Here is a 57,671-nt window from a genome sequence, read left to right as displayed (position 1 = left end):
CGACCAACAGCTAATCGAACAGTATCCACCGAACAAGCCCCAGCGAAAACAGTACCACTAAAAACACTAATAAAAGCCGCGTTCCCGCTATGGGGCACCGTGTTGCTTTTAGTCTTAACTCGCCTGCCGGAACTAGGGTTAAAAGCGCTTTTACAAGCCACCGAACCCGCCTTACACATTAGCCTAGGTTTTTTAGGCACTTTCCACATAAGCACAAGCTTAGTGGCCAGCTTAACCGACATCTTAAATACCGCGGTAACCTGGAAACATAGCGTTTTGTATATTCCATCTATCATTCCTTTTGCGGTAACCGGCAGCGTAACCTTGTGGCTATTTCGCCAACAAGCAGAACCAAATACGTTAAAAACAGCAGGCCAACAAACTCTTGCCCGCATGCGCACGCCTTTTTTCGCCATGCTAGGTGCACTTATCTTTGTGAATATGATGATGCTAGGCGACAGTTCTGGTCAAAACAGCGCGGCAGTAGCACAAATCGGTCATCACTTGGCACAAATTACCGGCGAAAACTGGACCTTCTTCGCGCCGCTATTAGGGGCATTAGGTTCATTCTTTTCAGGGTCGGCCACTATCTCTAATTTAACCTTCGCTGGTATTCAAACCACCATTGCAGAGCAACTGTCATTACCCTTAACCACCATACTGGCACTACAAAGTGTAGGCGCCGCCATGGGCAACATGGTGTGCATCAATAACATAGTGGCAGTAACCGCTATTCTTGGTTTGCAAAACCGCGACGGCGACATTTTAAAAAGTACAGTGGTGGTCATGGTCGTATTTTCGTTTATCGCTGGTTGTTTAGGCGTTTTGTTGGTCAACCTTTTCGCGACATAGACTTTAGTGAACCCTTTTCGCGAGCGAGCTTTTCCTCACTGTTATGCGAAATAGTAAGGAAACTCAGTTATTCTAAGATGAGTACAACCAAAGGGCACTAAAACTAGATTTTGTGGTTCGCTTTTCGAGGCTACCGGACTATGAGGTACTGGCGCCGCAATACAACCCAACATTTGCCATTGAGGTAACTGTTTCGCATCTATCGTTAGTGTGACCGGAAAGTGCTCATTGCTGAAAGGGATTTCAGTATCAACCGCGCTCTCAAATAACGATATTTCTCCGTCGTACTTCAATGCAAAATTCCAAGCAGATTTCGCCCTAAACTCGTAGTCACAATGGGGGTACTCCCGAAGTGGTTTATCTTGGTTCACTTGTTTTTGTTCATAGTCTATAGGTAACGAAAAAACTAAAGGACCGCGCTCCAAGCTGATAGCATTATAAAGCCGCTTTTGTCGAGACACTGGCATTTCTAGTACAACGGTTATTGCGACCTGTCTATGCCAAGTTCTTTTAAGCCTAAAGTAACTTCCACTTTCGGTAGACTCTATGCTGTCGCCATCAAGTGAAATAGTCACTCGAGGGCACCATTGCGGAATACGAATATAAAGTGGAAATGAGTTGGCTTTTTCAGACCCTATAATAAAGGTTAAATGATTATTAAAGGGGTAATCGGTAATAAGCTCAAGCGTGGTTTCCACGCCTTGGATTTGGGTTGTTAACTTGGACGGCGCATAAATGGTTGCCACTACACCACCATCGGTGCTTGTCATCCATTGGCTAGCAAGTAGTTTTGGCCAGCCTTGATGATAGTTTGAAGTACAGCAACCAAAATGAGGGGCTAATCCGTAGATATTGGCATCAGGATCGTTGGTAGACCAAGGCATGTTTTCATCAATAGCACACGCTATTTGATTAGTTTGCTGATCGTATTGGTGAGCCCACATATCGCGAGTAAAGGCCGCCGGGAGTGCATTATAGGCAATTTTTTCCAACCTATCTGAATACTTAACATCACCAAATATTTGAACCAAATGCTCCAGTGAATACATATATTCTACGATTGCACATAACTCAGTTCCACGGGTAGGCTCTTTTCCCGCCAAGCATTCATCGCCGGTAAAAGTCCCTACAGCCGTTCCATGGTGTTCATCGAGTAGCGCAATCATATTATCTACGGCTAATTTTTCGTCCGGCGACTTGGTTACTCTGCTCAGCAACCCATATGCCTTGACTGCCATCGCGTTGTTGACGATGTGGCTCATAAAATTCCAACCACCTTTTGTCGTTGCAGAGGTCATTGGCCAGCGTGAAAAAAACGATTTCCAGCCAAAACCTTGTGCTTCTAACTTGGTGGTTAAGGCGAGCAACCAGGCTTCTGGTTTACGCTGATAAAGCCATAAAATACTAATGAAAGCCTCAAACCAACGGGCTTGCCCCCAATCGAATAAAGGCGTCCAGTTAATTGAGCAATCTACTTTTCGCAAGCAGCGGTAAACAGCACCTTCTACTCTCTCGTCGCTGGTTATTTCATAATATTGCACTAACACCTTTAGGGCTAAAAATTGCGCCCATATATCGTATTGTTGTTTGGATTCTGGGTTTGTAACGTTCGGATCCGTGGGCCCAAGCCAACCATCCTCATGTTGATGACAGAGGATGTAGTCCAAATACCCTTGAACTTTGGCAATTAACTTATCGTCTTCTAGTAGATAAGCCAGTGGCATTATTCCATCTAACCAATATGGCGCTCTCTCCCACCCTTCTGCTTCCCCTCCAAACCACGCGCTGTCCCGCACGTCCGGCCAAAATTCGTCTAAATGCCCAGTCAATCCTTCAGCTTGAATCTCCAATTGTCGGCGAACCCAACCGGTAGGCTTAATGGCAGTAAGCGCTAGGGGTTTGAAGGTTAATGCTTTTATTGATGTCATTTTACTTCCGTATAGTATTCAAGCGAAAGGCTTCCACCCCTTACTCTGAAATAGTTAAACCGTTGCGAGCTTCTGTTTACGTTGCAGATCTGTTGGCGAAAGTAGCGGCGTCTGACTTTTTGCCACGCCGAAACATAATGACGAATAGCCCAGCAACGATTGCACTATAAAGTGCAAAGCAGTTCATGATGCCTTGCCAATCTTTTACCCCGTTTTCGGTGAAAAAGGCGTCGATAATGTAGCCACTTGCGAAACTACCAATGATAGTCCCCAAACCTATTACTACGACTTGAAATAAGCCCTGTGCACTGGAGCGCATAGAGGGATCTGTTTCTTTTTCAATAAACAAAGAACCTGACAAATTGAAGAAGTCGAATGCCATCCCCCACACAATCATTGAGCCAATTAGCAGAAATAGGCCATCTACTGGGTTTCCATAGGCAAGCATCAACCAGCGAAACACCCAAGCGACCATGCTGATTATCATCACTGTGCGAATGCCCCACTTTTTGAGGGCAAAGGGTACTATCAAAATAAAGAGCATTTCTGAAAATTGCCCAAGCGATACCACAATGGCCGGAAACTTTAATAAGGGTGAACTTGCGTATTCAGCAATATATTTGAAATGGTGAATATAGGCACCAGCATAGGCATTGCTCAGCTGCATGCACACGCCCAATAACATAGAGAAAATAAGAAAAACTGCCATTCGGTACTCTTTGAACAGCGTAAAGGCATCAAAGCCCAACAAATTACCCAGTGTGGTACGCGATTTTTGATTTAGCGGCGTACACTTTGGCATGGTAAGAGCGATACCTGCGACAATTAGCGAAGCCCCCGCTGATATATAAAATTGCCATGCCGAGGTTTCTAATCCAGATAAACTGGTTATCCACATGCCAGCCGCAAACCCCGCAGTCCCCCAAACTCGAAGCGGTGGATACTCTCTGATTATATCCATGCTCGCATCATCCATGGTTCGATACGAAATTGAGAATATCAATGATATCGTGGGCATATAAAAGCACATATTTAGCAACATAACCCAAAAGAGTATGGCTGGATCATCGACCATAGGAATAAATAGCATGGTTACCGCACAACCTATGTGCAGCATACTGTATAACCTTTCAGCGTTAATCCAGCGGTCGGCGATTGCCCCTATCGTTGCAGGCATAAATAGCGCTGCTATTCCAATAGTTGAAAAAACAGCACCGAACTCTGAAGCAGTCCATCCCTTCGTGTTAAACGCATAGGCTCCAATAGTAATAAGCCAAGAGCCCCACGCCACAAATTGCAAGAATTGCATTTGCCCAATTTTGAGTTTTAATCCCATTGCGTATTCCTAAACACAGTTAATGTACTAATGGTTTCACGCCAGATGAACATTCTTAAATTAACGTTTGACGGTAGTTAGCTAAGAACTAAGCAACCAACTTCTCTTCTAATAAGTTAACGAATATCAACGCCCAAGCAGGCACATAGGTGATCCATATCTCATTTTGCAACCAAGCACTTTGGCTGATCGCGGGGTCGGGATAAAACAGTACAAATGCCACCCCCATATCGGACAGCAGCATAAGGAAACCAGCAATGGCAAACCGCGTAGCCACTTTGTTGTTGTAATAGCCTCGGTGCAAACAACACAGGGCATTCCAAGCCATGAAACTGACAACAAGAGAAAACACAATCGCCAATATAAACATAACCCCCTGAATATTAGGCAGTAAAATGGACAAAACTGGCAGTATAACTAGCAACACAGGAATAGCCTTGAGCATATCGCTTTTCTGTAGGGCGAAATTTTTGGCAAATAGCAAAGAAAGGGTTGCGTAGGCACACATAAACGCAAGCATGCCCAGTGGATTGCTAATATGATCATAGTCAGGCAAAAATATGCCTGAAATGACTAAAAACACATCTCCCAAACCAATAAAGAGGATTGCGTATCCAATCGTTTGATGATCTTTTGATTTCTTTTTAACCATCAAAGATGCAAGAACCAAGGACATTATTACGGTGAAAAGTACAACGCCAATTATTGGGTTCTTAATTTCTAGGGGATGCTGTAAATATAATATCCCACATAGATCGACTAAAAATATTGTTAGAATTATTTTTTGAATTTGACTCAAAATTTCATCTCCGCCTAAACATACGTAGCATCAAAAGTGCGCAATAATTAAAAGCATAAAAATATAAAAAGTGAAAAAATCACTTCCTGACAAAACCATTCACCAGACTAATCTCTCACCAATTTAATCTATAAATCGCCGATCAAATTACAAAACAAAATTTTGAAATGCAAATACGATAAAAAGCTGAGAAGACAGAAAAAAAAACACCAAGAAAAACATAAACCACTGTTTAACAAAATAATTTAAAGAATCAACATGGATGCAATCCTTCCAAACGTAAAATTATCCACGGTTTTTTTGGTCTCTGCGGTCAAACAGTGTCGCTTTAGGGACAATGTAAACGAGATGTTATTAATTTATATTTTAACCATCAGCGTCCAGACACGACCCGAAAAAATTTAAGACCATGAATTTATTAAATTTTTAAATTATTTGAGTAGGCCAAGAGGTAGTCGAAGCGTTTGTAATAACGCCTCTTTAACGCCTAATGCAGACAACAACAACGAGTGTAATGAGAGCAAAATGAAAAGCATTCATTTTTAGGCAGAACCTTGAATAGGGTGACTAGGTTTAATTAATAAAAAAGAAATTTATTTAAATTTATAAAAATATAGTCGCATTAAAAAAGAATAAAAAAATAAATATTTAATGCTAGAGAAAAGTATTAAGAACTATAGGGGAAATAATATGTTTAGGAAGAAAAAAGTAGCTCATGCGATTGTTTCAGCATTTGTACTAGCTTCACTATCAGCAGGCGCCCAAGACACGGAAACCACTGAGAAAGAAATAGAAGTGATCAATGTTACTGCCCAAAAGCGGGTTCAAAATATTCTCAAGGTGCCAGTTACGGTTGGCACTGTGTCAGCGGGTTTAATCAAAGAAACGGGTTCTACATTATTAGCTGATATTGATAAATTCATTCCTGGATTTGATTTTAGTGATGAAGGTTTTACCCAAGCTGGGGTTAGTATGCGTGGTATTAGTAGCCCAAGCATTAGTGCTGGGGGTGACCCGTCATCCGCTACTTTTTATGATGATACTTACATGCCTAGAGCAGCCCAAAATGTATTGTTTTCTGATATGGCTAGGGTTGAAGTATTAAAAGGCCCACAAGGTACTTTATTTGGCCGAAATGCGGCTATGGGGGTAGTGAATATGGTACCCAACGCCCCCCACGACGAATTCGAAGGCTTTGTACGCGCGTTGTTTGGCACCGACAAATTACAGCGCTATGAAGGTATGATTAACGTCCCCATTACCGACAATGTTTATGTACGCGCTAATTTCTTGTCTAACCGGCAAGATGGCTTTATGGAGAACATCTATCAAGCTAGTTGGAATGAAAATAACAGAAATTGGGGCATTGGCGAAAAAGGCCACGATGCTGCCCGAGTGGCAGTATTGTGGGATATCTCCGCGACCACCAATTTCCTTATTGCCTATGAGTGGGATAAATTAGACCAAGGCGCCGAAATAAATTTTGGGTTCAATGAATACGCCTATAACGGTGGCCTCACACCGTTTGGCAACAAAACCGAAAATGATGTAAGAGCAGGCGGTGAATCTCGCGACATGACTGCAACTATTGTTAAATTCAATCATGAATTTAACAATCAGCTTTCCATGAAATATGTTGCAAGTTACCGAGAGTGGTTAACTAACAACGCACAAGAAGAAGATGGCACTGCCGATATTACCCGCTATTTTGATACGGTAAATGTTGAAGATTCTGATATTTTCTATACCGAAATGCAGATTAATTTTATAAATAGCAAAATTAATGCAGTAGCGGGCTTCTCATATTCTAAAGAAAATGTGGGGCAAACAACCAAGCTAAATGCGACGACCAATTCTGTCAGCCGTATGATTACCGGCGAATTAAACAACGTCATTCGCGATGGTGTAGCCCAGCAAATTGCTGGCATGATTGGCGGCAACACTGATGCCCATGCTGCTGGTGCATTTGGTCCAGGTGTCACTTTTGATGCCGCTGTTGACTCCTTCTACACCGCTAGTGGCTTCCCCATGGATCATATATGGAATGCTGATGAATGGGCAGGCGCGCTGAATGCTATGGGTGTAGCGGGTGACATTATGACAGCCATTGGTATGCCCGACGTTCCCCTCACCGGTGATATTGTTAATGCCACGGGTGATTTAACCTACGATATTGTTTCGCAACAAATGGGGATTTCAGAAATATTTGGCCCAAGTGCTTCCGGTATTTTTTGGGAAGAGCGGGTGTACAACACAGGTGACTTCACCAACTGGGGTATCTATGGTGACATAGATTACTCAATTACTGATAAGTGGCATGTAATTGTAGGTGCGCGTTACTCTACTGATAAAAAGGACTTTACCTGGTATATACCCGAAACCAGTTTTAACCAAGTTCGCCCAGGTGTAAGCAACCTTATTTTCCCAATGGCTGATCTAACGGCCTCTGATGAATGGTCTCAAACGACTGGTCGCCTAGTTACCAGTTATGAATTGACCGAAAACGATATGTTCTTTGCGTCCTACTCTACAGGATATAAATCCGGTGGTTTTGACTCGTTAACGCCCAATCCTGAAGCGTTTGAACCAGAAGAAACCTCAAACATAGAGTTTGGCTATAAAGGCATTTTATGGCAGCAAGTTATCGCCAATGTCAGTGCCTACTATATGGAGTTAGATAACTTCCAAACTACCGTTGATACTAAACCTCCGGGATATACACAGGCTATTCCCACAGTATTAAATGATAATAGACAGATTACCGGCGTGGAACTGGATTTACGCTGGCACCTAAACCCCAGTATTACTCTAGGGTTAGTTAGCGAAATACGCAGTATGGATACAGATTCACCAGCATTCTACAACGGTGAAGGGACATTTATCGACGCAGCCACCACATCCACAGATTCAGCGGTAAATTACACCCTAACATTTGACTGGATGCCTGATTTTGGCGTAGGTAACACAAACTTACATGTGGACTACCAGTTTGTTGAAAATATCAATAGCGAACAACCGGGTCTCGAGGAGTATAAAAAAGCTATCGACGCATACTTTTATGACACGAAAGACTTAAATGCGCGTTTATCTTGGTATAACGAAAGCGACACGCTGGAAATTGGTTTATGGGGTAAAAATTTACTAAACAAACGGTACGTAATGGGGGTAGGTGGATTAACGGCGAGCGTTTTTAATACGCCTACTGGCGAGATTACAAGAGGGCGAGAGCTAGGCATTGATATTAAATATATGTTCTAACCCATACGGATCCCAAACCTAAAAAGTTTTATTGGAGGCTTTGTTCGTCACTGTGTGGGGCTTCCATTTTTTATTATTGCCATAGGTGTTTGACGGAAAGACTGTGGAGTAAGCCCCGTCCATCGTTTAAATGCACGTTGAAATGCACTTTGTTCCGAATATCCTAGCATTAGCGAAATATACAACAACTTGTGATCGGTTTGGCTCAAGTACGATGTTGCTAGACTAATACGAATGTCTTCCAACAGATTGGTTAAATTGGTGCCTTCCTTTTGAAATTTTCGCTGAACTTGTCTCGGGCTAATCGACAAATGGTTGGCTATATCGGTTAGCTCAGGTACTCGCTCAGGTAGGGTTTCAACGATAAACTGAGTAATAATTTCTAAAGAGACATTGGAACGTAGTGAAGCGAGCTGATTCTCAGCGTGGCAGCATAAAACGTTCATCACTTCTTCATTGTACGACTTTATCGGAATGTTCAGCGAAGATTCGTTAATAATTACGCCGTTGAAATTCGCATTGAAGAAGACAGGGCAACCAAAGAAGGCTTCATATTCACCAACATCAGCCAATGGTGAATGGTTAAAATGCACCGATATCGGTTTATCATCAGATTGATAGTGGGTAAACGCAAAGGTTATCCATGCAGATATTACGTGCTCAATATTATTTGAGCTTGCTTCCATACCCGAGAGCCAACGCAGAATTATCCTATCGCCATCTTTTTCATGATATGCCCTTCCTGAGTTACCTAACAAACACTGGTATCGCTTCTGATATTCTAAAACCTTCCACAAGTTGGGGCTTGCCGTTACGATATGACCAAACAGACCCCAAATACTAATATCGAACGTTTTCCCGAACTTAAACCCAATATTCTTTATACCAAGTTCCCGAGCTCCATATGAAAGTAGCTTTTCATATTCGTGACTTGCATAGTGCCTAGACGACTGATTGATTTCATCGGCATCCGTATCAATTAACTCCAACAGTTTTGTTCTTTCGATGCCTTTAGATGCTAAAAAATTAATAACGGCCCGAATAAAGTAATAGGGAAAATTGATGGTAAACAACGTCAGTTTATTATTCATTTTCTAGTTTAAAGGCTCTATGTGATTAATAATTATTGTTTTAAAACAGCTATTTGACACTTTCACCATTTAGCTATATTTGTTGTCAATAAGCAAGGTTACTTTACGCTAGCTGTATAAAAATGTATCTCGTTCAGTCAATAAGGTAAATAGGAAGATAACGGCCCATGATACTGGCGAGAACTCGGGCTTTTCTTCATGCTCGCCCAGTTTTATTTGGCCGACGTCGCCAAACAATGTTCACCTGACCTCGATAGCTTTATTACTAAGCTTTTTCAATATGCACCGCTAATTACGGTTATAATAGCGGTTAAACCGTTTTCGAATTCGATAGACCAACCTGAGTAGAACATGGCCCATAAAGTACGTTATAAATTTAATGGTGTGGCAAAAGAAATAAATTTTTCTTACAGCCGATATCAAAATATGCATGAAGCCGTGGCCGATGCTGAAGGAATAGACCTTACCCAGTTTTTGCAAACTGAGCAGCAACTTGCCTCAATCAGTAAAGACAAAAAAACTGTAAGAAATTTTAGAGATGCCGAATTTATAAAAATGGGATTTTCTGATTTGTACTTCTTAAAAAATGGCCAAGAATGATGGCGCTACACTTTACAACGCACAACAATACTGAAATGACTTATGGGCATTAGTACGCGCAGAACTAAACCGAAAAGAAATTAAGGTTTACGGCTTTCGCATTACTGGTCATACACGACCCTTTTTTTATAGATGCCATTATGCGTTAAAGCTTTAAACGGGCATTTTATTCAAATAGTCCCGTGAAAGTTAATATTCAATTATCTCCCACTCAAGCATGTGTTTAAGTAAACCCCAAATACCCTGCAGGGTATAATTTGACATATATACCATTAAGGGTATATTTAACTTAATATACCTTATAAGGGATATCGCAACAGTTATACCTTGAAGGGGGTTAATAGTGGAGAAACATAATGAAGCTTAATAACTCAAAAGAACTGGCTGATTATATAAAGCTGCATCGAAATAATCTGGCACGTACGCAGACCGATGTGGCCGAGCATGTTGGTTTAAAGCAAAAAACCATCTCGGCTATTGAAAATTCCGCCGGTACCTCCCGTATTGATACCCTCTTTAAAATTGCGCATGAATTAGGTCTCTCTATTGAGCTGAAGCCAAAGCAAGAAAATGAAAGCGGCCAAAAGACCGATAGTGGCTGGGATCAGGAGTGGTAATATGGAGCTGATGGTAAGCCTTAACGGGGTCAAAGTAGGTACACTGTTAAAAGACAAGAGCGGTGGGCTCCATTTTTCTTATACCGAACGTTGGATGAAGCGCGCAGGCGCACGGCCTATTTCTTTGTCGCTACCTATTACTAAGCAAAAATACGCTGGCGACGTAGTGTATAACTTCTTCGACAATTTGCTTCCCGATAGTCTAACCATACGAAATAAAATACAGGCTAGGTTCAATGTAGGCTCTGGACATGCGTTCGATCTTTTAGCGGCGGTAGGCAAAGATTGTGTGGGCGCTATTCAATTAGTTTCAGAACAAACCGAGTCTGTACAACAGCTAAACTACAAGGTGCTGTCAGATCTAGACGTTGAGAAGTTATTGCAAGGCTACAAACATACAGCGCTTGGAATGGAAAATGACGATGATGACTTTCGGATTTCAATTGCTGGCGCCCAGGAAAAAACCGCGCTACTTAAAATTGGCCAACAATGGGTGAAACCGACGGGCTCAACACCAACAAGTCACATAATGAAATTACCCATGGGCGAGTTACCGCAAGTGGGTATCGATTTAACCGATAGCTGTGAGAACGAATTTATTTGCCTAGAGCTGGCGAGAGCCTTTGATTTTAATGTGGCTAATGCAGAGGTGCTTTACTTTGGCGACCAGAAAGTTCTAAGCGTTGAACGCTTTGACCGTAAATATGCATCTGACGGTTCATGGCTCATGCGCCTACCCCAAGAAGATTTTTGTCAGGCAATGGGCATTTCATCTGCTCAAAAATACCAATCTGATGGTGGCCCAGGAATTACAGACTGCTTAAATTTGCTCACGGCTTCGTCTAACGGGAAAGATAGAGAAACTTTTTTTAGGACTCAGATATTCTTTTGGCTAATTGCTGCTATTGACGGTCATGGTAAGAATTTTAGCGTATTTTTAGAGCCTGAAAACACGTATAAAATGACCCCTTTATATGATGTCGTGTCGGCGTTTCCTGTAATGACTAAAAAAGCCTTACAGCCGCAAAAGATTAAAATGTCCATGTCTTTAAAAGGTAAAAATACGCACTGGAAATGGAACGATATTCAGCCTCGTCATTTTGTATCGACTGCATTGCAGGTGAAATACCCTTCGGACAAAGCTGCATCACACTACGAATACTTTGTCGATAATGTTGAAAACGCTATTGCTAAAGTCGAAGGTAAAATTCCCGATAACTTTCCCCCCTATGTAGCGGAGGCAATTTTTTCTGGACTGAGAAAGCAAGCATCTAAAAAGTTGTTATAAATAACCAGAGATTGAGCGCAACTATCTTGGCCAGTTGTTCTTTTAAAATTCGACACAAGAATTCGAGGAAAATGGCGCACCCGACAGGATTCGAACCTGTGACCTTCGCCTCCGGAGGGCGACGCTCTATCCAGCTGAGCTACGGGTGCATTGAAAATGGCTTAATGTGATAAAAATTTAACCTGTTCTAAAGGAATAAGAACGTGGTGTAGGTAAACTTCCTGCTTAAGCGCGGCGTAATAATACTTAGGCCATGGGCTCGCATCAACTGGTTTATGTAATTCTCTTACTTTAATGGGTTTTAAAGGTACTTTATCCTTACTTTTTATAGGTAATTGGTAGCAAATAGTTGTTCGCCCTTGAATTCCCGTTATAATCTGGCCAGTTATACTTTAATTAAAGTTCGTGATTGCCTGGAGACAGATGTGAAATTGAAAACCTGGTTTATTGTTGCAGCTACAGCACTTACTGTGTTTGCGGCGCAAGCACAAGAAATGAGTAACGACGATATTGCTAACCGTATTAAGCCGGTTGGTCAGATACACGTAGCTGGCGCTGAAGCTGCTGGCCCTGCTGCTGCAGGTGGTGGTGCTAAGTCGGGTGAAGATGTTTATAACTCTGCCTGTGTAGCGTGTCATAGTTCTGGCGTACTTGGTGCACCAAAATTACACGTAGCCGCTGATTGGCAGCCTCGTTTAGACGAAAAAGGCCTAGACGGCGTTTGGCAAAATGCCCTTAACGGCATTAACGCTATGCCTCCTCGTGGAACTTGTGCTTCGTGCTCTGATGATGAAATTAAAGCCGCAATTGAGTACATGATTGAAGGTATATAACCTTCCTCATTTACTAACAATTTGTTGGAAAAAGTAGCGTTTTTCGAGTAGATCGGGTAATTTAACCGCATCTAAGAATAAGCTCTTTTTACTTGCCGGCGAACGGAATGTCATCAGATTCAACGCAATATGAGTTGACAGAAGAAGAGCTGCGGGAAATTATACCGCAGCTTCAACAACTCACTAATAAATATAAGCGTGCTGAACGCGTTCAGAAAGCGCTATTCGACATTTCCGAGCTTGCAAGTTCTGTTAGTCATCTAAACCGCCTTTATACTGCTATTCATGAAATCATTGCTGATTTCATGAACGCTGATAATTTCTTTGTTGCCTTCTATGAACAAGAAAGTCAAATTGTCGACTTCACCTATTTTGTTGACGAATTTGACGAGCAAACTGTGAAGCAATTACCTGCCGATTCGTTAATGGACGGTATGACTGGCTATATACTGCGCACCGGTCAGCATTTGTTTTACAAACGTTCAGAAGAGCAAGTGTTCGCTGAAGATCATGGTATCAAGTTAGTAGGCTCACAGCCTTTCGAATTACTTGGGGTTCCTTTGAAACGTGGCAGCCAGGTAATAGGTGCCATGGTGGTTCAAACCTACGACGACGGCGTGCATTACACCCAAGAAGACTTAGAAGTACTGCTGTTTGTTTCTCAGCACATTGTGACCACGGTTGACCGGGTTAAAAACCGCGAACTTACCGAACGTACCATTCGTGAACGTACTCGCCAGCTAAGAAAAATTAACGACGACCTTCAAGAAGAAATTCTAGAGCGCCAAAAAGTAGAGTCGTTACAGCAAGCCTTGTTTGAAATTTCTGAATTAGCAGCAAACCTAGAAGGCGACATGTCGGTCTTCTATTCTAGCTTGCACGAAATTCTAGCCCGCTTAATTAGTGCACCAAACTGCTTCATCTCTATTATTGATGAATCGAAGCAAATGCTGGAGTTCCCGTATTTCAGTGATATGGAACATGCGGAAGTGGAATCTCGCCCTATGGGGTTGGGGTTAACTGAATTTGTACTGCGTACCGGCCAAGCTGAACTGATTAACCCACCTAGGGTATTAGAACTTGCCGAGGCGGGTGAAATTGACGTGTCTGTTGCCCAAACCATGCTAAACAGTGCCAACTCTTGGCTAGGGTCTCCCCTAGTGGTAGATGGTGAAGTGTTTGGGGTAATTGCGGTGCAAACCTATGGTAAGCATGCCAAATACACCGCAAGAGACTTAGAGCTACTACGCTTTGTTTCGCACCATATTGCAGTAACCATGGAGCGTAAGCGCAGTACTGAAGAAATTCATCGCCACAACAGTGAGCTAGAGCTTAGAGTTGCTGCGCGCACAGCCGAGCTTGATAGAGCTAACAAATACTTAAAGCAGCAGATTGAAGAGCGTAAAGAAATTGAGCTTAAGCTTATTCACGACGCGCATCACGACTCACTTACCGACCTTCCGAACCGGTCAATGTTTACCAGTAGGCTTGAACTAGCCATTGCCAGTAAGCAGCGCTACGCCGAAAACTACTTTGCTGTTTTATTTATCGACTTAGATAGGTTTAAGGTTATTAACGATACCTTAGGCCATCACGCGGGTGATGAGTTCTTAGTTGAAGTGGCTAGGCGTATTGCAATATGCATTCGTGGGCATGACTTGTTAGCCCGATTAGGTGGCGATGAGTTTGTTGTATTACTCGATAATTTTGAAGATTTAACCGACGTACAAGAAGTTGCGTCTCGTATTATCAACTCTATTTCAGAACCATTTTTATTAGACGGCCGCGAAATGTATTCGGGTGCCAGTATCGGTATAGCTAATTTAGAATCGTATTATCGTAGTGCCGATGAAGTACTGCGTGACGCTGATGCCGCTATGTACCAAGCCAAAACTTTGGGCCGTGGCCGATTTGTTATGTTCGATAAGAGCATGCGCGACCGCCTAATTGAAGAACTTGAACTAGAAAACGAATTTCGCCGGGCCTTGCGCGATGAAGAGTTTGAATACTTTTTACAGCCTGTGATTGATTTAAGAGACAACACAACGCTTTATAACGAGATGTATGTGCGTTGGAGTCACCCTACTTTTGGCAAAATAGCCCGAGAGCAGTTTCGCCAAGTGGCTGAACAAAGTGGCTTAACGTTAGATTTAGATTTGTTTCAGTTACGCAAAGCCTGTGAGTTACTGGCCCACGCGAAAACGACAGGTGAAGACACTGGCCGTATTGCGGTGAACGTTTCTATTATTCATTTGCTGCAAGCGTCTATGGTGAATCAAATGATTTCGCTGATAGACGAATACAAAATATCGTCCCATGATCTGGTATTCGAGTTCGATGAAAACGACTTAAATCGCCGTTCACAGTTTATATTACCTGCTATTAAGAAGTTGAAACGCGCTGGGGTTACCTTGGTGCTAGATAACTTTGGTAGCGGTTTAGCATCGCTTAGTTACTTATTTGCCTACCCGTTCGATTTCATCAAAATAGACCACCGGTTTGTGCGTTCGCTACCGCGTTCGCAGCGAAACCTTAAACTTATTCAATCAGTAATGCTTATTTCTGAGCACCTTAAATTTAAGGTTATTGCCGAAGGCGTTGATGCCCCCGCACAGCTAGATGCGCTAACTGACATTGAGTGCAATTATGGGCAGGGTAAAGTGCTTACTCGCGCTACCGTTCTTGATATGAAAAAGCTAGCAGGCTAGCTGTTTGTTGTTATCATCCCCCGCTATTTATCACTAATATCTTTTCATTCAGATTATCAGTGAGGGTTGTTGCTGTGACTTGTATCACCCTACAATAGTAACCGTCTGCGCTACTTTTTACCCAGCATGTCTCTTAAATTAGCGATACTACTTTGCCCTTTTTGCTGACGCACTTCGGCACTTTCTTTAGGCTTTTGATTTTCCCATTGAAGATCGTCTGTGGGCAGCTCATACAGGAAGCGGCTTGGCTCGGGGTTGATGACTTCACCGAATTGACGGCGCTCTTTTGCTAGACTAAAAATAAGCTCTCGCTGCGCGCGGGTTATGCCTACATACGCCAAGCGACGCTCTTCTTCTACGTTGTCTTCATCTACACTGCTTTGATGCGGTAACAAACCTTCTTCCATGCCCACTAAGAACACAATTGGAAACTCTAGCCCTTTGGAAGCGTGCAGTGTCATTAGTTGTACTTGATCGCCATCGCCGTCGTCTTCGCCTCGCTCCATCATGTCGCGTAAAATAAGGCGGTTTACTACTTCGGTTAGGTTCATGGGACTATCAAGCTCGTTGCCTTCTAGCATGTCGGTTACCCAGCCAAATAGCGTACTCACGTTAGCCATGCCCATTTCAGCCGCTTTAGGGCTAGCGCTTTGTTCGTATAACCATTCTTCGTAGCTCATCGACTTGATCATGCCACGAAGGGCGTCCTTAGTGTCGCCACGAGTTGCGTTATCAGCCACTTCTACTATCCAGCGAGCAAACCCCGATACGGCATCGTAAGCTTTACCAGATAGCACACTGTTCAAATTAGGATGGGTAGCCGCTTCAAACATGGGTACGCCTAAGCTATTGGCAAAGTTGCCGAGTTTTTCCAGCGTTACACGCCCTATGCCGCGACTTGGCCTGTTAATTACCCGTAGTAATGCGTTGTCATCATCTTGGTTCACCAACAAACGCAAGTAAGCCATGATGTCTTTCACTTCGGTGCGCCCGAAGAACGACATACCACCACTAATTTTATATGGAATACGGTTGCTCATCAGTAGCTTTTCGAACAAGCGACTTTGGTGGTTTCCTCGGTATAAAATGGCGTAGTCTTTAAACTTAGTACGGTTCATAAACTTGTGCGCTAACAGTTCAGCCACCACTCGTTCAGCTTCGTGTTCTTCGTTTTTTGCTTCTATGACTCTAAGCTGCTCACCGTATTGCAGTTCTGAGAACAGGGTTTTGTCGAACAAATGGGGGTTGTTCTGAATAAGGATGTTCGCGCAATGCAGTATTCGCCCTGAAGAGCGGTAATTCTGCTGTAGCTTTATTACATTCAAGCGCGGGAAATCTTGCTGTAGCAAGTTTAAGTTTTGTGGCTTAGCACCGCGCCATGAATAAATAGATTGGTCGTCGTCGCCTACCACGGTAAAGCGCGAGCGCTCACCTACCAATAGCTTTACCAGCTCATATTGACTGGTGTTGGTATCCTGGTACTCATCCACCAGCAGATAACGAATTTTGTTTTGCCACTTGGCTCGTGCGGTTTCACTGGTTTTTAATAGCAGTGTGGGCAACAAAATAAGATCATCGAAATCAAGCGCGTTGTAAGCACGTAAGTTATCTTGATAGCGCTTATAAGCTTCGGCAAATTCCCGTTCACCGGTACTGGTGGCTTGCTTTAATAACGCCTCGGGCAGCAGTAAGTCGTTCTTCCAATTCGAAATACAGCTTTGTAATAGCGAAAGCTGATCTTTGTCGCCGTCTAGCGTGTCTTCGGTTAAATCGGTTAATAGTGCCAACGAGTCTTTGTCATCGAACAATGAAAAACCAGGCTTTAAGCCTAGCTCTTTAATATGGGCTTTTATAATGGTTAGCCCCATGGTGTGAAAGGTACATACCTTCAAACCACGTGCTTCTGGCTTACCTAAGGTTTCGGCTACCCGCTCTTTCATTTCTCGGGCGGCTTTGTTGGTAAAGGTTACCGCGGCGATATACCGTGCTGGCATATCGCAATTTCTTACTAGGTGCGCAATTTTGTTGGTAATAACCCGAGTTTTACCACTGCCGGCACCGGCTAAAACTAAGCAGGGGCCCGACACAAAAGTGACAGCTGATTGTTGCGCATCGTTTAATTTCATTGCGTTCCTAAAACCTAACAGGTGTAATGTGTGCCATGCTTTTCTTTAATGTGCTTTTTCATTGCAAGAAGTGGCGATACCGATAGAATAGAAGCCTATTCTAACGAAGCGCATTATAAGGGAAATCCATGTTGGATCCGAAAAAACTCGAAGATTTAGCGAAACAGATTGCTGACGCCGTACCACCGGGTGTGCGTAACATGGCTGAAGGCGCAGAAGGTAAAATTAAACAGGTTTTACAGTCGCAGCTTTCGAAGCTTGATTTAGTCACTCGTGAAGAGTTCGATATTCAAAGCCAGGTGCTTATTCGCACTCGCGAAAAGTTAGACGCAATGGAAGCTCGCATTGTTCAATTAGAAGCGAAAGCGGCAGAAACAACCAAACCTGAATAGCTTTTTACTCATTAATGCTAAGCGGTTCATTGTGTTAGCTAATAACTGAACCGCTTAACCTATCCAAAAATTTGCCACTAAACCTAACGTAAATACCAAGCCCACATAGTGATTTTCAATAAAGGCCGTAAAGCAGCCTTCTCGCTGTCTGTTCTTAATAAATTGATACTGGCGGTAAAACAGCCCTGCCCCTATGATTAGCGATAAGTAATACGGCCAATGTGCTTCGATAGCCACGCCAATAAAATACAAAATAACTAGCATGGTGGCTTGAAGCCCAATAATGATAGGCACGTCGTATTTGCCGAATAAAATGGCGGTTGATTTCACCCCTATTTCTAGGTCGTCGTCTCTGTCTACCATGGCATACATGGTGTCGTAGGCTACCGTCCATAATAGATTCGCCACAAACAGCCACCAACCATACGCTGGCACAGTTTCAGACACGGCCATAAACGCCATGGGTATTGCCCACCCAAAGGCAGCACCCAATACCACTTGCGGTAAGTGGGTGTAGCGTTTCATAAAGGGGTAACTAGCAGCTAGTAACAGCGCAATTACAGATAAAGCAACGGTTTGCCAATTTAGCATCAGCACTAACAAGAAGGCCAATACGATTAGACCCGCAAACAGGGTTAGTGCTTGGTTAGTGGTAACTTCGCCCGTGGCCAGTGGCCGCGTGGCAGTGCGTTTTACGCTGCCATCTACTTTTCTATCGGCGTAGTCGTTAATAACACAGCCCGCTGAACGCATAACTACCACGCCGGCGGTAAAAATAAGCGCGATGCCGACACTCGGTAAGCCTTCAGAGGCCATAAGTAATGCCCAAAAAGTAGGCCAAAGCAGCAGGTAAATACCCACTGGCTTATCTAGCCTCATCAGGCGAATATAAGCAGATGGATGCTGCTTTATATGATTGATATTCTGGGCTAGATTAAGAGTCAGTGCCATTGTCGTACCTTGAATAATAAACGGGGGCATCGGGTAGAAATACTTCAGCCACTATCATGCTGTCTTCACCCAACGTAAACAATGAACGTCGGCCCCATAATTGTTGGTCGCGTTCAAAGCCTAATGCTATTGCTGGCAAGCAACATAGTTCAAATTCTGAACGTAAAAACCTAGCATCATTAAACAGTCGCTTACCTAAAGGTTCACTGCCTAAATTTGCTAACTCAGCTTCAATCAAACGCTGAGGAATAACCGAACGAGCAAAAACCCATGGTAGAGTATTGCCACACAACAGTACTTCTCGCACCTGGAATGCCTGTGAAGTCTGATGTGTTAGCGAATTCGATAGCAGGCTTTGCTCATTGGCATGAAGTGCAGTTTCAGCCTGCCCTAGTACGTTTAATGAAAATTGATGGCAAAGCGACTGCACCCGCTCGGTTAACGAACCTGTATCTAACAACCAATTTTTTAAATATGGATTGTTACGGGGCCCACTGTCGGCTTGCATCCACTCTACATTTAGGCCAACGGGAAAGCTGCTAGGAAAACTCACTACCAAATCTCTGTCATAATTTTGCACGATAAAAAAAGTATCATATCACTTGTTGGTGACATGGTGGTTTATCTGATTGCAAATAGCTAGCATATTGATTTTACGTGTACCTTAGTACTTTTGCAGTAGTGTCATTAACCTATGATTTGCTACACTACAGCCTGTCATTTAAATTAATTGGTATTTTCGGCTCAAATCATGACAAAGTCACTTGCTTCACGTTTTATAGCTACCGCTCTATTAGTTAGTAGTGCTTTCACGCCTGCATTTGCGCAAGAAAAGGCAAACTTTGCTTATCTTGGGTTAGAGCCAGACATCGTTACCAATTATATTGGCGAGTCTTCAAAAAAGCTGGGGTACGTTCGCGTTACCGTTGAATTAATGATTTATGACGTAGATCAGTTAGAAATTGCGGAGCACCATATGCCGCTATTACGTGCAACCGCCATCGATATTTTCGGCAGACAACCTGAAGAAAAAGTAAAATCGCTAACGGGCAGAGAAGATATTCGCCGTGCCATTCTTAAAGCGCTTCAAGATCATATGAAAAAAGAAACCGGTGGCGAGGTTGTCAAGAACGTTATTTTCACTAAGTATTTATATCAGGGCTAAACGCTACTACAGCAGCACCGAGTCAATAAAGCAGGCGCTATTGCCCCTGCTTTCGTTTATCGGCCCCAAGACTTAGCAGCCCCGCTAGTAAACAGCCGGTAATTAACCCCGCAGTGTGCGCCGCGTTGGCCATATTCACCCACAACACATCGGCAAAGCCTAATACTAGCCACACCAACATAAAACCAACTACCGATTTAGGCAGCGACAAGCCCCACTGTGGCTTCAACCAACCTAACCACCATACAAAGCCCATTACGGCGTATACCACCCCCGAAAGACCACCAAATAGCATTAAGTTACCCTGCACTGGCGTGGTAAACATGGCTTGAGCCACGTTTGATATAATGGCCGACAGTGCAAACACCACAAGCAGCATACTTTTGCCAAAAGTACTCTCAATTTTGGCGCCTAGCATGCACCACCAAAGCAGATTGAAGATAATATGTAGTGCGCTGAAATGAATAAATGCGGGGCCTAATAGCCTCCACCATTCATGATTTTCGGCAAGCACACTAAGTGGCTGCATGAGTAAATGTAGCGCGATAGGACTGAATAAGCCTAACAACGATAAACCGTATACCAGCACGCAAAGCAAAAATACAATGCTAGTAAAAGGCACTGATAAAGCGTTGCTAATAAACCCTTTTGCATCGAACTGACGTGAGGGCACTAAATCGACGTTCTCGCCATGCTGCCAAGCGGCTTGCTGGTATTTAGGATTGTTCGGTTGCTGAATAAATTCTTCAGTAATGGCGCGGGCTTTCAGCGCATCGTTGTCGTCTGCCAATAATACAACAAACTCATCCCCCGCTTCAGTAGGCTTAACCGTGGCGCGAATATTCTGGCTACCTAAGTAGTTAGCCAGTAAATGCGCCACGCCTTGCTGACGAAAAGCAATTAAAGGATGGCTCACGAATTTTCAGACACCACAGACTGGCCTAATCGCCATGCTTCAAAACCGCCATCCATACTATAAACGGTGTTAAAACCTTGCTCAGCAATAACCTGCGCGGCTTGCTGGCTGCTTACGCCGTGATAGCACACCACTACAACAGGGGTTTCTTTTGGCGTTTGTTCTACAAAGGCCGCGAAGTTATCGTTATTTAACGGCTTCGCTTCTGGCATGTGACCATTGGCAAATGATTGTGGGTCACGAATATCTACAATGGCTACATCGCCATTGAAGTTTGCTACGTCTTGTACACTAATGTGTGAAAATGCTGTCATTATTGCCAGTCCAGTATAACTTTGCCTGATTGTCCTGACCCCATGGTATCAAAACCTTTCTGAAAGTCATCAACCGAAAAGGTATGTGTGATGATTGGCGATAAATCTAAGCCACTTTGCAGCAGACTTGCCATTTTGTACCAGGTTTCGAACATTTCACGACCGTATATACCTTTGATCACCAAGCCTTTAAAGATAACTTGGTTCCAATCAACTGAAACATCTTGTGGTGGAATACCTAGCATTGCCACCTTACCGCCGTGATTCATTTTCTTTAGCATGTCGCGAAAGGCTACCGGTACGCCCGACATTTCAAGGCCAACATCAAAGCCTTCACTCATACCAAGCTCGTTCATCACGTCTTGCAAGTCTTCTTTGCTAACATCAACGGCGCGAGTAGCGCCCATCTTGCTGGCAAGCTCTAGGCGATACGGGTTGATGTCGGTGATAACCACATGGCGGGCACCCACGTGACGCGCCACTGCAGCTGCCATAATACCAATAGGGCCTGCACCGGTAATGAGTACATCTTCACCCACTAGGTCAAAACTTAGTGCGGTATGTACGGCATTTCCAAATGGGTCGAAAATAGAAGCCAGTTCATCAGAGATGTTGTCAGGGATTTTGAACGCGTTAAAGGCAGGAATAACCAAATATTCTGCAAATGCGCCTGGACGATTTACGCCTACACCTTCGGTATTGCGGCATAAATGGCGACGGCCTGCACGACAGTTTCTGCAGTGACCACAAGTAATGTGGCCTTCGCCAGACACTCTATCCCCAACAGCAAAGCCGCGTACTTCTTGACCCATGCCAACCACTTCACCAACATACTCATGGCCCACTACCATAGGTACAGGAATGGTTTGTTGAGACCAATCGTCCCAGTTGTAAATATGCATGTCGGTACCGCAAATGGCGGTTTTACGAATTTTGATTAATAAATCGTTGTGGCCAACTTCAGGCTCTTGGGTATCTTGAAGCCAAATACCTTTTTCGGCTTTTGCTTTAACTAACGACTTCATGCAATCACTCCCATTTCACGGCCTACTTCAATAAATGCATCAATGGCTTTGTCTACGTGTTCAATAGAATGCCCTGCTGACATTTGGGTACGAATTCTGGCTTGTCCTTTTGGCACTACTGGGTATGAGAAACCAATCACATAAATGCCTTTTTCAAGCAGCTTGTCTGCCATGTCGCTAGCAATGCGTGCATCGCCTAGCATTACCGGAATGATGGCGTGATCTTTACCAGCAAGGGTAAAGCCCGCGTCTTCCATGCGAGCACGGAAGTGTGCCGAGTTGCGCCACAGTTGTTCGCGTAGTGCGGCGCCATCTTTCATCATCTCGAATACTTTTAAAGACGCCGATACAATAGGTGGCGCAACAGAGTTTGAGAATAAGTAAGGACGAGAGCGTTGACGCAACCATTCAACCACTTCTTTTTTACCTGATGTATAGCCGCCTGATGCGCCGCCTAGGGCTTTACCTAAGGTGCCGGTGATAATATCAACGCGACCCATTACGCCGCAGTATTCATGGCTACCTTTGCCATTTTCGCCTAAAAACCCCGTGGCGTGGCAATCGTCTACCATTACCAATGCATCGTACTTTTCAGCCAGATCACAAATGCCTGCTAGGTTGGCAATAACACCGTCCATCGAGAATACGCCATCTGTGGCAATCACTTTAAAGCGTGCCCCGTCGGCAATGGCTTGCTTAAGCTGGTCTTCCAATGCTTCCATGTCGTTGTTGGCATAACGGTAGCGCTTAGCTTTACATAAACGTACGCCGTCGATGATGCTGGCATGGTTTAGCGCATCGGAAATAATAGCGTCTTCTGGGCCAAGTAAGGTTTCAAATAACCCACCGTTAGCATCGAAGCATGAGGGGTATAAAATGGTATCTTCGGTACCTAGGAAGCCACTGATTTCAGTTTCTAGCTGCTTGTGTATGTCTTGCGTACCACAAATAAAGCGCACAGACGCCATACCAAACCCGTGGGTTTCAAGGCCGTTTTTGGCCGCAGCGATAAGGTCGGGGTGATTAGCCAACCCCAAATAGTTGTTCGCACAGAAGTTGATGACATGCTCGCCATTAGCCACGTCTATATCTGCTTGTTGCTGTGAAGTAATAACGCGCTCTTTTTTATACAGACCATCTTCTTTAGTGGCCTCAATTTGCGCTTGCAGGTGAGAGATAAATGCCGCTGACATGTCAGACTCCGAAATTAAAAAAAATGTATTTTAAAGAAAGCGATAGAAAGCTTACACAAGAAAGGGGGCGTTTTAACAGTATTAAAACTCGCAGCCGTAAACTTTTTCGTACACTTGTTAGCTATAGCTAACAAATCTAGCAGGCTAGTAGGCCTTACTCGTTAGATTGCGTGCTGTCCCATATGCCCAAGTGTACGTTTTTGCTTAGGGTAGTCCAAATATCTGGCTCTGGAATAGGCCGACTAATTAAGTACCCCTGCCCCATCTGACAATCAAAGTGACATAGCATTTCAAATTGCTCTGCTGTTTCAATACCTTCAGCTACCACAATTAACCCCATTTTTCGCACCATGGCAATAGTGGAATGCACGATGTTTCTATCGTCAGCATTCTCGATGATATTGGCAACGAATGAACGGTCGATTTTTATGAAGTCTGCAGGTAGTGATTTTAAGTAACTGAGTGACGAATAGCCCGTTCCAAAATCATCAATGGCCAGTGTACACCCCATATCTCTAATAGTACGCATAATAGAGGTTGCCCGCTCAATATCGGTGACCAATACCGTTTCAGTTAATTCCAAACATACTTGGGATGGCGAAATATCATTGCGAATAATTTGTTGCTGTAAAAAATCAGGAAGACTGGGATCGAGAAACTGCCCCGCAGAGAGGTTAATCGCTAACTTCACATTCGGGTAACCGTTCGCGTTAAGCTCTCTAATGAGGTAGGTAGCCTTGGCTATCACCCAGTAATCAAGCTCTAGCATGAAAGAGGTATTTTCAAGCGAAGGAATAAACTCTGCCGGTGATATGGTGCCCTTAACAGGGTGATACCAACGAAGCAGTGCTTCGAACCCTATTAACTCATTGGTTCGCAGGTCGATTTGTGGCTGCAAGGCTAAACTAAACTGACTTTCCCTTAGGGCCACCCGCGCTTCGGCTTCAAGTTCAACCTTTTTCATTACCTTCAGGTTCATAGTGGCATCGTAAACTCTAAAGCTCGCGCCTTTTTTCGATTTTGCTTCGTACATAGCAATATCGGCATGCCGCAATAGCTCCACTGGCGTAGCTCTGGCATGGCGGCTCACGGCTACACCTATACTGATAGAGACGTAGAATTGCATGCCATCCACTTCAATGGGCTGGTCGAATTCTTCAATAATTTTCTTCGCAACGTGTTCCACTTGTTCTTTGTTTTCGATGCTAGATAACAATACAACGAACTCATCACCACCAAATCGTGACGCAATATCGGTTTCCCTGATAGGTCGTGATATCCGCATAGCGGCTGCTTTTAAAAGCTTATCCCCCACGTCATGACCATAGCTGTCGTTGACTTTTTTAAAGTCGTCTAAGTCCATGAACATCAGTGCAACCAACCTATCGTCTCGCGCGGAGTGGGCAAGTTGGTTTTCAATCTGAAAGGTCAGCATATTCCGATTTGGCAGGCCGGTAAGCACATCAAACATAGCCATTTTTTCAAGCTTGGCAGTATTCACCGCCATTTGGCCATCGAAATCTTCCAACTGTTTTGCCAGTGCATTGGCGGCATCCTCTACCACATCAAGTTCGTCGTTTAATCGCCAAAGCGATGCGTGCTGCTTTTTTTCAACCAGTTTGCGGTATTCGATAAATTTGTGGTCGGCAAGCATAGGCAAACGTTCACTTATACCTAATAGCCTCAAGCGGTATTGATTAAGAAAGAGCCTTAGAAGCAATGAGAACACGATAAACAGCACAATCGCACTGATTATAACCAGTAGTTCGTACTGCTCTTTTTGATGTACTAATGCAGAAATATCTTGCACAACCATGAGGTAAGGCTGCTCTGTTAAGCTGTGGGGGAAGGCCAATAAACTGACCGATAGTTCTTTTCCTTGAAACGACACCCGAAGCCCTTTAACCACTAACTTTTCTACACTCCAATCTTTAGGGAAGGCGGCAATGAGCTCGGCTAAATAATCTTGGTTAGATTGTGAAAGCTGGCTGGACAGCGTTAAGGCGGGTTCATTTTCAGTGCCTTGTTTATGCTGAACCATCACAACCTTATGAGCGTCGGTAGAGCGATTAAACAACGACAAAAGTTCACGCAATGAAGCAGACAAAATAACGACAGGAACCACCTCGTCATCGGTCATAATAGGCACTGATAAATAATGTGTGCATACACCCTCGCAGCGAATTAACGCTCTACTGCTAAGAGACTGCTGCGTGCTACGCACCAATTTTAGAACAAAATCACTGACGGGGGCTGGCTGCTCTCCTACTACGCCGTCTTGGTCAAACAGATACAACTGTTCCACATGAAAGTTCAGCATCAGGTATTCCTGATTTCGCTGAAGTTTTTCATAAAAATAATCTAAATCTTGATGCTTCGCCATTTCGATGTGGCTAAACATGTCTACCCATAACACCATACGGTTATGCAGAATATCTTCGAAAAGCTGAAGTCGACGCTGGTTTTTTAGTTGCTCTTCTTGCTGCTGAAAAACCAGGCTTGAATCAGACTCTCGAATCAGCACCATAGAAATGACCACTGTGACGGTTAGCACCATCGCCATCAACATAATGATGGTTTTAGTGGTAAAGGACATCTCCACTTTCATGAGTTAACCTAGAACCAGTACATCAGCTGTACAGACCACATACGCCAGTGTTCCTGCGAATGATCTCTTATACTAGGGTCGAGTAAGCTCACGACTCTTGCGGCTCCGTCAACCCAATGATGCTCGGCCTGTAAACGCCATCTAGGCGAGATATCCCACCTTGCCCCAACGGTCACTGTATCCATATAACCAAAGTAAGAAGGAACAAGGCCCCCAGTACTTATTTCAAGGGCATCCCCATTGGGATCATTGTCGTTGTTCACATAGGTGTCGTAGCCAATAAGGCCGCTAAAACGGTTGTTAAATAGGTACCTAAATTGAACAAAACCGCCTTCACCGGTTAGCCTATCGACATAATCAGGTGCAAAGAGGCCATCATATTCTTGTAATTCTCTTACTAGCTCGGTACTTAATTGCCATTTTTCGCTAAAATATTGCATAGAAAACATTAATCTACGAATGCTAGCGCCACCGTCTAATCGATTGTCCACTTCTGCTGCCTTATATCCGAAATCGGACTCAAGCCAACTTACGCCAACTCTCCAAGCCATACTAGCCGGTTGCCAAAAAGCGCTGGCTTGGTGCACAAAGTCTTGCTCTATACTCCCCTTGGCATCGTCGCCTAGGAAGAAGTCTCTTTGAGCGTCATTCAATGGAGAACGACCGTAACTCCAATTTACTTCCCAAATGTTGTCCGTTGAGTATTTCTTAAATTTTGCCTGAAGCCCGTCACTACCTAACGCGATATCACGAAAGCCATCGAAGTAAACTGATTGAGGGAGAACCGTGGTATCTCTCGTTTGGGGAACATCGCGAGTTACTGAATATAACCAGTGCGTATTTTTGAAGCGGCCTATGTGTACTTGTGCTTGCCACCCAGCCACATCGGGCATAGTCCAATCTACAAACAGATAATCTAACCTTGTCCCCTTTTCAAACCTATTCCCCGCATCCAAATAAACCACCTGCCCGGCAACTGATAAATTATTACTCAAGCGGTAATGGCCGTTAATACCTACTTCAGACAACTCACCAGTAATATTATTATCTTCGGTAATAAAATTGCCATCAATCGATTGTGTTAGTCCTTGCGCTATATACCCATGCCATGAAAACTTAGGCTCTTCTTGTGCCATGACCATTGAGCTAGATGCCGCAAGTAAAACCGCGCGTAGAAACCATACGAACACTTGCTTATTCATTGTTCACGCACCTCAATAATTTGTTCATTTTTTATTTTGTCGATATCTGCATACCCTATAGCGCCTGCAGTACTCTCTACCATTTTAAGAAGGGCTTCTTGGGATGATACCCGTGTAGGTGTAACACCTTGACCAGAATACGTAAGTTGGTCCCAAAGGCGAGAGAGTTGGTAAGGAAACATTTGTAAGTTTTCACGACAAAATGCTTTGTGTAGAGTGTGAACATCTTCAAGCACAACAACGTGGATTTTTTCTCCGTCGCGCCAGTATTGTTTGTGGCCGGTAAATATTTGGCGCAATTCTGACTGAGTAAGGGATGTGGTATCCACTGACTCATTGGCGACCACGACGGCCTGTTGTGCGAGCGCAACTGGACTACAAGTTAAAAATAGCATGCTGAGCACCAGTGCCGAGTACTCGGTATTGCTAGTTAAAGCTCGTATTCGCTTAATCAATGCGAGCATAATCACCAAAGGGGGCTCTCCATGTCTTAGAAAAATTGGCGCGTGTAAGCTAAGTGTAGATAATGGTTAAAAGAAATTCCCAGAAATAGTGCGTATTCGTTAAAGCACTACTTTAATTTTTGAAAAAACCGCATCAGTGGTAACACCTTTCATCAAGTTATCGCCCTTCGCGCGAATTCCCCAAGGTAATTGTTCCCACTTTTTTCCTTTTTGCATTTCAATACACGCATCGTACACAGAAACCGTGTTATCTATACTGTTATACGGCCCCGTGCGAATAGGGTTCGAATGCGCATATAATCCAATAACGGGTGTGCCTACGGTAGTAGCCATGTGAGCAGGACCGGTATCGGGTGCAAGCACTAAACTCGCGTGCTTTAGCAATACCAATAATTGGTGAAGACTGGTTTTGCCAGTAAAGTCTGCTTTTATACTGGGCTTATACGCTGAAATAGCATTGGCAGTGGTTTTATCGAGCTCACCAGGCCCCCCGACTAATATGACTGATTTACCTTGTTGTGATAAGTAGTCAGCAGTTTCAGCGTACCTTTCAGGAAGCCAGTTACGTTCTGCCTTGCTGGCAGCAGGCGCAATTACAACATAGTCGCCTAATGCCTCGGCTTGCTTTCTACCCCAACGCTCATCTTCTTCGCTAACAGGAATATTCCATGATGGCGTATCGACTTTTGGTACACCTAGCGCATCGGCAAAATCCATAAAGCCATCAAGCACGTGAGAGTATTGACGTGGCGCGACTCGCTCGTTAGCGAATAACCAGTGCAGCTCTTTGCTTCTGGCCCAGTCGAAGCCAATTCTGCGCTTCGCCTTTATAACTCTAGAGGCTAGGTTCGCGCGCAAGGCAACTTGCATCATAAGCAGTGCGTCGAAGGTTTCACCTTTCACTGCATTTTTTAAGCTCTCAACGGCGGCTTTGCCTTGTTTTTTATCAAAAATGATAAAGCGCACATTCGGCATTAGCTTAACCAGCTGATACTCTACCTTGCCAATGACCCAAGTTAACTCAGCGTCCGGCCAATGGGTTTGAATACGTGTTACCATAGCGGCTGCATGGCAGACATCACCAATAGCAGATAGACGCATTAAGCAAATCTTTTTTCCCACAAATGCTCTCTCGTTGCTGAAATGCCGAAATAATTCATTAGAATGGTAAATTTTACCATAAGTAACGGGCGTCATGGCGATAATACGACGAGACTTAGGTGCTGGGCATCACTTCTTATACAACGATGAACTCATGACTGAACCTAGCGTAGATATGTTCAGTCATGAATTTTGGCTATTCCAAAATAAAATTACCGGTGAGGCCAAAGGCCGTGGTACCACTGTTTTTATCGACCATGATGCTCAGCATTGGGTGCTACGACATTTTAAGCGTGGCGGATTGGTTGGGAAATTACTTAGTGATCAGTACTTTTTTCTTGGTGTAGAGCGTTCTCGTCCGTTTGAAGAGTTTCGCCTTTTGACTAAAATGCGAGAACATGGCCTGCGTGTGCCTGTACCGGTTGGCGCCCGCATTCATCGCCGTGGTTTTATTTATCGTGGGGATCTTATTACCCAGAATATTCCGGCAAGCCAAGACTTGCATCACATGCTTACCCGAGAACCCTTGTCAAAAGATGATTGGTATGCGGTGGGCGAAGCTTTGGCTAAAATGCATGCCTGCCAGATTTATCATCACGATGCGAACATCAGAAATATTATGATGGATAATGAGCGTAATATTTGGTTGATCGATTTTGATCGCTGTCATGAACGTCGCGGACACCATTGGAAGAAAGATAACCTGTCCCGTTTGTTACGCTCGTTGAATAAAGAAAAAGGCTTGAACACCCAGTTTTACTGGACTCAAGATGACTGGCAGTATTGTTTAGCGGGCTATAGAAGCAGCTGAATTGCAATTGCATCTACCCATATTTATCGATACTGTTGCCCTACAACAATAAAGATTAGATTAACATGCATACACGAGCACTTTATCCAGGCACTTTTGATCCCATTACCAATGGGCACGCAGACCTGATAGAAAGGGCATCACAGCTTTTCTCTCGGGTCATAGTTGGTATTGCCGCGAACCCCAGCAAACAACCCTTATTCACCCTTGATGAAAGAGTGGAAATGATTCGCAAGGTCACCGCCGATTTACCGAATGTAGAAGTGATGGGTTTCACAGGCTTACTTGCAGATTTTGCCGATGAACAACAAGCCACCATTCTTATTCGCGGATTACGTGCGGTATCTGATTTCGAATACGAATTTCAGCTAGCCAACATGAATCGCCGTTTGAATCCAAAATTAGAAAGTGTGTTTTTGACACCAGCAGAAGAAAACTCTTTTATATCATCTACGTTAGTAAAAGAAGTGGCGCTGCATCGGGGTAAAGTAGGTGGTTTTTGCCATCCGGTGGTCGATCAAGCATTGCAAGATAGACTGCGCCGCGAAGACTAAAACACTTTAATAATAATATTGTAAAACACACTGGTCTCAACCTGCCTATTGAGCGCAGTGTGTTCTATCTAGCGTCTATACTGACTAGCGCTGACACTGTTTACAAAAGAATGTATTTCGCTGGCCAATCACCTTGCTTTGTATTTCTGTTTTGCATACCTCACATGGTTCCCCTTTTCTTCCATACACATTTAAATGCTGTGCAAAGTACCCAGGGTTACCATCGGTTTGTGCAAAATCTTTTAGCGTTGTGCCGCCTTGTTCTATCGCTTTTGCTAATACTTGTTTAATAATTTGCGTAAGGTTCTTATAGCGGGCGCGGCTTACTTTACCCGCCTCTCTTCTTGGGTCGATACCCGCTAAAAATAAAGCTTCGTTGGCATAAATATTCCCTACGCCCACCACAACAGCGTTATCCATGATGAAGTTTTTTACCGTACTTTTTTTGCCTCTAGACAGAGTGAACAAACGTGTATCATCGAAATCGTCAGTTAATGGCTCTGGCCCAAGGTTGGCAAGTAATTTCAACGCTTCCCCTGGGGGTTGCCATAAGAAGGCCCCAAAACGTCTAGGGTCGTTAAAACGTAAGCATTTCCCCGAAGCCATTACGATATCCACATGATCGTGTTTCGCAACAGGTGTAGACGCATCAATGACTCGCAACTTACCCGACATACCTAAATGCAAAATAAGCGTGCCCGCTTCGGTTTCGATCATGAGGTATTTGGCTCTACGCTTAACGGCTGTCACCTTCTGATCGATAGCTAACGCCACTTCCTCGGGAATAGGCCAGCGCATTCTGCGTTCACGCACAATGATATTTTCTATCGTTTCGTTTAGCAGATAAGGAGAAACGCCTAAACGGCTTACTTCAACTTCTGGTAACTCAGGCATTTTCCCCTCCACCTTTGGGTGATCTAATTCGTTGTAATGAAGATTGGTTAAGTGTCATAGGTTACGGGTAGCAATGATTAGGCTAATACGCTTAATTAACTAGCGGGTTCACTAAGCCAAGGAAGAAGCGTATGCAGCTCAGTATTTTCAAGGGTGTACCAAACGCCGTTGTACTTTACGGTAACCGGCTGCGTATTGTTATAAAACGCAAAGACATGGCCATTTGCTTGCCCTGCTAGCCAGATAACCACCACTATGGGCTCAATTGAGTGAAATGCGTCGTCAACCAAAGACGTGGTTTTAAGCTGAGCAACTTGCCACGCTGCAATTTGATCCTGTGCTGATACTGGTAAGTCGCCTTCAGAGGACACTTGACGCCACTGCTGCCCGTTTCTCTCTAACTTGTTACTGGCATGCTCTATTTTAAGTACGTAGGCGTCAGGTGGCAGTAGCGGCCTTAATTCGGGAGCACTTCGTTTAGGCAGAAAACTATCTAAATTGAAAAGCGCAATCATGACCAACATGGCAACTATAACCACATTGTTCATAGCGCGTTGTGAGAGTCTTGCCACCAGCAGTCCTATTTAACGAATATAGTTTGTATGGTAATGCCTGAGACTGACATATTCCAGCGGCAATATTTTCATATTAGTAAAAGCAAAAAACCCAGCAAAGGCTGGGTTTTCGTGGAGACAAAAGCAAGTTTATTACTTGATTTTGGCCTCTTTGAACATAACGTGCTTACGTACAACAGGATCAAATTTTTTGATCTCCATTTTACCAGGCATGTTACGTTTGTTCTTATCAGTGGTGTAGAAGAAACCTGTACCTGCTGAAGAAACTAATTTAATTTTATCACGCATTGTAGGCTTCCTTAGATTTTCTCACCACGGGCACGGATGTCAGTTAGTACTGAATCGATACCATTTTTATCGATGATACGCATACCTTTAGCAGATAAACGTAGCTTAACGAAACGGTTTTCGCTCTCAACCCAAAAACGGTGAGAGTGAAGGTTTGGTAAAAAACGACGACGAGTCGCGTTTCTTGCGTGCGAACGGTTATTACCAACCGTAGGGCGCTTACCTGTTACTTGACATACTCTTGACATTGATTTGTCTCCAGAACAACGATAACTGTCGCGTCAATCGATTCCACCTATCAAAAGGTCACTGGATCAAATGACGTATTACTATAAATTAGAGGGCGCATTTTATACAGCAAACAGATCCCAATTTCAATAAGAAAAGGAAAAAAGCTCAATTTTTGTCACATTTTTAGTCAAAAATGACGATTATCTTTAAAAAGAGCTAAAAAATTACACTTAAGTGTAAAGTCATCGCGCTTTAAACTCTGTTACTGTTTTACGAACGCGCGCTATACTGCGTTAAACGCAGATTATACGCAATAAAAATAATAATAATTGACGGTGCGCCTGTTTAATAACTTTGCCGCCGCGATGTTGGAGCGTTTCAAATGCTAGGTAAAGTCCTCTTTGATGTGCAACACCTTTACTACATTCCGCAATATATACCTGTCGCTCGTATGCTGTTAAAAGCGGGTATTTTATGCGAGTTCGTCCTACACCAAGAACTTGGGTTAGATGCTCTGAAACAAGAAGTCATAGAAAAAGAAGGCTTTCGGTTTCAGTTTATTTCAGATAAAACTGAAACGCTTTCTCTTTACACCAAAAGCAACGCTGACTGGATTGTATTCGGAAATCGCCCTTATTTTAATGCGGAACAAAAAAAGCATATTAATGCCCGTCTTGCACTTATGCTGCACGGCATTGGGCCTAAAGCTTGTTATTACGATGTGTCTGAATTTCCCTTCGATGTCAGATTTGTTGAAGGGGAAAGCCGCCTTCAACGGTTACAAAAAATGTATCCCGATAGACATTTTATAAACTCAGGCTATGCGAAACTCGACCCAATATTTAATGCAACTGAACAATTACTCGATTTGTCAGCATTGGGGCTAGATTCAAATAAGCCGACCGTGTTGTATGCACCCACCTTTTTCCCATCAAGTATCGAGTGCTTTCCCCCAAACTGGCCTGAAACATTGAGCAATGTAAATATTATTGTTAAACCTCATTTTTTTAGCCTGACAAAACCTAAATATAAGTCTCAAAAACAAAGAGTTGAAGCCTGGGAAAGTTATGAAAATGTGTATCTGGCAAATGCAAAAGACTTTGATCTACTGCCGTTCATGCAGGTCGCTGATATTATGCTTTCTGATGCATCATCCGCCATTTTTGAATTTGCTTCTATCGATCGTCCTATCGTATGGTGCGACTTTTTTCATACACGCTGGAATTATTCAGGTCTCTTCAATTTCAGATTAAAGAAACGACTCGATCCTGATATCGCATTATTTAACGAGATTTCCCATCGAGCTAACAATGCTTTTCAAGCGAATATGTTAATAGAAGAGTGTTTAAAACAACCGATGGAATTAAGCGCAAATCGTAAAAAAATCACGCAAGAAATGGTAGGCATTACTGATGGTCAATGCAGCAACCGCATTGCCGAATATCTTACAACACAATAATCAGGTGGTATTTTGAGACGCGTTATAACCTTCGGAACATTTGATGTACTGCACATAGGTCACATAAGAATACTTAAACGTGCTCGCGCAGAAGGTGATGCTCTCATAGTGGGCCTTTCTTCAGATGAACTCAATTTGAGCAAAAAAGGGCGAAATCCTATTTACCCCTACCACAGCAGAGAGGAATTACTTGCATCCCTGCGCTTTGTCGACAAAATTTTCACAGAAGAATCTCTAGAAAAGAAACGCGACTATATCATTCAACACCAAGCGGACGTGCTGGTCATGGGAGATGACTGGCACGGTAAGTTTGATGAGTTTAAGGATATATGCGATGTGGTTTATCTACCCCGAACTCCCTCTATTTCAACCACTGAAATTATTGAAATAATAAAGGATAGTAACGAGTAAGCACGGAATTGCTGTTATTCCGTGCTTACCAAACCCGCTAGTCGTAAAACGGTGAGCGTACTGCCGTAGAATCGATAAGACGCACGGGACGTCTTAACACCTGGCCACCATCACGAGAGATCGGCACCCATGGGAATGTTCCTCGACCTTTCGAAGGTTGCAGCAAGAATAAGTCTGAAGGAATTGAGATATAGAAACCTTTGGTAAAGCTACCTTCCCCATATTCTTCAGATGAGACATCGGTGAAAGCCGCATAAGCCCCCACAACAATCCCACTATCGAAACGTTTTGCGAAATCGATATTCACGCCTTTGTCTTTTGCTAAAAATTGCCCAGCACTAACGGTTAATTGCGTACCTTTCAGCATTTCAGGTTGCCAATACACGCTGGCATGGCCGGTGATAGCGTCATAATCTAAGGTTGAATATTGGTTGTAGGGGTCCCGCTGCTGCACATAGTTTATGTCAACCCCATATGCCAATCGGCTATCAACAGGACGATATAAAATCTCACCACCGACACCTGCAAACATAGTTTCTAGATAACCCGCGTATACCTGCCCAAATACGTTCTCACTAATATTGTCTTTATAGTGAATGAAGGCGGTATCCATGCCCACTTTATTCTCAGACACATACTCTCGTACCCGCGTTCTTACTCGCGGTAATGCAGTTTCTTCGTTATCAACCAAAAAGTTAAATTTATCAAAGTTATCTAATAAGGTTACCCGCGCACTGCCCATAACAGATAGCTTATTATTAAACGCATATCCTGCATTCAAAATTAGACCTGTTTGATATAAATAGAAGTCTTCAGGATTACCGAATGATTGCGTCCAGAAGAAGTTAGCGTTATAGAACAGCCCATGGGTGTTCGTAGGCTCATAAGCATCCATCATCTCTTTGGAAGGTGTAGTACGTGCGTATGACGTGGTGATGTCCGCATCTATCGACTCATAGCGTGCTGCCGCAATAAACGGTTCAGCATCAATTGTGGTATCAACCATGGGCTGACCACCGCTATTTTCAACAATGTGATATTTCGTCACTGAATCTGGAAGTTCTGAGGCAACAATGCGCCCTATCCGCTCAATCGCTTCATCTTGGTCGCGGTAAGCGAACTGGGTACCATAAAATACAGCTTTATCTTCTTCAATACTGGCATCAGAGAGGGCAAATCCGGCTGAGCGATACAAGGTATTGTACAATCTAGATTTATCAACGTTGTCGATAGTGTCAGGTACTTGCCTAGCCATTAAAGTTTTGGGTGGTTTATCGTACTTAGCTTGGCTTAAGGTGTTCATGTTGAAGCGATACGTTACGCCAAAACCAAACGTGTTTCCGCGCTGATAATTCATACTGAAATCAAATTCTTTCCAGCGATATACCGCGCCCACATTCCAACGAGAATCTTGCTCTAATTCCCCAGCCCTATCCAACGAATAATCGTTACCTTCAAACTCAAGTTTAAGGGTTAATGGCTCCCAAGGTGTTTGATATTCGATACCACCAAAAAAGGCCGTCGTTCCCTTGAAAAATTGGTCGTAATCAACTTTTCCACCGCGCCCAGAAAACCCCGCGGGTCGATCACAGTAACTGTCTCTAAACTCACAAAGCGGGTTAGTAATATCGTCTGCCGTGCCTAAGTAGCCCCAACCTAAGCCTAAGTGAACATCAAAAGGTCCAAATGATTTACTGGCGTTAATATACTCGCTTTCGAAGAAGCCTGTACCACCAAAATCGCGAAAACCAACGGAAATATCTGGCGTATAATAGCCTTCTTTCCACAACCTAAATTTTACATCTAAGCCTTTATCTTTAAGGGTTTGGTCACCACTAAACGACTCAACATCGCTATAAAACTGCGTTCGCACGTCAGTATAGCGAGCCGTAGCTTCCATCCAATCGAATAATTGTAGGTTGACTGACCAAAAGCGATATTCACCATTGTCGGTATAATTTATTGCAAATCCCCCTTCTTCACGCATACGCGCTGTAGGGGTTTGGATAAGCCCGTTCCCACCTTGTACCATTTGCGAAGGGGTAACCCGGAACTCGGTATCAACGGTATCTGTATCAGCCAAGACGGGACAGGCTGATGCACTAATGATGAGTGCTAACGATGTTTTCTTATAAGGAAAAGCGCTCATTGAGGAAGGATCCTATGTACTGCTAAATTTGCGATGCGGGTATTGAGTGCATCCAAGGTTGAACTGAATATCTGTCCCGTGATGGGTACATAAATTTGGCTTCCTGGCATTAATTGTGAGTAATCTATATTCCAGTAAGCAATACCACGTTTCTCTATCTCGCCCATTGGGGTAATCACGAAAACATGGCTTTTATCAGCGTCTGTGGCTTTAGTGACTGACTTTGCAGTAGAAAAAATAGAAAGATCATTACCGTGTCTGTAAGCACCAGGTTTAATAACTAACCCAGAAAAGTGTATAACTGATGGACGAGGACTAATGCGAAGCAAATATCGTCCAGGTTGAAACATAGGATTTTCTTCAGCATTCAAACGTGCACGGTTATAGGATATTGGCGTGATAATACGCGTAGATACTGTCCATGAAGAGACTTGCTGATACAGGTTTTCTAATGCGCGGTATGTATCGCTGTTCGCATTGTAATCTTTCAATACCATACGAATTTCTGATAAAACAGCGTCTTTTTCGCGCTCAGCATAAGCATCATTTAAGTTATATATGCCTGATGTTGGCCAATACCAATCACCAGATTCAGCCACAATTGACAATACACTGTTAAGCCTAATGGGCTGCGCGAACTCGTAAGATTGCTTATTAATTATGATAGTCACTTGGGCAGATACAGACGCGGAAAATAGCAAAAGCCAAAAGCTCATTAGTAAGGTAATAAAAACTCTCATTTTATTTACTGCTCCTTACTTTTCATTAAACGCACTACTCGACTTAAATACACCATGTCGTAGACATCACCTTGTGGGCTTAACTTTTGCGTAGAGGCTAAAAGCTGTTTCGATTTTGCGTCAAGATAGTAAGTATTTTCCCATTCCAAATGGGTGTCGATATAAGGCGTGGTTTCTGGAAAAATAACACTTTCCGTTATTTTAGTGACCGTAAAAATGGTATCTAGATAGGTTTGGCTTTCCTCACCGTGCACTCGCCATGTAGAGCTAACAGGTAACCCGTAACCTACATTTTCTAAGTCGAGTTTTCTTTGCCACGAGTAGGCTAAAACATCGTTGCTGGCCAAGGGGTTATGCTTTAAATTTCCCGTATAGTACAACTCATTATCTAGCCCTTCAGTGCGAACAATCACGCCATGATGCATGGTGAAGATAACCTTATCGCCTGATACCCAACGGTATTTATCACCATCAATATAGGCAAGGGCAAGTGAAGCAGCATCACGTCCACCCGCTTTAATTTGTAATAAATCGGCTTTGCTTGCCGCTATTTCATCTACGGTGTAGGAAACGGTGCGATCCTCAAGGGCAAGACTAACAGTTTTAATATAGGCATTAATGGTAGTGGAGCACCCTGAAACAAGAAGAGATAACAGGCTGATAGTAGTCAGTAAAAGGGATTTTTTCATTGAAAATTTCGACAACTGTTATTTAGTAATAAGAACACTTTCTTGGTATAAATAAAAAAGCCGCTAATGAAAGCGGCTTTTTCGAAACTATTTATTATTACTGTACGGTCGGTGCGTAAGTAAATGTCACTGGAACCGTGATAGTAGAGGTTGCAGTTGCAGTACCTGTAACTGTAACTGTGTTAGTAGTACCAACACAAACGCCATCTACTAATGGATCATCGCCTTCACAAGTAGCTGTACCTTCATCATCAACAGCTGTTGATGAATTGTTAGAAACCACACCAGCAACAACGCCAGCAACAACAGCAGCAGTCGCTACAACTGGAGCAGTTACAGCGCCAAGCCCTGTAGTTCCAGCTCCGCCTTCGGCATCTTGAGCGCTAACACCAGCAGACATAGCAGCTGCTGCGAACAATGCAATAATTGACTTTTTCATATTAGTCCTTTCAGAAAATTTACCCATTAGATTGATATGCTAAATCATTTTCAACGATTTGACTAGATTATATTCGATGAATGACTAACAAAATCTATATTAACAGGCCTCGCTGGGCAAATGAAACCGTTTCCGTGTCTCCGACCACAAAATGATCTAAAACAGAAACATCGATCATTCCCATCGCATTTTGGATCTCCCCGGTCAGCCTAATATCTGCCTGACTCGGTTCAGCAACGCCTGAGGGGTGATTGTGAACTAAGATCACGGCCGCTGCATTATCTTTGATCACTTGCTTTAAAAGTTCTCGAGGATACACCGCCGCACTATTAATTGTTCCGGTAAACATGGTTCTACAAGCAATAAGTTGGTGCTGACTGTCTAACATTAACAGCAGGAATTTTTCTTGCTGACAGTCTCGTAGTTTTGCTTGCAAGTAACGCTTCGTATCATCCACATTATTAAATACGTCTTGTCGAGCAAGTGGAATTTCTAAGTTTCGTCTAAATATCTCAAAGGCAGCTTGAAATTGTGCAAATTTACAAGCGCCGAGGCCATTTACATCGGTAAATTCGGCTTCGTTTGCCACGACTAAACCTCGTAGCGATCCCACTTTTTCTAACAGATCTCTGGCCAAACCTACTGCGGTTTTCCCTGCCACACCTGCACCTAGCATAACGGCAATCAACTCAGCGTCACTTAAGTATTCTGCGCCATAATAAAGTAGTTTTTCCCTTGGCCGTTCTTTAATAGGCCACACTTTTATCGACATTATCAATTTCTCACACACCAAATGAATATAGGGTTTATAGCGCAGTAGTCTATTTACAATCGACTGATCATTGGGCGAGTTCTTGTTGAAATGACATACTATTTTGTTGTTCGAGTCGGTGAATGTACTTTTGTTCAGCTACCGCAAAAATCGCCATCATGATAGTCTTGGGTTACGTAAAAAATGATGTTTCAAATATGTCTTTAGCCAATAAAAATGTTCTGCTTGGTGTTAGTGGTGGGATTGCCGCCTATAAAACCCCTGATTTAGTGCGTAAGCTTACCGCGCTAGGCGCGAATGTACGCGTGGTATTAACGGGGTCAGCGGCTGAATTTGTAAGCCCGCTTTCGTTACAGGCGGTATCTGGTAACCCGGTACACCAACATTTGCTAGACCCAGCTGCAGAAGCGGCAATGGGTCACATTGAGTTGGCTAAATGGGCTGATGCGTTACTTATCGCCCCCGCTACAGCCAATATTATGGCTAAGCTGGCTCATGGATTGGCTGACGATTTGCTCACCACTTTATATTTAGCCACAGAAGCGAAAACTTTTATTGCCCCTGCAATGAATCAGCAAATGTGGAAGGCCACGGCAACACAAGTAAATTTAGGCATCTTAACGCAGCATGGTGCGTTATTTATAGGTCCAGCTGATGGAGAGCAAGCTTGTGGTGATGTAGGCTCTGGCCGCATGGTGGAGCCAGTAGAAATAGCTTCTACCATCAACCGAAACCTAAGCGCACCAAACGATAAGATCTTGTCAGGTAAGCACGTCCTAATTACAGCAGGCCCAACCCGAGAACCACTGGATCCGGTCCGCTACATCTCCAATCATAGTTCGGGAAAAATGGGTTTTGCTATTGCTGACATGGCCATTAAAGCAGGCGCCGACGTCACCCTTATCGCAGGGCCAGTAAACTTGCCTACCCCTGATGGATGTAAGCGTATTGATGTCACTACCGCTGATGAAATGTTAGTGGCATGTGAGCAAGCGGTTTCTCATTCCGATATTTTTATAGCTACGGCTGCGGTAGCTGATTATAGAGCAGTGCAGGTTGCCGAAAATAAAATTAAGAAAATCGGTGATGAGTTAACACTTACTTTTGTTAAAAACCCTGATATTCTAGCAACGATTGCAACGCGAACTGATAAGCCTTTTTGTGTTGGATTTGCTGCAGAAAGCCAAGATGTGGAGTTGTACGCCCGTGGAAAGCTGAAAAACAAAAAGCTTGATATGATTGCGGCAAACGACATAACTGCCGACGGACTTGGCTTCAATAGCGATAATAATGCGTTACATGTAATTTGGGACGATGGCGATAAACACCTACCTGCCACCACAAAACCTAAGTTAGCTGAAGCATTGTTACTACTTATTGCGAATCGATTTAACAGTAAGAATATTGTTCAATAGCCAAGCTTAGAACATCATTTAAAAATAAAAAATAACGATATACGCTAATACAAGTATTCAGCGTGTCGATAATAACAAGAACTCATCATAACGATTTGGCCTGAGCCAACTTAACATGGAACGGACTTCTTAAGTCCGGTTGCGGAGGAATTATTCTCATCATGCCTGCTGTCAAAAAAACAAATCGCAGAGCCCAAATTCTGCAAGCCCTAGCGGGAATGTTGGAAACAAACCCTGGTCAACGTATCACTACAGCAAAATTAGCTGAAAAAGTGGGCGTTTCAGAAGCGGCGCTATATCGCCACTTTCCAAGTAAAGCCAGAATGTTCGAAGGACTCATTGAGTTCATCGAAGAAACCTTGTTTACCCGCATTAATAAAATAGTTAACGAAGAGAAAGACTCGCTGACTCGTTGTCAGCTAATTCTTCACCTCATTTTAGGCTTTGCCGAAAAGAACCCCGGCATTACCCGTATATTAAACGGTGATGCATTAATGGGAGAGCAAGACCGACTTCGCGCTCGTATCGCAAAACTCTTTGAACGTCTTGAAACCCAGCTTAAACAAGTACTCCGTGAACGAAAGTTGCGTGAAGGGAAAACCCTATCAGCCGATGAAGCGATAATTGCTAACATGCTTATTTGTTACACCGACGGCCGCATTAACTTGTTTATTCGAAGTGGTTTCACCCGTAAACCAACTGAACAGTTCAATGAGCAATGGGCAGCTTTTAAGCAGATGTTTGTATAAGGCAGATCTCAGATTAGAAAAAGGCGCTTTAATACAGCGCCTTTTTGATTTGTGTGGGGTTAAATAATTTCAGCAAATTAGATTTTATTTATTTTCGTCTTTAATAGTTAATTAAGAAAATAACCTTCTCTCTAATAGCTTGAAGTTAACTTTCCAATTTGTTCTTAGCTTATGCTTAAAAGCGCCAGCGCTGTTTAACTGAAGATCTTCAGCATTAGATTTGAAATTTTCTAATGCTTGCGGGTGCAAATTAAATGAATCAATAGCACTCTTTGCTACGTTACCGTAACCTTTATATTCATTTGCTTTGTTTTCAATGTGAATAACTGACATCCACAACCTTTTACCACGTAAAGGAGTAACTTCTTTTACACTGCGCCAATAGCCATGCCTTTCCTGAGTCCATATTGTTTTAAAGTTTTCACTCTTTTCAATCAAACTCATAAATGGGTTGTGAACATGTGAATGCAGACCAAATCTTACCCGTGGCGAAACCTGTAGCGTATATCCGTCAACGAAATCGATAACTCTAAACTCTTGCTTAGAGAATTGATTGTGTACTTCTTTTACAAAATCTTGATGAAGACTGTCGTAGTTATCTAGCCTCGTTGTAATTAAATAAGGCGTTGTGAGACGATTTTTTATTTCTCTGGTAATAGACGGTAAAAAATCGTCCATTCCATCTGCATAAATAGGTATGAATTTGGAAAAATTTGAAGAGAGCTCACTAATTTTTTCACGAAAGAGTTGTGGTGTCGTTTTATCGAAAAACACTAACCATTCAAAATCCTTTTTAGTTTGCGCTTTTATCGAAGAATAGCAATACTGTTCAAACAGCTCTAATCTATTCTCCATCCACTTATCGGTTAAAACTTTAGATTGAGATTTTGTCTCATCCCAACCTTTTTTCCTAAGATTAAAGCGCGTCAATATAAAGTGCTGAAACATAATGATGCCATTAAATATTTAGAAGATACTTTTTTACTAATTGATAACTCAAACGTAAAAATTCCATGTAATCCCTGATTTAGAGTAAAAAAAAGCTTACTAGTTCTGTATTAGTAAAAAAATAAGTTTAAATATTCTCTAATATCATCTTCCAAGTGCAACATCGCTCATTTGCGTACAATCATCATGGTGGTATAAGGCTAGAATGTTTTCTCTAGCGAATATCAACAACGACTCTATCTCGTTACATCGATACAGGTTATGTTTAACCTCAATGGGCTTTCAAATCGCATAACGTAGTTCGCACGTTACCTACAAAAAAGCAGCATAGATATGCTGCTTTTTTATTTAAGATAAAGCTACGTTATTTACTAAACGTATTCCCGAAGAAATCACCCTCATTCCATTTCGGTTTCTCTTCTTGATTAGCTAGGGTCCAACCAATTTGCGCATTTACTTTGGTAAAGGCTTCAGCAGCATTCCAATTAAATGGCTGGTTAATATCGTCGCTAGGTTTGTGATAATTCGTTGATAAGAAGTGACCAAACACTTTACTACCATCTACCTCTGGATCTTTTGATGTTAAACCAGGAACTAAAAATACGGCTGGTACGCCTTGTTTCACAAATGCGTAGTGATCTGAGCGAGTAAATAGCGCTTGGTCTGGCCAAGGATCTGGGCTTAATGAAATATCAGCATTACTTGCAGCGGTTTCAACCGACGCTTTCAAATCACTGTGGTTTGCACCAAACGCAATTACGTCGGCAAACTCATAGGTTAAAATGGGCATATCAAGGTTAACGTTTGCCACCATTGACGTCACCGGCACGGTAGGATTGCGAGCAAAGTAATCTGCCCCTAATAATCCTTTTTCCTCACCTGTTACCGATACAAACAATATCGAACGTTTAGGTTTTACGTCCATTTCGCTAAATAAGCGTGCAGTTTCTAGCATTACCGATGTGCCAGAGGCATTATCCATAGCGCCGTTGTTGATATTGTCTTTTTTAACTGTTTTCGCGAAACCAATGTGGTCAGAGTGCGCGGAAAAGACGACATATTCATCTTTAAGGGCGGGATCTGAACCTTCAAGCACGCCAACAACATTCGGGCTAGTCACTACTTCGTGAGTGCTCTTTTTACTTAAGCTTACTGTGCCAGGTAATGCAAAGCCGGTGGGGACTTTATCCGCCTCAAGATCGGCATAAATATCGTCAAGTTCCCGCTCAGCTCCTTCAAATAAGGTTTTTGCTGCAGCTTCACTTAAATAAGCACCGCCTTTAATTTGCGGGAAGGTATTGGCAGGTTGACCTTCGTCGTTTAACCAAGCCATACGCGGTGTATGAATATAGCTTAAGCGACTTTGATAAGGCCGTACTTTTTCGTTTTTAGGCGTGGTGATGGTGATCATGCCAATTGCACCATGCTCAGCGGCGTATTTTTGCTTTTGATACCCTGAGGCAAAATGAGCCCCTTCTTCCGAAGGAAAATCACTGGGTTTACCGGCTAGGGAAACCACAATTTTGCCTTCCACATCGATATTTTCATAATCGTTATGAGACAACTCGTCAGCCACTATGCCATAGCCAACAAACACAAGTTCGCCAGAAACATTAGCATCTACACTAAGTAAACTAGGACCCGCTAAATATTCTTTGGGATAAGCAAAATCAATTTTTTCGCCATTACGGTTAAGCGTAAATTCAGGGGACTCTTGCAATAGATTGGCTTTACGGAAGCTCACCTGCTGCATGTAACCTTCGGTGCCTGCTGGCTTTAAACCGTATTTTGCGAATTCTGTCGCAATATATAACGCGGCAATTTCATGCCCTCGAGAACCCGTATCACGACCTTCAAGTAAGTCATCGGCTAAGAAAAATAAGTGTGACTTTATACGCTGAGTATCAGGGTTAAAGCTATTTTCTGTCGTTTCATGGTTATGCGCAGTGGCAGCCAATGCCATCGCCGTCATCGCACTTCCAAGTAATAGTTTTTTTATCATTGTATTTCCACTATTTTTAAGGTCTTTACATAGTACCTTACCCTAACGATTCCGTAACGTTTAAGCCTAACGATTTTCGACCATTGCCCGTATTCATAGACCATTGTAATATTCACGCTCTTCAAAGCATCATGAAATTAACGACAACTTATGACAAAAACAGACCCTTTGTATCGCGTGCAGTTCGTCAGTAATGGGGAGCGCTACGATGTGTACGTCAAATCACTTTCTCAAAGTGGCTTATTTGGATTTGTAGAAATAGGTGAATTTGTGTGGGATACCCATACCGGCATAGTGGTAGATCCCAGCCATGAAAAGCTCAAATCAGAGTTCTCAGACGTTACCAGTACTTACATTCCTATGCATAACATCCTTAGAATTGATGCGGTCAGTAAAAAAGGTACGGCCAAAATTACTAAATTAGATAATAAGTCTGATAAAGTGATGCCTTTCCCTAGCCCAATTTATACACCTAACAAAGAGTAACCCGCCGAGATAATCCGGCTTAAGGTTACCGGAGGCTCTAATGTATCGTTATTTGTTACTTTTTACGCTGGCTATGAATAGCTTTTCTTCTATGGCGAATGCCAATGAGGATAAACCTTTTTATGCTCTGTTAGACGAAATTTGGCAGTATGAGCTAAGTGTTTCTCCGCTTCTCGCGTCGAGACAAGGTGATAGTTCGCAAAATAACAAGCTACCCGATATTTCACCAGAAGGGTTGGCAACGCAAGATCAACAATGGCAAGCGTATCGTAAAGCGTTAAAGGCGTATTCTAAGGAAAACCTATCTGATGAAGCGTTTATTTCCCTACTTATGCAGCAATATCGGCTAGAGAACTATATTAGCCAATATCACTTCCGCGCTTATCTTATCCCCATAAACTCCGAATACGGTTTTCATGGTGCCATGGCATCATTGCCAAATTTATCCACGTTTAAAACTGTGGAGGATTACCAAGCATATATATCTCGTTTGCATGCACTTAAACCCTACTTTGAACAGCAAATTGTCTATATGCGTCAAGGCCTAGAAGAAGGTTATACTCAACCTAAGGTTGTTTTAGAAGGCTTTGAAAACGCTGTAGCCGCCTATATTGTGGATGATGCAACTAAGAGCGGCTTCTACAAGCCATTTCTCCAGTTTTCCAAACACATTGATACTTCACAACAAGCAGCGTTGAAGCAACAAGGCCAAAAAGCTATCGCCACCAGCGTAATGCCAGCTTACCAAGCATTTTATGACTTTATGGTTGATGAGTATATTCCTGGCGCCCGAGCCGCCATTGCTGCTAACGAGTGGCCTGATGGCAAAGCTTATTACGCTAATCGCGCTAAGCATTACACTACAACAGATATAAGCCCCGAAGACATTCACACCCTTGGCTTAAAAGAAGTGAAGCGCATTCGCGCTGAAATGCAAAGCGTAGTAGATAGCCTTAATTTCGATGGCAGTATTGATGAATTCATTACCTTTTTGCGTGAAGACCCACAATTTTATGCCACCAGCGCAGAAGAGCTGCTTAAAGAAGCCTCTTTTATTGCAAAAAAAATGGATGCAAAATTACCTTCGCTATTTGAATACTTGCCTCGCACACCTTATGGTGTAGCGTCGGTTCCCGATAGTATCGCCCCTAAGTACACCACGGGTCGTTATATTCATCCAAGTCGTGACGATCAGCCTGGTTACTATTGGGTAAATACTTATGCACTAGATAAGCGCCCGCTTTATGCCCTTCCAGCACTTACATTGCACGAAGCTGTGCCTGGCCATCATTTACAAATATCTTTAGCTGCGGAATTAGAAAATTTACCCATGGTTCGTCGTAACACTTATATTTCGGCCTTTGGTGAAGGTTGGGGTTTGTATTCTGAATTCTTAGGAATTGAAGCGGGAATCTATGAAGACCCCTATGATAATTTCGGCCGCTTAAGCTATGAAATGTGGCGCGCGTGTCGTCTTGTAGTAGATACCGGCATGCACACCATGGGATGGAGCCGAGATAGAGCCATTGATTTTATGATGTCCAATACGGCTTTGTCAGAGCACAATGTGAATACTGAGATTGACCGATATATATCATGGCCTGCTCAAGCCCTATCCTATAAAATTGGTGAAATTAAGATAAAAGCGCTGCGTGAAAGAGCTGAGGTTGCACTAGGCCAGCATTTCAACGTACGTAAATTTCACCGAGCAGTATTGGAAAATGGCTCTGTACCTTTATTCATATTAGAGCAAAAAATTAATCAATTCATAGAAGAACAAAAGGCGGCAATGTAATGATATTTGCATTTGGGATCATAGGGCTGCTTGTCCTGTTTTTGATTTATCTAGCGCTTCGTGTGCAAACACTACAACGAGAACTTACGCTTACACGCTCATCAGCAAAACAAAATGGCAATAAAGTTAATCATGCCTATAGAAACTTAGTGCTAGTGACAGATGCGTTAGAAAAAGCGTATGCAGCTCGCATTGAAAGTGCTTACAAAAGTCGCTTGATAAGTCAGCAACAACATACTGCTCTTATGCCGCTTATGCATAACTTCTCAAGTATCGTAATGGCTTGCTGTGAAAAAGGCGCTACGCTAGAAGAAGCATTAGACTCTGCATTAAGCAGCACCGATGTATCGCAAAGCGATGTACGAGACGTGATTAAAGAAATGCCTGGCCCCATTCGTATGGCATGGTCTAAAAATAGCGCTGATGGCTTTATCGCGGCCTGCCAATTAATTACTAGTTCGGTTGGCGGTAACACTAAAAAAAGCCCTGCCAGTAGCGATTCCAGCACAGCATAAAAATTTGAGTAACTTTTTCAGATAGTTAGATGTCTTCTCAGATTTAACTATTCGCCTCATCTTGAAAAGACAAGCCTCTACACTATAATACTGTACATACATACAGCATTATAGTGTTATGAATATTCCTACATCACCCATTAATGAAACTCGTTCTAAAGCGGCGCTTTTTGATAAGCACCCTCATATATGGCGAGCCCGAGAGAAGCCTGTAAGCGAAAACAAATTTTTGCTGGGTGCTCGTGTTTTAGATGAAGCCCTGCACGGTGGTATCGCTACTTCCGGAGTAGTAAGAATTGCGTCATTAACCGGTATTGGGGAAATCACACTTTTTAAACAGGTTTTGACTACGCATCGGGCGCACAAACTGCGTGTATTTATAAAACCTCCAGCTCAGCTCCAAGCGCCTTGGTTAAGCAACTTAGGCGTAGACCTAGAACAAGTCATCGTTGTGCTTCCAAAAACAGACCAAGAAGCCTTGTGGGCAGCAGAGCAATGCTTAAAAAGTGCTGCTTGTCACTGTGTATTGCTTTGGAATAATACCATGGAAGCAAAAGCAGCTCGGCGTTTGCAAGTGGCTGCATCGCATAACGATACACTTTGCTTACTGTTTACCTCCCCTCATCACCAAGGGGCTTCTTTTCCTATTACTCTCGACTTAACTCTGCATATTCGTGATGCGAAATTGGTTGTTAACATCATTAAACAACGTCATGGATGGCCCGTTTCCGATATAGTCATCCCTCATTCATGGACCCCTAACAACCACGCTATTCAAGCAGCCATGCAAAATAATAAGAAAACCGAGCCAGCATTACACTCGGTGATTTAATCATGCTATGGGCTTATTTTTACTGTTATCAGTTAACCCTTGATGCCTATAAAAAAGATGGTGGCTTTACCGACTGTGAAACTCCCGCTGTGGTTTATCACGAACAAGGCAATCAAGTAGTACAAGCTAATTCGCAGGCTATTAAAGAAGGTGTTGAATGCGGCCAAGGGCTTGCACAAGCCGCTGCGCTCTGCCCTCACGTACACATTCTAGCGTTTAATCGTGAAGCCGAGAAAGAGACGCTTCTATATCTTGCACATCGGATATACCCACTCGCATCAGATATTGTAATTGACTCTCACAACGCCATTGCTATTCGATTAGACAATTTACTGCAGTATTACGGTGGCCTTGACGCTTTATGGCATGTACTTATAAACGAACTACATTCTGCGGGTATTCATTTTTACTTCTCGACAGCATGGGGGGTGGAGGCAGCTCGTCTTCTCGCTCACAATAAAACAAACAGTTATACCGATAATAAAGAAAGCATAACATTGCTATTGTCACGGTGTAAGCTAGAGCAAACCTCGCTTGATTCAAAAACCATTGCCACACTTGCCAAGGTAGGAGTTAGGCAGGTAGGTCAACTACTTAAGCTTCCTATTCATGAACTTGGACAGCGCTTCTCAAACGATACGATTCGCTATTTAACCGCCCTGCGGGGGGAAACCTTTCCCAAATACGTTTTATTCAGGCCTTCGATAAGTTTTCAGCAAACGAAAACGCTATCGTTTGAAGTGGAAAACACTCAACACTTATTACCGAGTATTAAAACCCTGCTAGTTACGTTAGAGCACTACTTACGCGCACGAAATTTACTCACCTCATCTATTCTTTTTCAGGTGCACTTTAGAGAAGAAGAGCCCTTATCAATAGAGGTTAATGGGGCTATGCCTTTTGCAACACAAAAGGACTGGTTGGCGCTGGTTGAACTTAAAGTTGAGACTCTTCTGCTGCCAGAACCCGCCGTTGCTATATCCCTAACCTGCCAGCAATTCGAGCCCATTGAAAATGATGGAAACGATTTATTTTCCCATCGATTTACCACCGTGGCACAAAAGCAACTTATTGGAAAATTAAAAGCCAAATTAGGCGATGACAGTACGCTTCATCCTAAGGCGGGAAACAGCCATGCGTTTGAAGGCATGACAGTAAATCAAGTAGAGGAAACTACACCTGCTTATACCGCTGATATGGCTCCTGCGTTCTTGTTTCTACACCCTAAGCCCTTAAACCTAGCGACACGTATTTGCTTTGGCCCTATACGACTTCAGACACAGTGGTGGAGTGGTACTGCCAGCAAAAAAGATTATTTTATAGCCGAAACTAGTCACGGTGTGCGCTTGTTAGTCTTTAAAGATGCTAAAGCCTGTTGGTGGACACAAGGCGTATACAGCTAATGTATAGCGAGCTTTTTTGTCAAAGCCACTACAGCTTTTTAACAGGAGCATCTTCTCCTGCACAGTTAGTGACTACCGCCTCTTTTCTTGGATACGAAGCGTTAGCGATTACCGATGAATGTTCTGTAGCGGGCGTGGTGCGAGCTTATGCTGAAATAGAACAGCAAAAACTCCCTATTAAGCTCATTATCGGCAGCTATTTTCGCTTCGATGATGCATTGTCTTTTGTATTACTCTGCCCCAATAAAGCGGCATATACCGAACTTTGCCGCATAGTTACTAATGCCAGAAGGCGCAGCCAAAAAGGTGAGTATCAACTTGCAGAATGGGATTTGCGGACGATACGTCACTGCACGCTTATTTGGATACCCAGTACGCAGGAAGAAAAAGATAATTACTGGGCGACTTGGCTAACCAGCCTACCCAATATCAAAACATACATAGGTGCTCAACGTTTACTTGATGGTTATGACCATCGCCGATTTGCGACTTACACACAACTACAGGAAAAATTTGAGTTTCCTATTCTTGCTTGTACTGGCGTGCTTATGCACCATACGGATAACCTTCCACTTCAACATGTTCTTCATGCCACCCAAGCGCATACGCAAGTAAGTAAATTGGGGCGAGCAGCACTAAGCAATGCTGAGCGTAGCTTGCGTACCGTTTCAAAATTAAAAAAGCTTTTCCCTGAAAAGTGGATTTTCAATGCTATTGATGTCGCGAGAGACTGCCTTTTTTCGTTAGCAGAACTACGCTATCAATATCCTTCTGAACTTATACCCAAAGGTGCATCGCCCACTTCATATTTAAGAGAGCGCGTAGAAGCAGGGATAAAGGTGCGTTTCCCAGATGGCCTGACCGATGCGCTTAGGGCGCTTATTGAAAAAGAGCTCTCACTTATTCGTGAACAAGAGTACGAGTACTTTTTTCTTACCATTTACGATATTGTTCAATTCGCCAAAGCGCGCAAAATCCTCTATCAAGGTAGAGGGTCGGCAGCTAACTCTATTGTGTGTTATTGCTTAGAAATTACCGCCGTTGATCCACGCCAAATCAATGTGCTTTTTGAACGCTTTATCTCTAAAGAACGAAACGAACCACCTGACATCGACGTAGATTTCGAGCACCAACGTCGTGAAGAAGTTATCCAATATATCTATGAAAAATATGGCAGGGAAAGAACCGCCATTGCTTCTACAGTTATCAGTTATCGCTTCAAATCAGCGTTTAAAGATGCAGGTAAAGCCTTGGGCTTCAGTGAGTCGCAATTAAGCTTTGTGATGAAGCAAATTAATCGCCGCGACAGTGTCATTCCTTGGCAGTCTCAGCTTGCGAATTTAGGCCTCGACCCGGAAAATGAAAGGGTAAAACATTTAATTAGTATCACCGAGCAACTTCTCGGTACTCCTCGACATCTTTCTCAGCACGTTGGTGGTTTCGTTATTAGTTCAGGACCACTGTATGAGTTGGTACCTGTTGAGAACGCAGCGATGCCAGAGCGTACAATTATCCAATGGGACAAAGATGATATTGAGACCCTAGGGCTACTTAAAGTTGATGTATTGGCTTTAGGTATGCTCAGCGCCATTCGCCGTACCTTTGACTTACTTAATATGCAATTTCCTATCGGTGTAGATATTCCTTTCATTACCAAATTAGGCGATGACAAGCAGGTTTACGATATGATTTGCCAAGCAGATACCGTCGGCGTTTTTCAAATTGAATCCCGTGCACAGATGTCGATGCTTCCTCGTTTAAAGCCTCGCCGTTATTACGACTTGGTGGTGCAAATAGCTATTGTTAGGCCAGGGCCTATACAGGGGGATATGGTTCACCCTTATCTTCTAAGACGGCATGGGAAAGAAGCCATAACCTACCCTTCAGAAGAAGTAAAAGAAGTGCTATCGCGCACCATGGGCGTTCCAATTTTTCAGGAACAAGTGATAAAACTCGCCATGGTAGCGGCTGGTTTTAGTGGCGGTGAAGCAGATCAATTACGTCGTGCAATGGCTAGCTGGAAAAAAGACGGTCGAATTTTTGAGTTTAAAGAAAAGCTAATAAAAGGCATGGTATCGAGAGGCTACGAAGCCTCTTTTTCAAATAATCTATTCGAACAAATTAAAGGCTTTGCTGGCTATGGTTTTCCAGAGTCCCACTCAGCATCGTTCGCCGTGTTAGCTTACGTATCATGCTGGTTAAAATATTATTTCCCTGTTGAGTTTTATGTCGCCTTATTAAACAGCTGGCCAATGGGTTTCTATACGCCATCTCAGCTGGTACTAGATGCAAAGCGCCATCATGTTGCGGTTCATGCGCCTTGTGTGAATGCATCAAACTACGAACACTTAATTGTTGAATACAAAGGCGAGAAACAGATACAACTTGGGCTAACGCTTGTAAAAGGCTTAAGTGAAAAGAGTGCTAACCTCATTGTGAGCCACAAGCCGGCTACAGGTTATAAAAATATAGAGGCCGTGCGAACGCTCGCAATACGTTCTGATGAATTAGAGGCTCTTGCTAGTGCTGATGCATTTAGAGCTATTGCAGGTAATCGCTATCAAACTCGCTGGCGGTTAATGGATAAACAAGCCGATTTACCGCTTTTTGAAAATACTAATAACGCGGACACTTTTAAAACTGCTCCAAGCGTAGCTGAAACCTTAATTGAAGATTATGCTTCTATTGGACTTTCGGTTAACGACCACCCTGTGGCACTTTTACATAGAGAACGAAAGTTAAGTTTTATTACCCCAGCTAAATCTTTGCTGCAAAAAAACCATAAATCAATTGTAAAAGTACTCGGATGCGTAACTGGTCGACAAGCGCCAAGCAGTGCCGCTGGGGTTACATTTCTAACATTAGAAGACCATACCGGAAATATTAACGTCATAGTATGGCAGGCCACCTCTCGCGCCCAGCATAAGACCTTTTTAAAGGCTAAACTTATGCAAGTTGATGGTATTATTGAACGCTCTAAAGAAGGAGTTATTCATATTATTGCGGGAAAGTTAATAGACCGAACACCATGGCTTGAGGATATCAGTATGCCATCCAGAGACTTTCATTAAGTCCAATTGCGTACATACGCGTTTTGCAGTCTTAGGTATTTTAGTATCAAAATTAGTAGGAGTATGGCATGAAACACGGGGTGTTTTGCCTTTTACTGATATGGATTAGTACAGCGGTAACTGCTGAAAAATTTATTGTAGGCTCACAAAACATTGAGTATTACCCACATTACGATTTTGCTTCACCTATTGATAAGGGAGTAGGCTGGGCAATACTCGAAGCCTTTTCAGAAGCATCTGGTCACGAATTTTCGTACCTAACAATGCCTATTCGTCGTCTTCAAATGGAAATGCTTAAAGGTCATGTGGATTTTGTATATCCCGATAACCCTGGCTGGTATAACGAGGTCACTAAAACCAAAGAAAAATATTTCTCGGTTGCACTTACCCGTGCCGTTACCGGTACTTTTGTAAAACCGAAAAATGTAAATAAAGGTATCAATTCCATTAAGAGAATTGCTATGCCTCTTGGCTTTACACCAGTGAATTGGCAAACGAGGTTAGATCAAAACCTCATTAGGATAGTTTCCATATCTGATACTTTTGCAGGCTTGTCGTTACTACAGCTAGAGCGTGTAGACGCCATAGACTTCGAATACCACGTGGGTAATTACTATTCTAGTCAATCGCCGCAAATCGGCCCTTTCGTATTAGATATTACTCTACCCCATAACGAGATCCCTTTTATGCTTTCTGCTTTAAGACACCAGGACGTCATTGAGGAGCTAAACAGTTTTATAAATAATAACCCAACGCTTATTGATTCGATTAGGGCACGCTATGGCATGACTTCATTAGAAGCACTGACACAACAAATACAAACTGAATTTAGTATAGAAGATAAAGACATTTGGCAGCCTCAATAGCCGTTTATACGCTACTATTAACTTTTGTGTTTAGTAATAGTATTCATTCAAAAAGGTAATATCAGTGGGCTACATAAAACGGACTTTCTACTGCCTTCTCTTTTTTTTCGGCGGTAACTTAGCGCAAGCAGAACAGTATATTATTGGTGCTCAAAATATTGAGTACTTTCCTCACTATGATTTCACATCTAAAGTTGATAAAGGTGTGGGATGGGCAATCTTACAAGCATTTTCCGATGCGTCAGGACATGAGTTCGTATATTTAGACATGCCGGTTCGAAGGTTACAAATTGAATTAAATAAAGGGAATGTAGATTTCATTTACCCTGATAACCCACGCTGGAATAGCGGAGATACTACCGCTGCCGAAAAAACCTTTTCGAAACCTATTGCTCATACATTATCTGGAACACTTGTTAGATCAGCAGATCTTGGAAAGGGGATAAATTTTGTTAAGAAATTAGGGATTCCGCAAGGGTTTACGCCAGTTAAATGGCAAAGCAGAATAGATGACAAACTTGTATCTTTAGTTCCCATTGAAGAAACTTATAACGCACTTTCACTACTTCAACATGAAGAAGTGGATGCTGTAGATCTTGAATATCACGTTGGAAAGTATTTTACGCAAAGTTACCCCCAACTAGGCCCGTTCTCCATTGATGTTACCCTTCCCTTTATTGATGTCCCTTTTCTACTATCTACTTTACGTCACCCCGAAATTATAAAAGAGCTAAACCTATTCTTAATGAATAACCCTAACTTAGTATCTGACATTTATGAAAAGTACGATATTAGTTTACCTAAAGCGCTTATAGAGAGGTTTCGAATAGAGCAAGGCATTGGAAAAGACGATTTATGGAAGCCTCTGTAATAATTACTTATTCCAAGGATAATAGAAAAATAGCTAAAAAGGTATAATCACTCTAAATTACCTCAAAGCCATGAAAGTTATCACTTTTTATTTCTGGTAATGATTTTGCTTTTCTCCTTATATATTAAAGGAGAAAACATGCTTAAAAACATTTTCAAAGTAACTACTTTTGCATTTTTATTACTACCCTGCATGCTTCAGGCTAAACAAACAGTCAGTGTCGACTTAATGAAAGGTTTTGACGACATAGACGGTATTCGGTTGGCTTATAGACCACTAGAACATAATTTCAGTTCTCAATGGTTCGGAGATATCAAATTATATTTGGAACTAAGCGCCTACCATTGGGAGTATGGCGAAGATAATAACCACAGTACTAGTTACGCACTATCAATCACGCCAATTTTTATGAAACAAATCAGTACGGTATATAATTACCCGTTATATGTCGAAGCAGGCATAGGCGCTAGTTTCATAAATGATGAGAAAGTAGCCGGTAAGGACATTGGTTCAAATTATCAATTTGAAGATAGAGTAGGTTTATTGCTCGAACTCGATAATAGCCAGCAAGTAGCACTTCGCTATATGCATTTTTCAAACGGCGGGTTTAACAGTGACAACCCTGGTTTGGACTTCATCAACCTTTCATACGCTTACCGCTTTTAATTACACGCTCTTATAATTCTTTGTGCACTGACATAGCACTCAAATTAACTCGGTAGTGATCTGTAGGCGTATTTAAATCGAGCTTAGATATCATGGGAAGCAATTGAAAGATAACCTGCATCTGTAGCTATCTACCGTCTATTATATAATTCTTCAGATATCGATTCACAGTTCTTGCCGCTAATACGTTTCACTTCTGAGTTCGGTTACTTATACAGTATCGGGGTGCAGAATCATGATTCTTTTTTGGAATGAGCACGCGAGGAGGCTCTTCAGTACGCTCAGTTTTTTCTACGGCGTACCTGCTAATTTCACTTTCAATAAGGCATAAAAAAAGGGCTATCCGTTAGGATAGCCCTTTCTTCGAATGGGAGCTTGGCAGTGTGCTACTCTCACATGGGGAAACCCCACACTACCATCGCCGCTAATACGTTTCACTTCTGAGTTCGGAATGGGATCAGGTGGTACCGTATCGCTATGGCTGCCAAGCATAAACTTTTGCAAACGTTTGTTTGCGTAATACCGACTTATTTAGTCCATATTACTTTAATAATTAACAATTTAGGAATTCTGATATTCACGTAATCAATCTTTGAGCACTGAGTACTACTACTCTCGTTGCTTTTCAAATAAAGATTGATAACAAGCAATTCAAGTCAAGTAGAGTAGTAAGTACGTCTTTCGACTTCTCAATTACTCAAATTTTGATTGATTTACTAATTAAATATCAGCTTTCCAAATTGTTAAAGAACGTTGGAGATTTCATGCTAAATGCATTACTTTCTTCCTTAGAGTAAAAAACCCTAATCAATGCCTACTCAATCGAGTAAAAATTCATTAGGATTTCTGGTCCAACATGACACAAAATAAGCTTTCTATGCTAGTTCATAACTACCGCTAACTTTAGCGAGTAGAAAAACCGTCAGGAAGCTCCGCTGCCGGTTAAGCGGATTTTTCACGACCACTTGCAAAGCAAGTGAAGGTAAATGGTAGGCTTGGGCAGACTTGAACTGCCGACCTCACCCTTATCAGGGGTGCGCTCTAACCAGCTGAGCTACAAGCCTATTTTACAACAGGTCGGCATTGTGACCTCACCGCTCTTATTCGAGGGCAGGGCTGCAACCAGTAAACTACAAGCAAAGTGGTGGAGCTAAGCAGGATCGAACTGCTGACCTCCTGCGTGCAAGGCAGGCGCTCTCCCAGCTGAGCTATAGCCCCATTTTCTGTATAACTACAAAAAACTTCGTGTCGTTCTTCATTTAATAACAAAACAATCTGTGTAGGCACTACACTAACAATGTCACCATCGACATTTTGGTAAGGAGGTGATCCAACCCCAGGTTCCCCTAGGGTTACCTTGTTACGACTTCACCCCAGTCATGAAACACAAAGTGGTAATCGTTCTCCCGAAGGTTAAACTAACTACTTCTTTTGCATCCCACTCCCATGGTGTGACGGGCGGTGTGTACAAGGCCCGGGAACGTATTCACCGCAGTATTCTGACCTGCGATTACTAGCGATTCCGACTTCATGGAGTCGAGTTGCNTCCTGCGTGCAAGGCAGGCGCTCTCCCAGCTGAGCTATAGCCCCATTTTCTGTATAACTACAAAAAACTTCGTGTCGTTCTTCATTTAATAACAAAACAATCTGTGTAGGCACTACACTAACAATGTCACCATCGACATTTTGGTAAGGAGGTGATCCAACCCCAGGTTCCCCTAGGGTTACCTTGTTACGACTTCACCCCAGTCATGAAACACAAAGTGGTAATCGCACTAACTACTTCTTTTGCATCCCACTCCCATGGTGTGACGGGCGGTGTGTACAAGGCCCGGGAACGTATTCACCGCAGTATTCTGACCTGCGATTACTAGCGATTCCGACTTCATGGAGTCGAGTTGCAGACTCCAATCCGGACTACGACATACTTTAAGGGGTCCGCTCCACATCACTGTCTCGCATCCCTCTGTATATGCCATTGTAGCACGTGTGTAGCCCTACACGTAAGGGCCATGATGACTTGACGTCGTCCCCACCTTCCTCCGGTTTGTCACCGGCAGTCTCCTTAGAGTGCCCAACTAAATGCTGGCAACTAAGGACAAGGGTTGCGCTCGTTGCGGGACTTAACCCAACATCTCACGACACGAGCTGACGACAGCCATGCAGCACCTGTGTTTGAGTTCCCGAAGGCACGAAACCATCTCTGGTAACTTCTCAACATGTCAAGTGTAGGTAAGGTTCTTCGCGTTGCATCGAATTAAACCACATGCTCCACCGCTTGTGCGGGCCCCCGTCAATTCATTTGAGTTTTAACCTTGCGGCCGTACTCCCCAGGCGGTCTACTTATCGCGTTAGCTTCGCTACTCACGGCTTAAAGCCACAAACAGCTAGTAGACAGCGTTTACGGTGTGGACTACCAGGGTATCTAATCCTGTTCGCTACCCACACTTTCGCACATGAGCGTCAGTCTTTGGCCAGGGAGTCGCCTTCGCCACTGATGTTCCTCCAGATATCTACGCATTTCACCGCTACACCTGGAATTCCACTCCCCTCTCCAAGACTCTAGTCTGCCAGTTCTAAATGACCGTCCCAGGTTGAGCCCGGGGCTTTCACATCTAGCTTAACAAACCGCCTGCGTGCGCTTTACGCCCAGTAATTCCGATTAACGCTCGCACCCTCCGTATTACCGCGGCTGCTGGCACGGAGTTAGCCGGTGCTTCTTCTGTTGTTAACGTCACGGCTAGCAGGTATTAACTACTAACTTTTCCTCACAACTGAAAGTGCTTTACAACCCGAAGGCCTTCTTCACACACGCGGCATGGCTGCATCAGGGTTTCCCCCATTGTGCAATATTCCCCACTGCTGCCTCCCGTAGGAGTCTGGGCCGTGTCTCAGTCCCAGTGTGGCTGATCTTCCTCTCAGAACAGCTAGAGATCGTTGCCTTGGTGAGCCTTTACCTCACCAACTAGCTAATCTCACTTGGGCCTCTCTTTGCGCCGGAGCCTAAGCCCCGTTTGGTCCGAAGACATTATGCGGTATTAGCAGTCGTTTCCAACTGTTATCCCCCTCGCAAAGGCAAGTTCCCAAGCATTACTCACCCGTCCGCCACTCGACATCATCTAGCAAGCTAGACATGTTTCCGTTCGACTTGCATGTGTTAGGCCTGCCGCCAGCGTTCAATCTGAGCCATGATCAAACTCTTCAATTAAATATATCGAATATGAATCGTCGTTGTGTGACACTCTTAATGAGTGCCCACACAGATTGTCTTGT

The 57,671-nt window shown here is 43.1% G+C and carries 50 protein-coding genes, 3 tRNA genes and 2 rRNA genes (1 of these 55 running past the window's edge); 24 read left to right on the top strand and 31 right to left on the bottom strand.

Translation table 11 applies throughout. The features are described from left to right. Positions 1-852: the 3' portion of an L-lactate permease gene (locus FLAVO9R_RS00275; protein ID WP_159527921.1), read on the top strand. The gene continues 795 nt to the left of window position 1, outside the view; 852 of the gene's 1,647 nt are visible here — the last part of the coding sequence; its start codon lies beyond the left edge, outside the window; it ends in the stop codon at positions 850-852. Between the two features lie 41 nt (positions 853-893). Here the strand turns inward: FLAVO9R_RS00275 and FLAVO9R_RS00270 are convergent, their stop codons facing one another. The 3 genes from FLAVO9R_RS00270 to FLAVO9R_RS00260 form a co-directional block, all read right to left on the bottom strand. Continuing rightward, on the bottom strand, positions 894-2,780 hold the full coding sequence (locus FLAVO9R_RS00270) for a beta-L-arabinofuranosidase domain-containing protein (RefSeq protein WP_159527920.1): 1,887 nt from the start codon (positions 2,778-2,780) through the stop codon (positions 894-896). Between the two features lie 76 nt (positions 2,781-2,856). Continuing rightward, complete coding sequence (locus FLAVO9R_RS00265; RefSeq protein ID WP_159527919.1) at positions 2,857-4,116, bottom strand: MFS transporter; 1,260 nt, start codon at positions 4,114-4,116, stop codon at positions 2,857-2,859. A gap of 88 nt (positions 4,117-4,204) precedes the next feature. After that, on the bottom strand, positions 4,205-4,915 hold the full coding sequence (locus FLAVO9R_RS00260) for a lysoplasmalogenase family protein (RefSeq protein WP_159527918.1): 711 nt from the start codon (positions 4,913-4,915) through the stop codon (positions 4,205-4,207). A gap of 690 nt (positions 4,916-5,605) precedes the next feature. Here FLAVO9R_RS00260 and FLAVO9R_RS00255 point away from each other — a divergent pair. Continuing rightward, positions 5,606-8,173, top strand: coding sequence for a TonB-dependent receptor (locus FLAVO9R_RS00255; protein WP_232370549.1), 2,568 nt, complete (start codon positions 5,606-5,608; stop codon positions 8,171-8,173). A 47-nt stretch (positions 8,174-8,220) separates the two neighbouring features. Here the strand turns inward: FLAVO9R_RS00255 and FLAVO9R_RS00250 are convergent, their stop codons facing one another. Continuing rightward, positions 8,221-9,264 carry an AraC family transcriptional regulator gene (locus tag FLAVO9R_RS00250; protein ID WP_159527916.1) on the bottom strand — a complete coding sequence of 348 codons (1,044 nt, stop codon included), beginning with the start codon at positions 9,262-9,264 and terminating at the stop codon, positions 8,221-8,223. Positions 9,265-9,615: 351 nt separating this feature from the next. Between FLAVO9R_RS00250 and FLAVO9R_RS00245 the strand changes: the two genes are divergently transcribed. The 3 genes from FLAVO9R_RS00245 to FLAVO9R_RS00235 all read left to right on the top strand — a co-directional run bounded on the left by FLAVO9R_RS00245 (position 9,616) and on the right by FLAVO9R_RS00235 (position 11,769). Continuing rightward, a complete protein-coding gene (locus FLAVO9R_RS00245) occupies positions 9,616-9,864 on the top strand; it encodes a DUF2960 family protein (protein WP_013786123.1) in 249 nt (82 codons plus the stop codon). A 356-nt stretch (positions 9,865-10,220) separates the two neighbouring features. Next, positions 10,221-10,481 carry a helix-turn-helix domain-containing protein gene (locus FLAVO9R_RS00240; protein ID WP_159527915.1) on the top strand — a complete coding sequence of 87 codons (261 nt, stop codon included), beginning with the start codon at positions 10,221-10,223 and terminating at the stop codon, positions 10,479-10,481. 1 nt (position 10,482) lies between these two features. Next, positions 10,483-11,769 carry a type II toxin-antitoxin system HipA family toxin gene (locus FLAVO9R_RS00235; RefSeq protein ID WP_159527914.1) on the top strand — a complete coding sequence of 429 codons (1,287 nt, stop codon included), beginning with the start codon at positions 10,483-10,485 and terminating at the stop codon, positions 11,767-11,769. A 72-nt stretch (positions 11,770-11,841) separates the two neighbouring features. Here the strand turns inward: FLAVO9R_RS00235 and FLAVO9R_RS00230 are convergent. After that, positions 11,842-11,918 (bottom strand) — tRNA-Arg (locus FLAVO9R_RS00230). A gap of 276 nt (positions 11,919-12,194) precedes the next feature. Between FLAVO9R_RS00230 and FLAVO9R_RS00225 the strand changes: the two genes are divergently transcribed. Further along, positions 12,195-12,602: a c-type cytochrome gene (locus FLAVO9R_RS00225; protein ID WP_159527913.1), complete on the top strand. Its 408-nt coding sequence runs from the start codon at positions 12,195-12,197 to the stop codon at positions 12,600-12,602. Between the two features lie 107 nt (positions 12,603-12,709). Continuing rightward, the gene (locus FLAVO9R_RS00220; RefSeq protein WP_159527912.1) at positions 12,710-15,310 is read left to right on the top strand and encodes a sensor domain-containing phosphodiesterase; all 2,601 of its coding nucleotides are present in this window, start codon (positions 12,710-12,712) and stop codon (positions 15,308-15,310) included. A 110-nt stretch (positions 15,311-15,420) separates the two neighbouring features. On the opposite strand, the gene rep is transcribed toward FLAVO9R_RS00220, so the two are convergent. Then, positions 15,421-17,436, bottom strand: coding sequence for a DNA helicase Rep (rep, locus tag FLAVO9R_RS00215; protein WP_159527911.1), 2,016 nt, complete (start codon positions 17,434-17,436; stop codon positions 15,421-15,423). Between the two features lie 128 nt (positions 17,437-17,564). Here rep and ubiK point away from each other — a divergent pair, with 128 nt between their 5' ends. Continuing rightward, positions 17,565-17,828 carry a ubiquinone biosynthesis accessory factor UbiK gene (gene ubiK, locus FLAVO9R_RS00210; RefSeq protein WP_159527910.1) on the top strand — a complete coding sequence of 88 codons (264 nt, stop codon included), beginning with the start codon at positions 17,565-17,567 and terminating at the stop codon, positions 17,826-17,828. A gap of 54 nt (positions 17,829-17,882) precedes the next feature. Here ubiK and ubiA read toward each other — a convergent pair whose 3' ends face one another. After that, positions 17,883-18,779: a 4-hydroxybenzoate octaprenyltransferase gene (gene ubiA / locus FLAVO9R_RS00205; protein WP_220100017.1), complete on the bottom strand. Its 897-nt coding sequence runs from the start codon at positions 18,777-18,779 to the stop codon at positions 17,883-17,885. After that, complete coding sequence (locus FLAVO9R_RS00200) at positions 18,763-19,332, bottom strand: chorismate--pyruvate lyase family protein (protein ID WP_159527909.1); 570 nt, start codon at positions 19,330-19,332, stop codon at positions 18,763-18,765. Before FLAVO9R_RS00200 ends, ubiA begins: the two co-directional genes overlap by 17 nt. Before the next feature lie 198 nt (positions 19,333-19,530). Between FLAVO9R_RS00200 and FLAVO9R_RS00195 the strand changes: the two genes are divergently transcribed. Further along, positions 19,531-19,944, top strand: a complete 414-nt coding sequence (locus FLAVO9R_RS00195) for a flagellar basal body-associated protein FliL (RefSeq protein WP_159527908.1) — start codon at positions 19,531-19,533, stop codon at positions 19,942-19,944. 37 nt (positions 19,945-19,981) lie between these two features. Here FLAVO9R_RS00195 and glpG read toward each other — a convergent pair whose 3' ends face one another. The 8 genes from glpG to FLAVO9R_RS00155 form a co-directional block, all read right to left on the bottom strand. Then, positions 19,982-20,860 (bottom strand): rhomboid family intramembrane serine protease GlpG, encoded by an 879-nt coding sequence (gene glpG / locus FLAVO9R_RS00190; protein WP_159527907.1) that lies wholly within the window; start codon positions 20,858-20,860, stop codon positions 19,982-19,984. Then, positions 20,857-21,174: a thiosulfate sulfurtransferase GlpE gene (gene glpE, locus FLAVO9R_RS00185; RefSeq protein ID WP_013786137.1), complete on the bottom strand. Its 318-nt coding sequence runs from the start codon at positions 21,172-21,174 to the stop codon at positions 20,857-20,859. The genes glpG and glpE overlap by 4 nt, the downstream gene beginning before the upstream one ends. Beyond that, positions 21,174-22,199 (bottom strand): L-threonine 3-dehydrogenase, encoded by a 1,026-nt coding sequence (gene tdh / locus FLAVO9R_RS00180; RefSeq protein WP_159527906.1) that lies wholly within the window; start codon positions 22,197-22,199, stop codon positions 21,174-21,176. Before tdh ends, glpE begins: the two co-directional genes overlap by 1 nt. Next, positions 22,196-23,392 carry a glycine C-acetyltransferase gene (kbl, locus tag FLAVO9R_RS00175; protein ID WP_159527905.1) on the bottom strand — a complete coding sequence of 399 codons (1,197 nt, stop codon included), beginning with the start codon at positions 23,390-23,392 and terminating at the stop codon, positions 22,196-22,198. The genes tdh and kbl overlap by 4 nt, the downstream gene beginning before the upstream one ends. Positions 23,393-23,546: 154 nt before the next feature. After that, complete coding sequence (locus FLAVO9R_RS00170; RefSeq protein WP_159527904.1) at positions 23,547-26,000, bottom strand: bifunctional diguanylate cyclase/phosphodiesterase; 2,454 nt, start codon at positions 25,998-26,000, stop codon at positions 23,547-23,549. An 8-nt stretch (positions 26,001-26,008) separates the two neighbouring features. Continuing rightward, entirely contained in the window at positions 26,009-27,202 is a 1,194-nt protein-coding gene (locus FLAVO9R_RS00165; RefSeq protein WP_159527903.1) for a hypothetical protein, read from the bottom strand. Next, positions 27,199-27,597, bottom strand: a complete 399-nt coding sequence (locus FLAVO9R_RS00160; RefSeq protein ID WP_232370547.1) for a substrate-binding domain-containing protein — start codon at positions 27,595-27,597, stop codon at positions 27,199-27,201. The genes FLAVO9R_RS00165 and FLAVO9R_RS00160 overlap by 4 nt, the downstream gene beginning before the upstream one ends. Positions 27,598-27,765: 168 nt before the next feature. Beyond that, complete coding sequence (locus tag FLAVO9R_RS00155; protein ID WP_159534313.1) at positions 27,766-28,767, bottom strand: glycosyltransferase family 9 protein; 1,002 nt, start codon at positions 28,765-28,767, stop codon at positions 27,766-27,768. 94 nt (positions 28,768-28,861) lie between these two features. Between FLAVO9R_RS00155 and FLAVO9R_RS00150 the strand changes: the two genes are divergently transcribed. Beyond that, positions 28,862-29,578, top strand: coding sequence for a 3-deoxy-D-manno-octulosonic acid kinase (locus FLAVO9R_RS00150; protein ID WP_013786144.1), 717 nt, complete (start codon positions 28,862-28,864; stop codon positions 29,576-29,578). Between the two features lie 65 nt (positions 29,579-29,643). After that, the gene (gene coaD / locus FLAVO9R_RS00145) at positions 29,644-30,132 is read left to right on the top strand and encodes a pantetheine-phosphate adenylyltransferase (RefSeq protein WP_159527901.1); all 489 of its coding nucleotides are present in this window, start codon (positions 29,644-29,646) and stop codon (positions 30,130-30,132) included. A gap of 84 nt (positions 30,133-30,216) precedes the next feature. On the opposite strand, the gene mutM is transcribed toward coaD, so the two are convergent. The 4 genes from mutM to rpmB all read right to left on the bottom strand — a co-directional run bounded on the left by mutM (position 30,217) and on the right by rpmB (position 32,137). Further along, complete coding sequence (gene mutM, locus FLAVO9R_RS00140; RefSeq protein ID WP_159527900.1) at positions 30,217-31,026, bottom strand: bifunctional DNA-formamidopyrimidine glycosylase/DNA-(apurinic or apyrimidinic site) lyase; 810 nt, start codon at positions 31,024-31,026, stop codon at positions 30,217-30,219. 95 nt (positions 31,027-31,121) lie between these two features. Beyond that, complete coding sequence (locus tag FLAVO9R_RS00135; RefSeq protein WP_232370546.1) at positions 31,122-31,598, bottom strand: hypothetical protein; 477 nt, start codon at positions 31,596-31,598, stop codon at positions 31,122-31,124. 135 nt (positions 31,599-31,733) lie between these two features. Continuing rightward, complete coding sequence (gene rpmG / locus FLAVO9R_RS00130; protein WP_013786148.1) at positions 31,734-31,889, bottom strand: 50S ribosomal protein L33; 156 nt, start codon at positions 31,887-31,889, stop codon at positions 31,734-31,736. 11 nt (positions 31,890-31,900) lie between these two features. Further along, positions 31,901-32,137 carry a 50S ribosomal protein L28 gene (gene rpmB / locus FLAVO9R_RS00125; protein WP_013786149.1) on the bottom strand — a complete coding sequence of 79 codons (237 nt, stop codon included), beginning with the start codon at positions 32,135-32,137 and terminating at the stop codon, positions 31,901-31,903. A 365-nt stretch (positions 32,138-32,502) separates the two neighbouring features. Here rpmB and FLAVO9R_RS00120 point away from each other — a divergent pair, with 365 nt between their 5' ends. Next, on the top strand, positions 32,503-33,579 hold the full coding sequence (locus tag FLAVO9R_RS00120; protein ID WP_159527899.1) for a CDP-glycerol glycerophosphotransferase family protein: 1,077 nt from the start codon (positions 32,503-32,505) through the stop codon (positions 33,577-33,579). A 12-nt stretch (positions 33,580-33,591) separates the two neighbouring features. Then, the gene (locus FLAVO9R_RS00115; RefSeq protein WP_159527898.1) at positions 33,592-33,990 is read left to right on the top strand and encodes an adenylyltransferase/cytidyltransferase family protein; all 399 of its coding nucleotides are present in this window, start codon (positions 33,592-33,594) and stop codon (positions 33,988-33,990) included. 37 nt (positions 33,991-34,027) lie between these two features. Here the strand turns inward: FLAVO9R_RS00115 and FLAVO9R_RS00110 are convergent, their stop codons facing one another. From FLAVO9R_RS00110 to radC, 5 genes are all read right to left on the bottom strand, one after another. Continuing rightward, positions 34,028-36,139: a YjbH domain-containing protein gene (locus FLAVO9R_RS00110; RefSeq protein WP_159527897.1), complete on the bottom strand. Its 2,112-nt coding sequence runs from the start codon at positions 36,137-36,139 to the stop codon at positions 34,028-34,030. After that, entirely contained in the window at positions 36,136-36,879 is a 744-nt protein-coding gene (locus FLAVO9R_RS00105) for a capsule biosynthesis GfcC family protein (protein WP_159527896.1), read from the bottom strand. Before FLAVO9R_RS00105 ends, FLAVO9R_RS00110 begins: the two co-directional genes overlap by 4 nt. Positions 36,880-36,884: 5 nt before the next feature. Further along, positions 36,885-37,568, bottom strand: a complete 684-nt coding sequence (locus FLAVO9R_RS00100; protein WP_159527895.1) for a YjbF family lipoprotein — start codon at positions 37,566-37,568, stop codon at positions 36,885-36,887. Between the two features lie 97 nt (positions 37,569-37,665). Beyond that, complete coding sequence (locus tag FLAVO9R_RS00095; protein ID WP_159527894.1) at positions 37,666-38,007, bottom strand: hypothetical protein; 342 nt, start codon at positions 38,005-38,007, stop codon at positions 37,666-37,668. Positions 38,008-38,101: 94 nt separating this feature from the next. Further along, positions 38,102-38,779 (bottom strand): RadC family protein, encoded by a 678-nt coding sequence (radC, locus tag FLAVO9R_RS00090; protein WP_159527893.1) that lies wholly within the window; start codon positions 38,777-38,779, stop codon positions 38,102-38,104. Between the two features lie 197 nt (positions 38,780-38,976). Here radC and coaBC point away from each other — a divergent pair, with 197 nt between their 5' ends. Beyond that, a complete protein-coding gene (coaBC, locus tag FLAVO9R_RS00085; RefSeq protein ID WP_159534309.1) occupies positions 38,977-40,194 on the top strand; it encodes a bifunctional phosphopantothenoylcysteine decarboxylase/phosphopantothenate--cysteine ligase CoaBC in 1,218 nt (405 codons plus the stop codon). Positions 40,195-40,355: 161 nt separating this feature from the next. Continuing rightward, on the top strand, positions 40,356-40,943 hold the full coding sequence (slmA, locus tag FLAVO9R_RS00080; RefSeq protein ID WP_013786158.1) for a nucleoid occlusion factor SlmA: 588 nt from the start codon (positions 40,356-40,358) through the stop codon (positions 40,941-40,943). A gap of 111 nt (positions 40,944-41,054) precedes the next feature. Here slmA and FLAVO9R_RS00075 read toward each other — a convergent pair whose 3' ends face one another. Both FLAVO9R_RS00075 and FLAVO9R_RS00070 read right to left on the bottom strand, forming a co-directional pair. Further along, complete coding sequence (locus FLAVO9R_RS00075) at positions 41,055-41,891, bottom strand: glycosyltransferase (RefSeq protein ID WP_159527892.1); 837 nt, start codon at positions 41,889-41,891, stop codon at positions 41,055-41,057. Positions 41,892-42,255: 364 nt separating this feature from the next. Further along, a complete protein-coding gene (locus tag FLAVO9R_RS00070) occupies positions 42,256-43,893 on the bottom strand; it encodes a M28 family metallopeptidase (protein ID WP_159527891.1) in 1,638 nt (545 codons plus the stop codon). A 150-nt stretch (positions 43,894-44,043) separates the two neighbouring features. On the opposite strand from FLAVO9R_RS00070, the gene FLAVO9R_RS00065 reads away from it, so the two are divergent. From FLAVO9R_RS00065 to FLAVO9R_RS00025, 9 genes are all read left to right on the top strand, one after another. Next, a complete protein-coding gene (locus FLAVO9R_RS00065; protein ID WP_159527890.1) occupies positions 44,044-44,379 on the top strand; it encodes a DUF1820 family protein in 336 nt (111 codons plus the stop codon). A 40-nt stretch (positions 44,380-44,419) separates the two neighbouring features. Next, positions 44,420-46,174 carry a DUF885 domain-containing protein gene (locus FLAVO9R_RS00060; RefSeq protein ID WP_159527889.1) on the top strand — a complete coding sequence of 585 codons (1,755 nt, stop codon included), beginning with the start codon at positions 44,420-44,422 and terminating at the stop codon, positions 46,172-46,174. Then, positions 46,174-46,689, top strand: a complete 516-nt coding sequence (locus FLAVO9R_RS00055; RefSeq protein WP_159527888.1) for a hypothetical protein — start codon at positions 46,174-46,176, stop codon at positions 46,687-46,689. Before FLAVO9R_RS00060 ends, FLAVO9R_RS00055 begins: the two co-directional genes overlap by 1 nt. 118 nt (positions 46,690-46,807) lie before the next feature. Then, positions 46,808-47,521, top strand: a complete 714-nt coding sequence (imuA, locus tag FLAVO9R_RS00050) for a translesion DNA synthesis-associated protein ImuA (protein WP_159527887.1) — start codon at positions 46,808-46,810, stop codon at positions 47,519-47,521. A 2-nt stretch (positions 47,522-47,523) separates the two neighbouring features. Beyond that, positions 47,524-48,924 (top strand): Y-family DNA polymerase, encoded by a 1,401-nt coding sequence (locus FLAVO9R_RS00045; protein ID WP_159527886.1) that lies wholly within the window; start codon positions 47,524-47,526, stop codon positions 48,922-48,924. Then, a complete protein-coding gene (locus FLAVO9R_RS00040; protein ID WP_159527885.1) occupies positions 48,924-51,995 on the top strand; it encodes an error-prone DNA polymerase in 3,072 nt (1,023 codons plus the stop codon). The genes FLAVO9R_RS00045 and FLAVO9R_RS00040 overlap by 1 nt, the downstream gene beginning before the upstream one ends. A 68-nt stretch (positions 51,996-52,063) precedes the next feature. Continuing rightward, the gene (locus FLAVO9R_RS00035) at positions 52,064-52,861 is read left to right on the top strand and encodes a hypothetical protein (RefSeq protein WP_159527884.1); all 798 of its coding nucleotides are present in this window, start codon (positions 52,064-52,066) and stop codon (positions 52,859-52,861) included. A gap of 64 nt (positions 52,862-52,925) precedes the next feature. Further along, the gene (locus FLAVO9R_RS00030) at positions 52,926-53,732 is read left to right on the top strand and encodes a hypothetical protein (RefSeq protein ID WP_159527883.1); all 807 of its coding nucleotides are present in this window, start codon (positions 52,926-52,928) and stop codon (positions 53,730-53,732) included. Between the two features lie 138 nt (positions 53,733-53,870). Further along, on the top strand, positions 53,871-54,398 hold the full coding sequence (locus tag FLAVO9R_RS00025; RefSeq protein WP_159527882.1) for an acyloxyacyl hydrolase: 528 nt from the start codon (positions 53,871-53,873) through the stop codon (positions 54,396-54,398). Positions 54,399-54,771: 373 nt separating this feature from the next. Here FLAVO9R_RS00025 and rrf read toward each other — a convergent pair. From rrf to FLAVO9R_RS00005, 4 genes are all read right to left on the bottom strand, one after another. Further along, positions 54,772-54,887: ribosomal RNA gene (gene rrf / locus FLAVO9R_RS00020) — 5S ribosomal RNA — on the bottom strand. 498 nt (positions 54,888-55,385) lie between these two features. Further along, positions 55,386-55,462: transfer RNA gene (locus FLAVO9R_RS00015), tRNA-Ile, on the bottom strand. Positions 55,463-55,540: 78 nt separating this feature from the next. Beyond that, positions 55,541-55,616, bottom strand: a tRNA-Ala gene (locus FLAVO9R_RS00010). A 472-nt stretch (positions 55,617-56,088) separates the two neighbouring features. Next, a 16S ribosomal RNA gene (locus tag FLAVO9R_RS00005) occupies positions 56,089-57,606 on the bottom strand. Positions 57,607-57,671 lie beyond the last annotated feature (65 nt).

Origin of the sequence: Alteromonas sp. 38 (assembly GCF_902506055.1) — a bacterium.
GTDB classification, from domain to species: Bacteria; Pseudomonadota; Gammaproteobacteria; order Enterobacterales; family Alteromonadaceae; genus Alteromonas; species Alteromonas lipotrueae.
This window is presented reverse-complemented; position numbering and strand designations above follow the sequence as displayed.

Coding starts and splice junctions, on each gene's coding strand:
- FLAVO9R_RS00270 (WP_159527920.1), bottom strand. CDS start 2,780: ATGACATCAATAAAAGCATTAACCTTCAAACCCCTAGCGCTTACTGCC.
- FLAVO9R_RS00265 (WP_159527919.1), bottom strand. CDS start 4,116: ATGGGATTAAAACTCAAAATTGGGCAAATGCAATTCTTGCAATTTGTG.
- FLAVO9R_RS00255 (WP_232370549.1), top strand. CDS start 5,606: ATGTTTAGGAAGAAAAAAGTAGCTCATGCGATTGTTTCAGCATTTGTA.
- FLAVO9R_RS00250 (WP_159527916.1), bottom strand. CDS start 9,264: ATGAATAATAAACTGACGTTGTTTACCATCAATTTTCCCTATTACTTT.
- FLAVO9R_RS00245 (WP_013786123.1), top strand. CDS start 9,616: ATGGCCCATAAAGTACGTTATAAATTTAATGGTGTGGCAAAAGAAATA.
- FLAVO9R_RS00240 (WP_159527915.1), top strand. CDS start 10,221: ATGAAGCTTAATAACTCAAAAGAACTGGCTGATTATATAAAGCTGCAT.
- FLAVO9R_RS00235 (WP_159527914.1), top strand. CDS start 10,483: ATGGAGCTGATGGTAAGCCTTAACGGGGTCAAAGTAGGTACACTGTTA.
- FLAVO9R_RS00220 (WP_159527912.1), top strand. CDS start 12,710: ATGTCATCAGATTCAACGCAATATGAGTTGACAGAAGAAGAGCTGCGG.
- rep (WP_159527911.1), bottom strand. CDS start 17,436: ATGAAATTAAACGATGCGCAACAATCAGCTGTCACTTTTGTGTCGGGC.
- ubiK (WP_159527910.1), top strand. CDS start 17,565: ATGTTGGATCCGAAAAAACTCGAAGATTTAGCGAAACAGATTGCTGAC.
- ubiA (WP_220100017.1), bottom strand. CDS start 18,779: ATGGCACTGACTCTTAATCTAGCCCAGAATATCAATCATATAAAGCAG.
- FLAVO9R_RS00195 (WP_159527908.1), top strand. CDS start 19,531: ATGACAAAGTCACTTGCTTCACGTTTTATAGCTACCGCTCTATTAGTT.
- glpE (WP_013786137.1), bottom strand. CDS start 21,174: ATGACAGCATTTTCACACATTAGTGTACAAGACGTAGCAAACTTCAAT.
- tdh (WP_159527906.1), bottom strand. CDS start 22,199: ATGAAGTCGTTAGTTAAAGCAAAAGCCGAAAAAGGTATTTGGCTTCAA.
- kbl (WP_159527905.1), bottom strand. CDS start 23,392: ATGTCAGCGGCATTTATCTCTCACCTGCAAGCGCAAATTGAGGCCACT.
- FLAVO9R_RS00170 (WP_159527904.1), bottom strand. CDS start 26,000: ATGAAAGTGGAGATGTCCTTTACCACTAAAACCATCATTATGTTGATG.
- FLAVO9R_RS00165 (WP_159527903.1), bottom strand. CDS start 27,202: ATGAATAAGCAAGTGTTCGTATGGTTTCTACGCGCGGTTTTACTTGCG.
- FLAVO9R_RS00160 (WP_232370547.1), bottom strand. CDS start 27,597: ATGCTATTTTTAACTTGTAGTCCAGTTGCGCTCGCACAACAGGCCGTC.
- FLAVO9R_RS00155 (WP_159534313.1), bottom strand. CDS start 28,767: ATGCGTCTATCTGCTATTGGTGATGTCTGCCATGCAGCCGCTATGGTA.
- FLAVO9R_RS00150 (WP_013786144.1), top strand. CDS start 28,862: ATGGCGATAATACGACGAGACTTAGGTGCTGGGCATCACTTCTTATAC.
- coaD (WP_159527901.1), top strand. CDS start 29,644: ATGCATACACGAGCACTTTATCCAGGCACTTTTGATCCCATTACCAAT.
- mutM (WP_159527900.1), bottom strand. CDS start 31,026: ATGCCTGAGTTACCAGAAGTTGAAGTAAGCCGTTTAGGCGTTTCTCCT.
- rpmG (WP_013786148.1), bottom strand. CDS start 31,889: ATGCGTGATAAAATTAAATTAGTTTCTTCAGCAGGTACAGGTTTCTTC.
- rpmB (WP_013786149.1), bottom strand. CDS start 32,137: ATGTCAAGAGTATGTCAAGTAACAGGTAAGCGCCCTACGGTTGGTAAT.
- FLAVO9R_RS00120 (WP_159527899.1), top strand. CDS start 32,503: ATGCTAGGTAAAGTCCTCTTTGATGTGCAACACCTTTACTACATTCCG.
- FLAVO9R_RS00110 (WP_159527897.1), bottom strand. CDS start 36,139: ATGAGCGCTTTTCCTTATAAGAAAACATCGTTAGCACTCATCATTAGT.
- FLAVO9R_RS00105 (WP_159527896.1), bottom strand. CDS start 36,879: ATGAGAGTTTTTATTACCTTACTAATGAGCTTTTGGCTTTTGCTATTT.
- FLAVO9R_RS00100 (WP_159527895.1), bottom strand. CDS start 37,568: ATGAAAAAATCCCTTTTACTGACTACTATCAGCCTGTTATCTCTTCTT.
- FLAVO9R_RS00095 (WP_159527894.1), bottom strand. CDS start 38,007: ATGAAAAAGTCAATTATTGCATTGTTCGCAGCAGCTGCTATGTCTGCT.
- radC (WP_159527893.1), bottom strand. CDS start 38,779: ATGTCGATAAAAGTGTGGCCTATTAAAGAACGGCCAAGGGAAAAACTA.
- coaBC (WP_159534309.1), top strand. CDS start 38,977: ATGTCTTTAGCCAATAAAAATGTTCTGCTTGGTGTTAGTGGTGGGATT.
- slmA (WP_013786158.1), top strand. CDS start 40,356: ATGCCTGCTGTCAAAAAAACAAATCGCAGAGCCCAAATTCTGCAAGCC.
- FLAVO9R_RS00075 (WP_159527892.1), bottom strand. CDS start 41,891: ATGTTTCAGCACTTTATATTGACGCGCTTTAATCTTAGGAAAAAAGGT.
- FLAVO9R_RS00070 (WP_159527891.1), bottom strand. CDS start 43,893: ATGATAAAAAAACTATTACTTGGAAGTGCGATGACGGCGATGGCATTG.
- FLAVO9R_RS00065 (WP_159527890.1), top strand. CDS start 44,044: ATGACAAAAACAGACCCTTTGTATCGCGTGCAGTTCGTCAGTAATGGG.
- FLAVO9R_RS00060 (WP_159527889.1), top strand. CDS start 44,420: ATGTATCGTTATTTGTTACTTTTTACGCTGGCTATGAATAGCTTTTCT.
- FLAVO9R_RS00055 (WP_159527888.1), top strand. CDS start 46,174: ATGATATTTGCATTTGGGATCATAGGGCTGCTTGTCCTGTTTTTGATT.
- imuA (WP_159527887.1), top strand. CDS start 46,808: ATGAATATTCCTACATCACCCATTAATGAAACTCGTTCTAAAGCGGCG.
- FLAVO9R_RS00045 (WP_159527886.1), top strand. CDS start 47,524: ATGCTATGGGCTTATTTTTACTGTTATCAGTTAACCCTTGATGCCTAT.
- FLAVO9R_RS00040 (WP_159527885.1), top strand. CDS start 48,924: ATGTATAGCGAGCTTTTTTGTCAAAGCCACTACAGCTTTTTAACAGGA.
- FLAVO9R_RS00035 (WP_159527884.1), top strand. CDS start 52,064: ATGAAACACGGGGTGTTTTGCCTTTTACTGATATGGATTAGTACAGCG.
- FLAVO9R_RS00025 (WP_159527882.1), top strand. CDS start 53,871: ATGCTTAAAAACATTTTCAAAGTAACTACTTTTGCATTTTTATTACTA.